Origin of the sequence: Colwellia demingiae, assembly GCF_007954275.1 — a bacterium.
Classification (GTDB): Bacteria; Pseudomonadota; Gammaproteobacteria; order Enterobacterales; family Alteromonadaceae; genus Colwellia; species Colwellia demingiae.
In genome coordinates this window covers 230,687-288,357 of record NZ_VOLT01000006.1, presented here as the reverse complement: position 1 = coordinate 288,357, position 57,671 = coordinate 230,687, and the positions used below count along the sequence as shown (strand labels likewise).

Annotated in this window: 49 protein-coding genes and 4 tRNA genes (2 of these 53 running past the window's edge); 39 read left to right on the top strand and 14 right to left on the bottom strand. The window is 37.7% G+C overall.

Annotation, left to right across the window (positions count from 1 at the left end; all coding sequences use genetic code 11):
- From ESZ36_RS13770 to dnaJ, 3 genes are all read left to right on the top strand, one after another.
- A protein-coding gene (locus ESZ36_RS13770; protein WP_146788943.1) for a peroxiredoxin family protein crosses the window boundary here: on the top strand, positions 1 to 287 show its 3' portion. 205 nt of this gene lie to the left of the window's left edge; 287 of the gene's 492 nt are visible here — the last part of the coding sequence; the start codon falls outside the window, past its left edge; the stop codon is at positions 285 to 287.
- A gap of 222 nt (positions 288 to 509) precedes the next feature.
- The gene (dnaK, locus tag ESZ36_RS13765) at positions 510 to 2,426 is read left to right on the top strand and encodes a molecular chaperone DnaK (protein ID WP_146788941.1); all 1,917 of its coding nucleotides are present in this window, start codon (positions 510 to 512) and stop codon (positions 2,424 to 2,426) included.
- Between the two features lie 220 nt (positions 2,427 to 2,646).
- Positions 2,647 to 3,783, top strand: coding sequence for a molecular chaperone DnaJ (gene dnaJ, locus ESZ36_RS13760; RefSeq protein ID WP_146788940.1), 1,137 nt, complete (start codon positions 2,647 to 2,649; stop codon positions 3,781 to 3,783).
- Between the two features lie 118 nt (positions 3,784 to 3,901).
- Here dnaJ and ESZ36_RS13755 read toward each other — a convergent pair whose 3' ends face one another.
- Positions 3,902 to 4,369: an Lrp/AsnC family transcriptional regulator gene (locus ESZ36_RS13755; protein ID WP_011044568.1), complete on the bottom strand. Its 468-nt coding sequence runs from the start codon at positions 4,367 to 4,369 to the stop codon at positions 3,902 to 3,904.
- Between the two features lie 281 nt (positions 4,370 to 4,650).
- Between ESZ36_RS13755 and ESZ36_RS13750 the strand changes: the two genes are divergently transcribed.
- The 9 genes from ESZ36_RS13750 (at position 4,651) to ESZ36_RS13710 (ending at position 12,897) form a co-directional block, all read left to right on the top strand.
- Positions 4,651 to 7,443 (top strand): monovalent cation/H+ antiporter subunit A, encoded by a 2,793-nt coding sequence (locus ESZ36_RS13750; RefSeq protein WP_146788938.1) that lies wholly within the window; start codon positions 4,651 to 4,653, stop codon positions 7,441 to 7,443.
- Positions 7,443 to 7,814, top strand: coding sequence for a Na+/H+ antiporter subunit C (locus ESZ36_RS13745; protein WP_146788936.1), 372 nt, complete (start codon positions 7,443 to 7,445; stop codon positions 7,812 to 7,814). Before ESZ36_RS13750 ends, ESZ36_RS13745 begins: the two co-directional genes overlap by 1 nt.
- Positions 7,811 to 9,340 (top strand): monovalent cation/H+ antiporter subunit D, encoded by a 1,530-nt coding sequence (locus ESZ36_RS13740; RefSeq protein ID WP_146788935.1) that lies wholly within the window; start codon positions 7,811 to 7,813, stop codon positions 9,338 to 9,340. Before ESZ36_RS13745 ends, ESZ36_RS13740 begins: the two co-directional genes overlap by 4 nt.
- Positions 9,340 to 9,876, top strand: coding sequence for a Na+/H+ antiporter subunit E (locus ESZ36_RS13735; protein ID WP_146788933.1), 537 nt, complete (start codon positions 9,340 to 9,342; stop codon positions 9,874 to 9,876). Before ESZ36_RS13740 ends, ESZ36_RS13735 begins: the two co-directional genes overlap by 1 nt.
- Positions 9,870 to 10,139, top strand: a complete 270-nt coding sequence (locus ESZ36_RS13730) for a K+/H+ antiporter subunit F (RefSeq protein ID WP_011044563.1) — start codon at positions 9,870 to 9,872, stop codon at positions 10,137 to 10,139. Before ESZ36_RS13735 ends, ESZ36_RS13730 begins: the two co-directional genes overlap by 7 nt.
- A 10-nt stretch (positions 10,140 to 10,149) precedes the next feature.
- Entirely contained in the window at positions 10,150 to 10,482 is a 333-nt protein-coding gene (locus ESZ36_RS13725; protein WP_146788931.1) for a Na+/H+ antiporter subunit G, read from the top strand.
- 199 nt (positions 10,483 to 10,681) lie between these two features.
- Positions 10,682 to 11,251 (top strand): elongation factor P hydroxylase, encoded by a 570-nt coding sequence (locus tag ESZ36_RS13720; protein ID WP_146788929.1) that lies wholly within the window; start codon positions 10,682 to 10,684, stop codon positions 11,249 to 11,251.
- Complete coding sequence (locus ESZ36_RS13715) at positions 11,238 to 12,401, top strand: ATP-NAD kinase family protein (protein ID WP_146788927.1); 1,164 nt, start codon at positions 11,238 to 11,240, stop codon at positions 12,399 to 12,401. The genes ESZ36_RS13720 and ESZ36_RS13715 overlap by 14 nt, the downstream gene beginning before the upstream one ends.
- Positions 12,402 to 12,600: 199 nt before the next feature.
- Positions 12,601 to 12,897 (top strand): YfcL family protein, encoded by a 297-nt coding sequence (locus tag ESZ36_RS13710; RefSeq protein ID WP_146788925.1) that lies wholly within the window; start codon positions 12,601 to 12,603, stop codon positions 12,895 to 12,897.
- A gap of 60 nt (positions 12,898 to 12,957) precedes the next feature.
- Here ESZ36_RS13710 and ESZ36_RS13705 read toward each other — a convergent pair whose 3' ends face one another.
- Both ESZ36_RS13705 and mnmC read right to left on the bottom strand, forming a co-directional pair.
- The gene (locus ESZ36_RS13705) at positions 12,958 to 13,788 is read right to left on the bottom strand and encodes a type IV pili methyl-accepting chemotaxis transducer N-terminal domain-containing protein (protein WP_146788924.1); all 831 of its coding nucleotides are present in this window, start codon (positions 13,786 to 13,788) and stop codon (positions 12,958 to 12,960) included.
- A gap of 159 nt (positions 13,789 to 13,947) precedes the next feature.
- Entirely contained in the window at positions 13,948 to 15,996 is a 2,049-nt protein-coding gene (gene mnmC, locus ESZ36_RS13700) for a bifunctional tRNA (5-methylaminomethyl-2-thiouridine)(34)-methyltransferase MnmC2/FAD-dependent 5-carboxymethylaminomethyl-2-thiouridine(34) oxidoreductase MnmC1 (protein WP_146788922.1), read from the bottom strand.
- Between the two features lie 257 nt (positions 15,997 to 16,253).
- Here mnmC and fabB point away from each other — a divergent pair, with 257 nt between their 5' ends.
- The 10 genes from fabB to purF all read left to right on the top strand — a co-directional run bounded on the left by fabB (position 16,254) and on the right by purF (position 30,116).
- A complete protein-coding gene (gene fabB, locus ESZ36_RS13695; protein WP_011044556.1) occupies positions 16,254 to 17,465 on the top strand; it encodes a beta-ketoacyl-ACP synthase I in 1,212 nt (403 codons plus the stop codon).
- A gap of 197 nt (positions 17,466 to 17,662) precedes the next feature.
- Entirely contained in the window at positions 17,663 to 18,856 is a 1,194-nt protein-coding gene (locus tag ESZ36_RS13690; RefSeq protein WP_146788920.1) for a 4-phosphoerythronate dehydrogenase, read from the top strand.
- A 58-nt stretch (positions 18,857 to 18,914) separates the two neighbouring features.
- A complete protein-coding gene (locus ESZ36_RS13685) occupies positions 18,915 to 19,934 on the top strand; it encodes an aspartate-semialdehyde dehydrogenase (RefSeq protein WP_146788918.1) in 1,020 nt (339 codons plus the stop codon).
- A gap of 395 nt (positions 19,935 to 20,329) precedes the next feature.
- Positions 20,330 to 23,944: a FimV/HubP family polar landmark protein gene (locus tag ESZ36_RS13680; RefSeq protein WP_146788915.1), complete on the top strand. Its 3,615-nt coding sequence runs from the start codon at positions 20,330 to 20,332 to the stop codon at positions 23,942 to 23,944.
- A 96-nt stretch (positions 23,945 to 24,040) separates the two neighbouring features.
- On the top strand, positions 24,041 to 24,820 hold the full coding sequence (gene truA / locus ESZ36_RS13675) for a tRNA pseudouridine(38-40) synthase TruA (RefSeq protein ID WP_146788913.1): 780 nt from the start codon (positions 24,041 to 24,043) through the stop codon (positions 24,818 to 24,820).
- 162 nt (positions 24,821 to 24,982) lie between these two features.
- Positions 24,983 to 25,840: an acetyl-CoA carboxylase, carboxyltransferase subunit beta gene (gene accD, locus ESZ36_RS13670; protein ID WP_146788911.1), complete on the top strand. Its 858-nt coding sequence runs from the start codon at positions 24,983 to 24,985 to the stop codon at positions 25,838 to 25,840.
- 59 nt (positions 25,841 to 25,899) lie between these two features.
- Positions 25,900 to 27,213 carry a bifunctional tetrahydrofolate synthase/dihydrofolate synthase gene (folC, locus tag ESZ36_RS13665; RefSeq protein ID WP_146788909.1) on the top strand — a complete coding sequence of 438 codons (1,314 nt, stop codon included), beginning with the start codon at positions 25,900 to 25,902 and terminating at the stop codon, positions 27,211 to 27,213.
- A gap of 27 nt (positions 27,214 to 27,240) precedes the next feature.
- Complete coding sequence (locus tag ESZ36_RS13660) at positions 27,241 to 27,855, top strand: SPOR domain-containing protein (protein WP_146788907.1); 615 nt, start codon at positions 27,241 to 27,243, stop codon at positions 27,853 to 27,855.
- A gap of 90 nt (positions 27,856 to 27,945) precedes the next feature.
- Entirely contained in the window at positions 27,946 to 28,428 is a 483-nt protein-coding gene (locus tag ESZ36_RS13655) for a CvpA family protein (protein WP_146788905.1), read from the top strand.
- Between the two features lie 170 nt (positions 28,429 to 28,598).
- Positions 28,599 to 30,116 (top strand): amidophosphoribosyltransferase, encoded by a 1,518-nt coding sequence (gene purF / locus ESZ36_RS13650; protein WP_146788903.1) that lies wholly within the window; start codon positions 28,599 to 28,601, stop codon positions 30,114 to 30,116.
- A gap of 140 nt (positions 30,117 to 30,256) precedes the next feature.
- Here purF and ESZ36_RS13645 read toward each other — a convergent pair whose 3' ends face one another.
- Together ESZ36_RS13645 and ESZ36_RS13640 are read right to left on the bottom strand one after the other, a co-directional pair.
- A complete protein-coding gene (locus tag ESZ36_RS13645; RefSeq protein WP_011044546.1) occupies positions 30,257 to 30,856 on the bottom strand; it encodes a Yip1 family protein in 600 nt (199 codons plus the stop codon).
- A 215-nt stretch (positions 30,857 to 31,071) separates the two neighbouring features.
- On the bottom strand, positions 31,072 to 31,377 hold the full coding sequence (locus ESZ36_RS13640; RefSeq protein WP_146788901.1) for a hypothetical protein: 306 nt from the start codon (positions 31,375 to 31,377) through the stop codon (positions 31,072 to 31,074).
- A 132-nt stretch (positions 31,378 to 31,509) separates the two neighbouring features.
- Here ESZ36_RS13640 and miaE point away from each other — a divergent pair, with 132 nt between their 5' ends.
- Complete coding sequence (miaE, locus tag ESZ36_RS13635; protein ID WP_146788899.1) at positions 31,510 to 32,286, top strand: tRNA isopentenyl-2-thiomethyl-A-37 hydroxylase MiaE; 777 nt, start codon at positions 31,510 to 31,512, stop codon at positions 32,284 to 32,286.
- Positions 32,287 to 32,388: 102 nt separating this feature from the next.
- Here the strand turns inward: miaE and ESZ36_RS13630 are convergent, their stop codons facing one another.
- Complete coding sequence (locus ESZ36_RS13630; protein ID WP_146788897.1) at positions 32,389 to 33,135, bottom strand: UDP-2,3-diacylglucosamine diphosphatase; 747 nt, start codon at positions 33,133 to 33,135, stop codon at positions 32,389 to 32,391.
- Positions 33,136 to 33,149: 14 nt separating this feature from the next.
- Complete coding sequence (locus ESZ36_RS13625; RefSeq protein ID WP_146788896.1) at positions 33,150 to 33,641, bottom strand: peptidylprolyl isomerase; 492 nt, start codon at positions 33,639 to 33,641, stop codon at positions 33,150 to 33,152.
- 426 nt (positions 33,642 to 34,067) lie between these two features.
- Here ESZ36_RS13625 and cysS point away from each other — a divergent pair, with 426 nt between their 5' ends.
- Complete coding sequence (cysS, locus tag ESZ36_RS13620; RefSeq protein WP_146788894.1) at positions 34,068 to 35,477, top strand: cysteine--tRNA ligase; 1,410 nt, start codon at positions 34,068 to 34,070, stop codon at positions 35,475 to 35,477.
- 116 nt (positions 35,478 to 35,593) lie between these two features.
- Here cysS and folD read toward each other — a convergent pair whose 3' ends face one another.
- Positions 35,594 to 36,448 carry a bifunctional methylenetetrahydrofolate dehydrogenase/methenyltetrahydrofolate cyclohydrolase FolD gene (gene folD, locus ESZ36_RS13615; protein WP_146788892.1) on the bottom strand — a complete coding sequence of 285 codons (855 nt, stop codon included), beginning with the start codon at positions 36,446 to 36,448 and terminating at the stop codon, positions 35,594 to 35,596.
- Positions 36,449 to 36,759: 311 nt separating this feature from the next.
- On the opposite strand from folD, the gene ESZ36_RS13610 reads away from it, so the two are divergent.
- The 10 genes from ESZ36_RS13610 (at position 36,760) to ESZ36_RS13565 (ending at position 46,919) form a co-directional block, all read left to right on the top strand.
- Positions 36,760 to 36,836, top strand: a tRNA-Pro gene (locus ESZ36_RS13610).
- Between the two features lie 44 nt (positions 36,837 to 36,880).
- Positions 36,881 to 36,957, top strand: a tRNA-Arg gene (locus ESZ36_RS13605).
- Positions 36,958 to 36,990: 33 nt separating this feature from the next.
- Positions 36,991 to 37,066: transfer RNA gene (locus tag ESZ36_RS13600), tRNA-His, on the top strand.
- 49 nt (positions 37,067 to 37,115) lie between these two features.
- Positions 37,116 to 37,192: transfer RNA gene (locus tag ESZ36_RS13595), tRNA-Pro, on the top strand.
- Positions 37,193 to 37,949: 757 nt separating this feature from the next.
- On the top strand, positions 37,950 to 39,257 hold the full coding sequence (gene tig, locus ESZ36_RS13590) for a trigger factor (protein ID WP_146788890.1): 1,308 nt from the start codon (positions 37,950 to 37,952) through the stop codon (positions 39,255 to 39,257).
- A 126-nt stretch (positions 39,258 to 39,383) separates the two neighbouring features.
- Positions 39,384 to 40,031 (top strand): ATP-dependent Clp endopeptidase proteolytic subunit ClpP, encoded by a 648-nt coding sequence (clpP, locus tag ESZ36_RS13585; protein WP_281285046.1) that lies wholly within the window; start codon positions 39,384 to 39,386, stop codon positions 40,029 to 40,031.
- Positions 40,032 to 40,106: 75 nt separating this feature from the next.
- The gene (gene clpX, locus ESZ36_RS13580; RefSeq protein WP_146788886.1) at positions 40,107 to 41,381 is read left to right on the top strand and encodes an ATP-dependent protease ATP-binding subunit ClpX; all 1,275 of its coding nucleotides are present in this window, start codon (positions 40,107 to 40,109) and stop codon (positions 41,379 to 41,381) included.
- Positions 41,382 to 41,625: 244 nt separating this feature from the next.
- Positions 41,626 to 43,974 carry an endopeptidase La gene (gene lon / locus ESZ36_RS13575; RefSeq protein ID WP_146788884.1) on the top strand — a complete coding sequence of 783 codons (2,349 nt, stop codon included), beginning with the start codon at positions 41,626 to 41,628 and terminating at the stop codon, positions 43,972 to 43,974.
- Between the two features lie 294 nt (positions 43,975 to 44,268).
- Positions 44,269 to 44,541 carry a nucleoid-associated protein HU-beta gene (gene hupB / locus ESZ36_RS13570; protein WP_011044534.1) on the top strand — a complete coding sequence of 91 codons (273 nt, stop codon included), beginning with the start codon at positions 44,269 to 44,271 and terminating at the stop codon, positions 44,539 to 44,541.
- Positions 44,542 to 45,008: 467 nt separating this feature from the next.
- On the top strand, positions 45,009 to 46,919 hold the full coding sequence (locus ESZ36_RS13565; protein ID WP_146788882.1) for a SurA N-terminal domain-containing protein: 1,911 nt from the start codon (positions 45,009 to 45,011) through the stop codon (positions 46,917 to 46,919).
- A 146-nt stretch (positions 46,920 to 47,065) separates the two neighbouring features.
- Here the strand turns inward: ESZ36_RS13565 and ESZ36_RS13560 are convergent, their stop codons facing one another.
- From ESZ36_RS13560 to pspF, 6 genes are all read right to left on the bottom strand, one after another.
- Positions 47,066 to 47,842, bottom strand: a complete 777-nt coding sequence (locus ESZ36_RS13560) for a peptide ABC transporter ATP-binding protein (protein WP_146788880.1) — start codon at positions 47,840 to 47,842, stop codon at positions 47,066 to 47,068.
- Between the two features lies 1 nt (position 47,843).
- Positions 47,844 to 48,857, bottom strand: a complete 1,014-nt coding sequence (locus tag ESZ36_RS13555; RefSeq protein WP_146788878.1) for a peptide ABC transporter ATP-binding protein — start codon at positions 48,855 to 48,857, stop codon at positions 47,844 to 47,846.
- A gap of 94 nt (positions 48,858 to 48,951) precedes the next feature.
- Positions 48,952 to 49,845 (bottom strand): ABC transporter permease subunit, encoded by an 894-nt coding sequence (locus ESZ36_RS13550; RefSeq protein ID WP_146788876.1) that lies wholly within the window; start codon positions 49,843 to 49,845, stop codon positions 48,952 to 48,954.
- Positions 49,835 to 50,863: an ABC transporter permease gene (locus ESZ36_RS13545; RefSeq protein WP_146788874.1), complete on the bottom strand. Its 1,029-nt coding sequence runs from the start codon at positions 50,861 to 50,863 to the stop codon at positions 49,835 to 49,837. The genes ESZ36_RS13550 and ESZ36_RS13545 overlap by 11 nt, the downstream gene beginning before the upstream one ends.
- Position 50,864: 1 nt before the next feature.
- Positions 50,865 to 52,493: an ABC transporter substrate-binding protein gene (locus tag ESZ36_RS13540; RefSeq protein ID WP_246129103.1), complete on the bottom strand. Its 1,629-nt coding sequence runs from the start codon at positions 52,491 to 52,493 to the stop codon at positions 50,865 to 50,867.
- A gap of 31 nt (positions 52,494 to 52,524) precedes the next feature.
- Complete coding sequence (gene pspF, locus ESZ36_RS13535; RefSeq protein WP_146788869.1) at positions 52,525 to 53,643, bottom strand: phage shock protein operon transcriptional activator; 1,119 nt, start codon at positions 53,641 to 53,643, stop codon at positions 52,525 to 52,527.
- Between the two features lie 236 nt (positions 53,644 to 53,879).
- Here pspF and pspA point away from each other — a divergent pair, with 236 nt between their 5' ends.
- The 5 genes from pspA to ESZ36_RS13510 form a co-directional block, all read left to right on the top strand.
- Positions 53,880 to 54,545: a phage shock protein PspA gene (gene pspA, locus ESZ36_RS13530; protein WP_146788868.1), complete on the top strand. Its 666-nt coding sequence runs from the start codon at positions 53,880 to 53,882 to the stop codon at positions 54,543 to 54,545.
- Positions 54,546 to 54,607: 62 nt separating this feature from the next.
- Positions 54,608 to 54,835 carry an envelope stress response membrane protein PspB gene (gene pspB / locus ESZ36_RS13525; protein ID WP_011044524.1) on the top strand — a complete coding sequence of 76 codons (228 nt, stop codon included), beginning with the start codon at positions 54,608 to 54,610 and terminating at the stop codon, positions 54,833 to 54,835.
- Positions 54,832 to 55,284 carry an envelope stress response membrane protein PspC gene (gene pspC / locus ESZ36_RS13520; protein ID WP_146788866.1) on the top strand — a complete coding sequence of 151 codons (453 nt, stop codon included), beginning with the start codon at positions 54,832 to 54,834 and terminating at the stop codon, positions 55,282 to 55,284. Before pspB ends, pspC begins: the two co-directional genes overlap by 4 nt.
- A 180-nt stretch (positions 55,285 to 55,464) precedes the next feature.
- The gene (locus tag ESZ36_RS13515) at positions 55,465 to 56,940 is read left to right on the top strand and encodes a YcjX family GTP-binding protein (RefSeq protein WP_146788864.1); all 1,476 of its coding nucleotides are present in this window, start codon (positions 55,465 to 55,467) and stop codon (positions 56,938 to 56,940) included.
- A protein-coding gene (locus ESZ36_RS13510; protein ID WP_146788862.1) for a YcjF family protein crosses the window boundary here: on the top strand, positions 56,937 to 57,671 show its 5' portion. The gene runs 393 nt beyond the window's last position; the window shows 735 of its 1,128 coding nt (coding positions 1–735); it begins with the start codon at positions 56,937 to 56,939; its stop codon lies off the right edge, out of view. The genes ESZ36_RS13515 and ESZ36_RS13510 overlap by 4 nt, the downstream gene beginning before the upstream one ends.

The window sequence follows — 57,671 nt, the reverse complement described above, 5'->3', positions numbered from 1 at the left end:
CAACCTTAGTTGCACTGCAGAAAAAATATCAAGCACAAGGTGTAGAACTCATTTCAATTAGCTTTAATGAAGATGAAGGTGCATTGCCTCAAGACGAAATTAATCGCAGAGGTTACTCTTTTTTAACTGGGGTAATGGGAGAAGAGGTTGCTAAACTTTATGGCGTTAGAGGAACCCCAACAACATTTTTTATTAATCGTAAAAATGAAATAATTTGGAAAACCTCCAGTTCAGATAAAGCTGATCCTCGTTTTGATTTAGCGCTACAAGAAATAATTAAAAAATAATCAATAATGTAGATTTCTGGGTCAAAACTCCGCTAAAGGTAATGTTCTCTAGTAACATTACCTGTTTCCAACTACTTTTTGCTTAAATCTTAACAAAAAGCCAATTTTTTTAAACTTATCCATTGAAAAGCATTTTGCTGACCCCACTTATTATTCAACAAACAATTTAATCAAAATTACTTTATCTATTTAGATAAAGATTTATGAATAGGAGCTCCCAAGATGGGCAAAATTATTGGTATTGACCTAGGAACAACTAACTCATGTGTTGCTGTTTTAGATGGCGACAGTGTACGTGTTATTGAAAATGCAGAAGGCGATCGCACAACTCCTTCAATCATTGGTTATACAGCTGAAGGCGAAACATTAGTAGGTCAACCTGCTAAGCGTCAATCTGTGACTAACCCTGAAAATACTTTATATGCAATTAAACGCTTAATCGGTCGTCGTTTCGAAGATAAAGAAACACAACGTGACATCGATATTATGCCATTTGGTATTGTTAAAGCGGATAACGGTGATGCTTGGGTTCAAGTTAAAGGCGAGAAAATTGCTCCGCCACAAGTTTCAGCTGAAGTTCTTAAGAAAATGAAGAAGACTGCTGAAGACTTCTTAGGTGAAACCGTAACTGAAGCTGTTATTACTGTTCCTGCTTATTTTAACGATTCACAACGTCAAGCAACGAAAGATGCTGGTCGTATTGCTGGTCTTGAAGTTAAACGTATTATCAACGAACCTACTGCAGCTGCACTTGCTTACGGCATGGACAAGCAAGAAGGCGATAAAGTTATTGCGGTTTACGATCTAGGTGGTGGTACATTCGATATTTCAATCATTGAAATTGATGAAATGGATGGCGAACATACTTTTGAAGTACTAGCGACTAATGGTGATACTCACTTAGGTGGTGAAGATTTTGATAACCGTCTAATCAACTATCTTGTAGCTGAATTCAAAAAAGACCAAGGCATGGACTTAACGTCTGATCCTTTAGCAATGCAGCGTTTAAAAGAAGCAGCAGAAAAAGCTAAATGTGAACTTTCTTCAGCACAACAAACAGATGTTAACTTACCTTACATCACTGCTGATGGTTCAGGTCCTAAGCACATGAACATCAAAGTGACTCGTGCTAAATTAGAGTCATTAGTTGAAGATATGGTTAAAGCAACTTTAGAGCCGCTTAAACAAGCGCTTAAAGATGCAGATTTATCAGTAAGCAAAATTGATGATGTTATTTTGGTTGGTGGTCAATCTCGTATGCCACTAGTTCAAAAAACCGTTACTGATTTCTTCGGTAAAGAGCCACGTAAAGACGTTAACCCTGATGAAGCAGTAGCTTCTGGTGCAGCGATTCAAGCGGGTGTTCTTTCTGGTGATGTGACTGACGTTCTTTTATTAGACGTTACACCATTGTCATTAGGTATCGAAACTATGGGCGGTGTGATGACTAAGGTTATCGACAAAAACACTACTATCCCAACTAAGCAATCACAAACATTCTCAACAGCTGACGATAATCAAGCTGCGGTAACTGTTCATGTTTGTCAGGGTGAGCGTAAGCAAGCTTCAGCAAACAAATCTTTAGGTCAATTTAACCTTGAAGGTATTGAACCAGCACAACGTGGTACACCACAAATCGAAGTAACTTTTGATATTGATGCTGATGGTATCTTGCACGTTACGGCTAAAGATAAGAATACTGGTAAAGAGCAAAAAATCACTATCAAAGCTTCTTCTGGTTTATCTGATGAAGAAGTAGAGCAAATGGTACGTGATGCAGAAGCTAACGCTGATGCTGATGCTAAATTTGAAGAGCTAGTAACTGCACGTAATCAAGCTGATGGCATGGTTCACGCGACTCGCAAGCAAGTTGAAGAAGCAGGCGAAGAGTTACCAAGCGAAGATAAAGAAAAAATTGAAGCAGCATTAACTGAGCTTGAAGAAGCAGTTAAAGGTGATGATAAAGAAGTAATTGAAGCTAAAACTCAAGCACTTATGGAAGCATCAGCTAAGTTAATGGAAATTGCTCAAGCTAAAGAACAAGCTCAAAGCGCTCCTGAAGGTGCTCAAGAAGCTGACGCAGCTCCTGCAGACGATGTTGTTGATGCTGAGTTTGAAGAAGTTAAAGACGACAAGTAATTTTTGATTCGCTAAGGTTAGGTTTTATTACTTAATCTTAGCAAGCAAAAGAGTTAGACTATGTCATCAAAATAAAGCGTCGATATTTCTCGACGCTTTTTGTATGTAAAGTATTCGAACATAATTTTAACTTGGTGCTAATTTTCTTGATTTTTTATCAAAATTTTCAGAATAATGAAGAAAATTAGTCTCAATCAACTTGAAGTAAAGAAACCGATTTATGTCAAAACGTGATTATTATGAAACATTAGGGGTTAGCCAAGACGCCTCTGAGAAAGAAGTTAAAAAAGCCTATAAAAAATTAGCAATGAAATATCACCCAGATCGTACTCAAGGTGATAAGTCTAAAGAAGAAACGTTTAAAGAAGTTAAAGAGGCCTATGAAATCCTCAATGACGACCAAAAGCGTGCTGCTTACGACCAGTATGGTCATGCTGCTTTTGAACAAGGTGGTAACGGTGGTGGCGGCGGTGGTCATGGTGGTGGATTTGGTCAAGACTTCGGCGATATTTTTGGTGATATTTTTGGAGGCGGCGGCGGTGGTCGTGGACGTCAGCGTCAGCAACGTGGTTCAGATTTACGTTATAACGTAGATTTATCACTTGAAGATGCAGTTAAAGGTAAAAGCTTAGAAATCAAAGTACCGACTTATGTTAGTTGTGAGCCTTGTGATGGCTCTGGTGCTAAAAAAGGTACTTCTGCTAAAACATGTAGCACTTGTCATGGCCATGGCCAAGTACAAATGCGTCAAGGGTTATTTGCTGTTCAGCAAACTTGTCCTACTTGTAGCGGCAAGGGTAAAGTTATTACTGATAAGTGTACTTCATGTCGCGGTCAAGGACGTGTTGAGAAAACTAAAACGTTATCAGTTAAAATCCCAGCGGGTGTTGATACAGGCGATAGAATTCGTTTATCAGGTGAAGGTGAAGCCGGTGAACATGGCGCACCAGCAGGCGATTTATATGTACAAGTAAATGTTCGAGATCACGAAATATTTGTTCGTGATGAAAATCACTTATATTGTGAAGTGCCGATTAGCTTTGTTACTGCTGCCTTAGGTGGTGATATTGAAGTACCAACACTGGGTGGTAAAGTTAAGTTAAAAGTTCCTAAAGAAACACAAACTGGAAAAATGTTCCGTTTGCGTGGGAAAGGCGTTAAGTCTGTACGTAGTTCTACTACGGGTGATTTAATGTGTAAAGTGGTTATTGAAACGCCAGTTAACTTATCAGGTGATCAGGCTGATTTATTACGTCAATTAGAAGAAAAGATGGCGAGTAGCAGCAAGAAACATAGTCCAAAAGAAAGTGGCTTTTTTGATGGTGTTAAGAAGTTTTTTGATGATCTTAAAAGCTAAGACTTTTAGTTTTAGCTGATTAGAGCATCAAAATAAAAATCCCGCGTTATTTAACAATAACTGCGGGATTTTTTATGACTGATATTTATCATTTATTTGTTAGAGCTTAAGACAGCAATTACTCGTCGAAATTGGGTAAAATACCGCTGCGGCTATGTTCAAATACTAATGATGTTTCTACGGTCGTCACTTCATCACGAGACGTAATGTTTTTAAAGACAAATTGACGTAAATGCTCACTATCTTTTACCGACATATGAATGTAGTAATCATAACTACCACCCATGTGGTATAAATTGAGTATCTCAGGGTGCATTAATAAATCGTCACGCAGTCCATTAACAATCTGCTCAGAATAGGGTTGTAAACGAATTGCGGCAATTGCTTCTATATTACCGCCGATAGTTTTTAAATTAACATCGATAAATGCACCTTTAATCACACCACTTAGTTTTAAGCGTTTAACTCGCTCTAAACATGTAGACGGGGCAATACCTATTTTGGCTGCAAGTTCTTTATTCGTAATATCTGCATCATCATATAGTATGGTCAATACTTGTAAATCGATGCTATCGAGCTTCTTCATTTGTCACCTATAAGTTTATTACCGCTTCATTAAAGTAAATACTACACTTAATGCAGGTAGAGAGACTAGTGAAATAAGTGTATTATTTGAATTATTGACGTAAATAATTAAATTATCCGAATTATTTTTAGACTTAAGTCTAAAATCTTGTGTTATGTCGTGTTAAAGTCGTTACAAATTTTCACATTTATAATGTTTGCCACTGCTATGTAATCTGACATATTATGGCTATATCTCTTGATACGATTACTTCTCATTATAAAAATTATAAGGTTTACTCTATGACTTTGCTTTGGATACCCTTGCTATCCTTACTTGGCAGTATTATTTCTTCAATGACGGGTAAATTAACGCGTAATCAATCGACCGGTTTGACCATGTTAATGCCGATCATCGCATTATTAATGACGATTAGCTTAGCGCCAGCAGTTTTCTCTGGTGAAGTTATTCGTCAAACTATTTCGTGGATCCCTTTACTGGGTATAGACATCGCCTTTCGTTTAGATGGCTTAGCGCTGTTGTTTGTTTTTATGATATTAGGCATCGGCATATTAGTTATCTTTTATGCTCGTTATTACCTAAGCAGTAAAGACTCTATGCCCAAGCTTTATTCTTATTTGATGCTGTTTATGACTGCGATGCTTGGTATTGTCATGTCAAACAATATCATACAGCTGTGGTTTTTTTGGGAACTCACCAGTATTAGCTCGTTTTTGTTAATTAGTTATTGGTGGCATAAAGCTGAAGCACGCAAAGGTGCGATAATGGCTTTAACCATAACCGGTGGCGGTGGTTTAGCATTACTCGCTGGTTTACTTTTGTTGGGTAATATTGTTGGTAGTTATAATTTAGACATTATTTTAGCCAGCAGAGAAATAATCCAATCACATGCTTGGTATGAAGTAACCTTAATATTAATACTACTTGGCGCTTTTACTAAGTCAGCACAATTTCCTTTTCATTTTTGGTTGCCACATGCTATGGCCGCGCCAACGCCGGTAAGTGCTTACCTGCATTCCGCCACCATGGTAAAAGCGGGTATCTTCTTATTAGCACGTTTCTATCCTGCTTTAGCCGGTACTGAACTCTGGTTTATTCTGGTCAGTTTAACCGGACTAACCACATTATTATTTGGCGCTTATATAGCTTTATTTAAACATGATTTAAAAGGTTTATTAGCCTATTCGACCATCAGTCATTTAGGTTTGATCACCTTATTATTAGGATTAGATACTCAGCTTGCGGCAGTCGCCGCTATTTTCCATATAATTAATCATGCAACATTTAAAGCCTCTTTATTTATGGCAACCGGTATTATTGACCATGAAACTGGTACGCGTGACATGCGAAAACTCAACGGTATGTGGCGATTTATGCCTTATACGGCAACGTTGGCAATGGTGGCAGCGGCTGCGATGGCTGGTGTTCCGCTATTGAATGGTTTCTTATCTAAAGAAATGTTTTTTGCTGAAACGCTACATCAACAATTACTCGGATCTATGTCTTGGCTTATTCCAGTACTTGCCACAGTTGCAGGCGCTTTAGCGGTGGCTTATTCGGCTCGCTTTATTCATGATGTTTTCTTTAATGGCGACCCCATTGATTTACCAAGACAACCCAGTGAACCGCCTCGTTATATGCGAGTGCCAATAGAGATACTGGTTGCTTTGTGCTTAGTTGTGGGAATATTTCCGAACTTTATTGTTGACGATATTTTAAAAGCAGCCTCATTTGCTGTAATTGGTGGATATGTACCTGAGTTTAAAGTTGCTCTATGGCACGGTTTTAATTTACCACTCTTGATGAGCGCCATTGCAGTAACCGGTGGTGTATTACTGTATACACAGCGACGTTATCTGTATCAATATCATGCTTCACTGCCTAGTTTTGACGCTAAAAAGGCCTTCGATAGCACTATTTATGTAGTGACTAAGTGGTGTCAGCGTAAAATATGCGCTATAGAAAACGGCTCTTTACAACGCTATTTAATCTTGATGTTTGTTGTTGTATTGTTTTTTGCTGGTTGGCCATTATTTGAAATGAACCAGCTAGGCGGGCAAAAACAACTCACTCCAATTGATGTTCATAACGCAATTGGCGCTGCCTTGTTAATGATTGGTGCCATTAGTACTGTGATTTGGTATCGCACACGTATGATATCGCTGCTGATGATCTCCGTCGTAGGTTTAATGGTGTCTGTCGCGTTTACTCGTTTCTCAGCACCTGATTTAGCATTGACTCAATTAACGGTTGAAGTAGTCAACATTGTTTTACTTATGCTGGCATTATTTTTCTTACCGCAACGCTCGCCAAAAGAGTCTAGTTCTATTCGAGTGTTGCGCGATTTAGGGATCTCAGCCGCTTTGGGTATCGTTGTTAGTAGTATTTGTTATGCATTAATTACACGACCACTTGAGTCAATCTCTGATTTTTTCTTAGCGAATGCTAAAACAGGCGGCGGTGGAACTAACGTTGTTAATGTTATTTTGGTCGATTTTCGTGGCTTTGATACTTTAGGCGAAATCTGTGTACTAGGCATTGCAGCATTAGGTATTTCAAAGCTGCTAGTTAACTTACCTTTAATTATGCCAAGCAGTGACAGTGAAGGGCGGCCTTGGGCGAAAGAACGGTACCCTATTTTATTAGCGAGTATTTCTCAGTCATTACTGCCTTTGGCATTAATGGTGTCGTTTTATATTTTCTTACGCGGACATAACCTCCCTGGTGGTGGATTTATCGCAGGTTTAGTGACTGCAATCGCTTTTATTTTGCAGTATATAGCTCATGGTTCAAACTGGATTTCTGAGCGCTTACCCATTAATTACCGCAAGATTATTGCATCAGGGATTACGATAGCGTTATTTACCGGGGTTGGCAGTTGGTTCTTTGGAAGACCTTTCATGACCACGTGGTTTGATTATTTTGATATCCCTTTTATTGGAGAAATTGAACTCGCTAGTGCCTTGATATTTGATGTAGGTGTTTATTTTACGGTAGTGGGTGCGACATTAATGATTTTAGCAAGTCTAGGTCAATTAACGGCTAATACGCCTAAAGAAGAGGTGAATATTTAATGGAGTTACTTTACGCATCTTGCGTTGGGATTTTAGTGTCTTGTGGCGTGTTTTTAATATTACGCTCTAGAACTTTCCCCGTTGTATTAGGGCTAACGATGCTCTCTTACGCGGTTAATTTATTCCTGTTCTCTTCGGGACGGCTTAGCCTCAACAAGGCTGCTGTATTAGGAAACAGTACTCAATATGCTGATCCATTGCCGCAAGCCCTAGTGCTAACCGCGATTGTTATCGGTTTTGCAATGACAGCCTTTGTGGTTATTTTAGCTATCAGAGGACGAGCAGACTTAGGAAGTGACCATGTAGATGGCCTAGTGCTCGATAAGAATAGTGATAAAAAGAACGACAAAAATAAAAAGGGTAAAGTATGATCCAACATTTGACATCTTTACCCGTGTTATTGCCGATGTTGGCAGCTGTTATTTTATTAATGCCACCTTGTGGCAAAAGTATAGCCATCAGAAGAGTTGCTTCGGTAGTATTAAGTATAATCACATTTTTAGCATCGTTGGCCTTGTTATTGAAAGTGCAAGCCGACGGTACGCAAGTTTATGCAATCGGTGATTGGAGTGCGCCTTTTGGTATTGTTTTAGTGGCTGACCCTTTATCTACTTTGTTAGCTTGCTTAACCGCGTTGCTAGGCATTGTATGCGTTTTATATGCAAGTGCAGGAGATGATGATAAAGGCAGTTTCTTCCATCCACTCGTACATTTTCTAGTTTTAGGGGTAAATGGCGCATTTTTAACGGGTGATGCTTTTAATCTATTTGTCTTTTTTGAAGTGTTGCTCATTGCCTCGTATTCATTACTAATGCACGGTGGAGATAAAAAGAATACTCGTGCCGCTTTACAATATGTAATTATGAACCTTGTTGGCTCGGCGGTTTTCTTGATTGCTCTGGGTGTTTTATATGGGGTATTAGGTACTCTAAATATGGCTGATATGGCTCAGAAAGTATCACTCTTACAAGGTGATGATGTTTACCTTGCTAAAATAGGTGGCTTGTTGCTGCTGGTGGTCTTTGCTTTAAAAGGCGCCTTATTACCGCTACATCTGTGGTTACCGAATACTTACGCTACTGCTATGCCTATTGTCGCTGCATTATTTGCAATAATGACAAAGGTTGGCGTGTACTCAATGATGCGTGTTTATACGCTAATTTTTGGCGATGAAGCCGGTGAACTGAGTCATATGGCGCAAAGTTGGTTATGGTGGTTAGCACTCGCCACTATTGCTATGGGCACAATAGGAGTTATAGCGAGTAAAGACTTAAGAAAATTAGCCGCAAATTTGGTGATTGTGTCGGTGGGAACCTTAGTTGCTTTAGTTGCCGTTCAAACCGTTGAGGCCAGTTCTGCAGCTATTTATTACTTAGTTCACTCAACGTTGGTCACTGCAGCACTATTCATCTTAGCTGACTTAATTGGTCGTCAACGTGGTAACGTTGCGGATCGCATTACTGCGGGTCCTCCAATCGCTCAGCCAAGGTTGCTTGGTGTTTGCTTTTTGATTGCCGGTATTGCGGTGATAGGCATGCCACCATTGTCTGGTTTCATTGGTAAAGTATGGTTACTTAAAGCAACATTAAATGCCGAATATACCTTTGTTTTTTGGCCGCTCTATTTACTGGCAAGTCTAGCGATATTGATTGGTGTGTCTAAAGCTGGCAGCACTATTTTTTGGCATCATCAAGGCAGTGTTCAAAGTAATGCAACAGAAAATGCAGGGCAAGAACGCGTTCACCCTGCGCAGCTAGTAGCATTGATTATTCTTATTTCTGGTGCGCCTTTAATGAGTTTATTTGCTGGACCATTAAGTGAGTATGCAATTGATGCAGCTACCCAGTTACATGATTTTAATTACAACATTAAAGTTATTCTTTCAGGAGGCCAGTAATGCGGTTAGAAACACGATTTAAATGGCTCCCCGCTCCAATATTGAGTATTTTACTATTTTTTGTATGGTTATTATTAAATAACAGCGTATCGGCTGGGCATATTGTATTAGCGGTTATTTTGGCCATAGTTATTCCATTGGCGACTAGCCCATTTAGAACTAAGCAGCCATTAATCATCAAGCCAGGTTTGGCAATACGTCATTTATTTTTGGTTTTATATGACATTATTACTGCGAATGTCCAAGTTGCTATTTTGATATTAGGTCCGACTAAAAAATTAACGCCTGGCTTCATCAAGGTGCCGTTAGACTTAACACACAGTATGCCAATAACCATTTTGGCGAGTACAGTGTCATTAACACCAGGAACAGTCAGTGCAGAAGTGCTGCCTTGGAGCGAGTCTTTCATAGAAGGAGAGGGATCGGAACAACGATTTTTACTGATACACGTTTTAGATCTTAAAGATGAACAAGCCTTAATAGACACAATTAAGCAACGTTATGAAGCCCCTCTTAAGGAGATATTTCAATGCTAGAAACTGTGATTTTAATTGTGTTCGCTATGATAGGTTTGTCATTATTATTAAATATATGGCGTTTATTGGTAGGACCCTCTGTACCTGATAGGATACTTGCGCTCGATACTATGTATATAAATAGCATTGCATTGATTATTTTATATGGCATGAGTATGGGGACAGCATTATATTATGAAGCTGCACTGTTAATCGCGATGTTGGGCTTTGTTAGTACGGTTGCAGTATGTAAATACCTGCTACGCGGCGATATTATAGAATAAGGGTTAAGTTATGACTGAATGGATTATTTCAATATTATTATTAATTGGCGGCTCTTTTGTACTCGTTGGCTCTATTGGTTTAGTGAAAATGCCTGATTTTTTCATGCGTCTTCATGGTCCAACTAAAGCGACAACACTCGGAATGGCAGCCTTGTTAACTGCCGCAATGATTTTTTTTAGCACGACACAATCAGGATTTAGTGTAAAAGAAATACTTATCTCTCTGTTTTTATTACTAACGGCACCAATTAGTGCTTATATGATGATTAAATCGGCCATTCATCATAAGCTTGATAGTATAGATCGGACCCAAGGTAAAGATAACATCGAAGATGAGCTTTAATCCCTTACAGTTTTTTTTCTCGCAATTAAGTTAAGTAGTGTTGTTGACTCACTTATCTCAGCGATCTTGGGTTACTTCGTAACAAAGATCGTAGTATCAAGTCGATTTATACCTCAGTAATTAATTAAAAATGGCAATGTAACAATCACTATTTTTCGTTATAATAGCCGACAATAATTCCAGCTAATTAGCTTAGTTTATGCAGCACCACTACCAAGATCTTATTTCCCTATTCGACCAGGTTTTTTTTAAGCAATACAATACTCGCTTAATCAAAGGTGGTGATGAACCCTTGTACGCACCTGCCGACGAAACCTGTGCTTTCCATCAAATAATTTTCGCTCATGGTTATTACGCCAGTGCCTTCCATGAAATAGCTCATTGGTGTCAAGCTGGTGAAAAAAGACGTCTATTAGAAGATTTTGGTTATTGGTATATTCCAGATGGTCGCAATGAGAAACAACAAAAGAAATTTGAGCAAGTTGAAGTTATTCCCCAAGCGATTGAATGGGCCTTTAACGTTGCAGCACAGAGAAAATTCCATACCTCTGCAGATAATCTCAATGGATATCAAGGTGACCTTAGTGGTTTTAAAGCAAAGGTTTATCAACAAGTGTTAATTTTTATCGAGAATGGTTTTCCACCTCGAGCACAGCAGTTTATTGAAGCACTAACTAACTTTTATCAAACACCTTACCCTTTAACGGTAATACAGTTTGGTGAGAATGTAGGAAATAGTGAAAAGGAACATGAATATGAAACATTTTAAATTGGGGTTTATAATCAATCCTATTGCAGGCATCGGTGGTAGTGTTGCACTTAAGGGAAGTGACGGCATGGCAATGCACGCATTAGCCTTAGGAGCGAAACCTCAAGCAAACGCGCGGGCTTCACTGGCTCTTGAGGTATTATTACCTTACAAAGATGACATAGTGATTTATACCGCCAATGATCTTATGGGTGAAAAATGTGCCCGTGATTTAGGCTTTAAAGTAGAAGTACTTTATCAAGCAAAGCACAAGCACACTGAAAGTGAAGATAGTCAGCTAGCCGTTGAAGCTTTACTGGCAAATGGCGTGGACATTATTTTATTTGCTGGCGGTGATGGTACTGCTCGAGATATTGCGAATGTTGTTGCTAGTGATGATGATTATCAGCAAGTACCCGTTTTAGGGATACCTGCAGGTTGTAAAATTCACTCCGGTGTTTATGCTATTACGCCAAAAGCCGCAGGTCGCATTATTGAATTAATGGTCACCAAGGAATTAGTGACCTTAACTACCGGTGATGTGATGGATATAGATGAAAGCTTATTTAGGCAAGGCATTGTCAAAGCAAAGCGGTATAGCGAGATGAAAATTCCGAGTGAGCTGCGCTATGTGCAAGCGGTTAAGTCAGGCGGAAAAGAAAGTGACGAACTGGTATTACAAGATATCGCAGCCAATGTTATTGAAGAAATGAATGACCATGATGACCGACAATTTATAATCGGCTCTGGCTCAACCACAGCTTTTTTAATGAGTGAATTAGCCTTAGAAAATACTTTACTAGGTGTTGATATTGTTAGCGAACAATCACTGATTTCCTCCGATGTCACTGAGGCGGAACTCTACAAAGCAATTACTGATTATCAGGGGGTGACTAAGCTTGTTATAACCTTAATTGGTGGCCAGGGTCATGTTTTTGGTCGTGGTAATCAGCAATTAAGCCCTCGTATTATTCGAACTATTTTAGCGCAAGCTGGTGGTAGTGAAAACATTACTATTTTGGCGACTAAGGCTAAATTAGAAGCCTTGAATAATAAGCCACTAATTAGTGATACCGGCGATGTTGAACTCGATCAAGAGCTTTCAGGATTTATGCCGATAACGACCGGTTATAAAGACCAAGTGCTTTACCCACTTGCTAGCCCTCAATAATAATTAAATTATGAATCACTGTGCAGGTAAAAAGCTTCAAGACAGCGTTGCTCCCAACACCAATAGCAAGCTATTGTAATCTTGAGCAGATTGTCCTGATTTTTATCTGTACAACTACTTCACAAACCTAAAGAAAGTGGTATAAGTCCACTTTAAGATTATGGTAAGTGATATATATTAATATCTAGGATAAAACTTTATGTCAGATAGTTCAGACAATACCTTAACGACAGTTGAGCAGTTATATAAATATTTGGATAGTTTATTTGAACAGGATATCGATAGCGATACTCTGTTTGCTAGCGGTTACTTACGCGGCTTAATTGCTTTGACAGCTACAGATTTTGGTGATGAACAACAATCACTAACGACAGAACTAATACAAGCGATTAATCATAAAATAGCGGCTGCTAAAGCAGAGTTATCTCCACAGGATAGCGTAATTGTCAGTAATTTTTGGTTGGAATTACAAGAGAAATTAGCCATTAATACCTAAATAAAAAAGCGATTAACAGTGCTGTTCATCGCTTTTATTTTTTATACGAACTAACTTCATTTATTTATTAGCTGGTTTTATCCAAGAAGCGTATTTGTTTTCACTTATGCTTACTATCTCATAAAGTTTAGTGATATCGTTCATTGCTTTTAACAATGACTCACTAACTACTTTAATAGTCTTAGGTGAAAATCTTCCTTTATCTGAACCATCAAAACGAGTTTTGTAAAAGCTCCATTGATTAGTAATATCTTGCAATGATTCTTTGATTTCTGGAGTGTTCTCTCTTGAATTGATTAGTTTAGTTAAGGCTTGATCAAATTGTCTTGCTGTTTTATGCATCTCTTGTTGAAATAATTTTTCCGTATAACCTGAGTTGCTTGCGTAATAAAGCATAGCTAAGCGCTGAGATAACATACGTTGTCTGCCTGATAAGTTAACTAAATGATCGCTATGTGATCTTGATGTAAATTCGATACTTAATACTAAAGCATGCGCCGTTTTCAGTAAGGATGTGCTTTTTTTGACCACTCGCTCAGTGTTTTCTGTCTTAGCATTCTCTAAAGCAAATACACGAAAAGCATACCATTCTCTTTTAAGCCTCTGAAGCGCCGTTTTAGATTTTTTATCTTTAATTGAACTAGTTAAGTTAAATAGATTTTCTTCGAAAAGTGCTGCACTTTCATCTAATTCATCGGCAGCAGCATCCGCATCGATATCTTGGCTTAATAGTATATAATTCTTAGCCATACGTTGCGACAACATACGTTGTAACCCTGCTTGGTTAATGGCTTGTGATGTATTTAGCTGTTGGGCATCAACGGGATGAAAAGCGATGCTTAATAGCAATGCAATGATAATGATAGGCCATTGAGGCAAGCTGACTTTCATGTCTGGAACTCCTAAATATAATAAACCATTTTTTATCGACAGAAGTACCGTAAATTATTTTTCTGGTAAGGAGGTTGATTTAGCACAAGTTTTTTTGTTTATTTACGCTTTTATTTACTCCTTCTTTGCTGTCTTAATTATTTAGTAGGTCGATTATACTTATGACTTTATTTTTCGTTTTATAATATCCCTGATGATAAAACGGTTAGGACTTAAGTTGAATAACATTTGGCTATCCACTGGGTAAGGGGTATTACATAACTCAGCTGTTAAGATATCAGCAGCCAAAGGTGCTGAACACAAACCTCGGGCACCAAGCCCAAGTAAGACGTAAAGGTTATCAATACACGGTGCTGCTTGGCTATATTTCCAATTTTTATCTTTGGCTAAATGAGAGTAAGTAGCTACATGTTCTTTAATATCAGGCACTGCACCTACAAGAGGTAAATGGTCTTGTGACATACAACGTAGTCTTGCTTTACTTGAAGAAATATCTTGCTCTTGCCAATCAATGGTTGACGACAATTCTGGTAAGCACTTATCTAGCATTGTTAAGTTATACTCATCATCAGCTTTGTTTGTTGTGATATTAGTATCATTTTTCTGGAACGTTGCTCCAATGCAATGGATACCGTTATTTTCAGGGGTTAAATAGCCCTTATGGCAAATTACGGTAGAGAGTTTATTTATCTTATTATTACTCTTCATGCTCGTTATTTGGCCACGAGTAGCGGTAAGTGGCAAAGGTTTTAGCTGTTCGATTTTAATCGCATCAGCACCTCCACATATTACTAATACACTGGCGTTAAATTCACCTTGGTTACTCGTTAAAGACCAGGAAGTGCTGTTTTCATTTGGGGTGGCATTAGCAACTTGTTTTATTTTAGTGATATGAGTATCGGTCATTATTTTTAAACGGGTAGTTGACTTGGCCGCATTAAAAATTTGTTTAACTAAGTCTTGAGGAGATATCCAACCAGCATTAGGCATAAAAAGACCACCATAAGATAGGTCTATATTGGCAAGTTCGCTGGCCTGTTTCGCATTGACTCCATGGATGAGGTCATTAGGCCAAGTATTCAGGCTTTCAAATGCGTGTTGTCTCTTAATTAATGCTTCCTTATAAGATACTTCTAATAATCCACACCATTGGTGTGCGAATGAAAAACCTTGCTCGGCAATCTCTGTATATAACGCTTTAGCGCGCCAGAAAGCTTGCTGGTAAAAAGAGCTTATATCATCTTCCTGTTGGTGTAATAAAGGATATAAAGCGCCAATCGCATTGCCAGACCCGCCTTGCGCAAGAGAAGTATCTTTACAGTATAAAGTTACTTTTACTCCTTGCTTAGTTAATGCATAAGCAGCACAAGCAGAAGCGATACCACCCCCAATAATACTTACGTGTTGGGGTTTTGTAATAAGAGGTCTTAAATAGTAGCCTTTATTCGTTATCGGGTTATTTTGCATGACAGCAGACAGCATTTCTTTCTTTTTACCTTTCGCTAATAGTTTTTCAAGTCGAAAGCCGATATCACGCAGTTGTCTTTTTACAAAGCCAGCAACAGTAAATGTGGTCAGTGTCGCTTGATCTTTAGAAAGTCTGCCAATTTGAGAGAATAAATCCTTACTCCACATGTCAGGTTTTTTTGCTGGAGTAAATCCATCTAAATACCAAGCATCGACTAAACCTTCTTTTGAACAGTTTAATGAAGAGAAACCTTGGGCTGCATCATCAAAGATAAGAGTTAACCGTACTTGGCCATTGAAAAAGGTTGTTTTAAATTCTTGACCAAACTCTTCGACAGGGCAATCAGGGTAACTATTAATGAGTGTTAAGGCTAACGATTGTAGTTGCGGTAAAACAGACAAAGACTGGACTAATTGCTCTTTTGTTAGTGGGTACTTTTCCACGCTGATGAAATGCAAAGGTGCTAGCTGAATCGATGAAGCTTGTTGCGATTTTTGGTACGCCTGTAAGGTTAATAAAAAATTTAACCCAGTGCCAAAACCTGTTTCTGCCACGGTAAATGTTTGTTTAGCAACTTGTAAACGTAATCCTATTTTATTTTTTTGAATAAAAACAAAATCACTTTGCAGATAACCTGACTCACTTTCAAAATAAATATCATCAAAGCGCTGGCAATAAGGGGTTCCATCTTTTTGGTAGGATAATTTATTGCTATTATTTGTTTTATCGAGTTTTTTCATGAAAAATTCTTTAGGTGAAGTGACAGTGTTAGAGGATAGTTCTATTCGCTTACCTTGCCTATTTTACGCGAAATATAGGTTTTGATCAGAAATAAAGGTAGATAAATTAAAATGTCATAGATATATTAGAATGGATATCATATTATAGTGTACAAGTGTACGCTGGTTTTTTGTTGTGATAAGCAACTAGTAATACCAGTTCAATCGCTATTACTTGTATAATAGCGCAAAATTTCATAATTATAGATGGTAGTTAAATGAAACGTGTCGTAATAACAGGCTTAGGTATAGTCTCAAGTATTGGTAACAATGCGGATGAAGTATTAGCCTCATTAAAAGCTGGTAAGTCAGGTATCTCTCATTCTGAAAGTTTTGCAGAGCAAGGTCTACGTAGTCAAGTTTGGGGTAAACCTGATATTGAAACTAAAGATCACATTGATCGTAAAGCCATCCGTTTTATGGGTGATGCTGCAGGTTATGCTTATATTGCTATGGATCAAGCTGTTAAAGATGCAAAATTAACTGAAGATCAAGTCTCAAATTTCCGTACTGGTATTGTTGCTGGATCTGGTGGCGCTTCATCTGAAAACATCGTTGCTTCAACTGATACGCTTCGTAACCGTGGTATTCGTCGTGTTGGTCCTTATGCCGTACCAAAAACTATGGGCAGCACAGTATCTGCTTGTTTAGCAACGCCTTTTAAAATTAAAGGTGTTAACTACTCAATTAGTTCAGCTTGTGCAACAAGTGCTCATTGTATTGGTAATGCGATGGAGCTTATTCAATTAGGCAAACAAGATATCGTTTTTGCTGGTGGTGGTGAAGAAGTTCATTGGTCACTTGCTATGATGTTTGATGGCATGGGGGCTTTATCAGCCGGTCGTAATGATACACCTGAATTAGCTTCTCGTACCTATGATGCAGACCGTGATGGTTTTGTAATTTCTGGCGGCGGCGGTATGGTTGTTGTTGAAGAATTAGAACATGCCCTTGCACGTGGCGCACATATTTACGCTGAACTTGTTGGCTATGGCGCAACCTCTGATGGTTATGACATGGTAGCTCCAAGTGGTGAAGGCGCAGTTCGTTGTATGCAACAAGCCATGCAAGGTGTTGAAGGTAAACTTGATTACTTAAATACTCACGGAACTTCTACACCGGTTGGCGATGTTAAAGAATTGGGCGCAATTCAAGAATTATTTGGTGAAGATTCACCAGCTATTAGTGCTACTAAAGCAATGACAGGTCATGCACTTGGTGCTGCTGGCGTTCACGAAGCTATTTACTCAATATTAATGATGGAAAACAACTTTGTTGCTCCTTCAATTAACATTGATAATTTAGATGAGAAAGCACAAGGCTTAGATATTGTTACTGAAAAGCGTGATGTTGAGCTAAACCTTGTTATGTCGAATAGCTTTGGTTTTGGCGGTACTAATGCCACATTGGTAATGAAAAAATATAAATAAGCTTATATTTTGGAGCTCAGCTCCGACTTAATGCTCATTTTAGAACTAATAATAAACCACGCTAAATAATATTTAGCGTGGTTTTTTTATAATTCATGACAAATTTTTTAGCTCTGCTGGGTTAAATTTAGTACTTATGCTCTAAATGAGCGTATAATTGAGACACTTTAATGTCTTTAGTCAAATAGTTAGAATTTATGAAAATATATTTTGATGAAAATATGCCATTTGCCAAAGAGTTTTTTAGTGAACTCTGCCACCTTAATAACGGTATCGATGGCGAAGAGCAGGGAGAGTTAGTTCCTTTTTCAGGTCGGACGTTAACCGCAGCACAAGTTGCTGATGCAGATGTTTTATTAGTACGTTCAATTACTCAGGTTAATGAACAACTACTTCACTTGAACGATAAAATTTCTTTTGTTGGTAGTGCCACTATAGGTACTGATCATATCGACTTAAATTATCTCGCCAAACGAAACATCACTTTCCATTCAGCGCCAGGTTGTAATGCCATTTCAGTTGCTGAGTATGTACTCAGCGCATTAGTCGTTTTAGCTGAGCGGTATTTACTCACTTTATCTTCATTAACCGTCGGTATTGTTGGCGGCGGCAATACAGGTACTCGTTTAAGTGAAAAACTCACTGCATTAGGTATTGAACATAAAATATGCGATCCTTTACTTGAAAGAAAACAAGCCGAAAAGCAAAAACAAGATAAAAGTCATAACCCTACTGACCAACGACATTATGTACCCTTGGGGGATGTTTTAGCGTGTGATGTTATTTCTTTGCATGTGCCTAAAGTTGTAGGTGGAGAACATCCTACAAACAAATTGATAAATGCAGAGAACCTTGCCTTATTGCGTGAGGATCAAATATTAATCAGCGCTTGCCGTGGTGATGTTATTGATAACCACGCCTTATTAGCATTAAAAACGGCAGGTCATGGCGTAAAAATTGTACTCGATGTTTGGCAAGGAGAACCTGATGTTCTTGAAGCCTTAATTCCTTATACTGAAATAGCCACAGCACATATAGCAGGTTATAGCTTAGAAGGAAAAGCTCGTGGTAGTGAAATGCTCTATCAGGCATTATGTCAACAGTTAGCAATAACGCCTAAATATCAGTTAGCAAACTTTTTACCGTCGGCTAGTATCCCTGCAATTGAAATTAATCAAGATTTTAATCAAATATTACTAAACCAGTTAGTTAAAATGGTTTACGATGTTAGGCGAGACGATGCAATATTTCGTCAACAATTATTTGTACAAGGTTTCGACAGTTTAAGGAAAAATTATCCCGTTCGAAGGGAGTTTTCTGCTGTTACGGTCAACTTATCATCTACTACTTATAGCGATGTACCACATCGTTTAGGTTTTAATAAAAATTAATTTAAACTATCGAGACGACTCATTTGTTTGAGAAAGTCTAATGAAGAGAGAGAGGAACATGGCACAAAAATTTGATGTATGCATACTTGGCGCAACAGGGTTAGTTGGCAAAACTATTATGGAGATTCTTGAAGAACGAAAATTTCCAATTAATAAATTATATCCCTTAGCCAGTGCTCGCTCTGCAGGTGAAATTATTGAATTTAATGGTCAGAGCATTGAAGTATTAAATGCAGATGATTTTGATTTTAGCCAAGTCCAAATTGGTTTCTTTTCTGCCGGTGGTTCTACTTCAGCTAAATTTGCTCCAATAGCTGCTGAAGCTGGCTGTATTGTTATTGATAATACCTCTGAATTTCGCTATGACGCTGATATTCCTCTTGTTGTGCCTGAAGTTAATCCTGAAGCGATAGCTGATTACCGTAATCGCAATATAATAGCTAACCCGAATTGTTCTACTATTCAAATGTTGGTGGCGTTAAAGCCAATTTATGATGCCGTAGGTATTAGTCGTGTAAATGTTAGTACTTACCAATCGGTTTCTGGTGGTGGTAAAGAAGCTATGGATGAATTAGCAAAACAAACAGCTAATCTATTAAGTGGTAAGCCAGTAGAGAGTAAAAAGTTTTCACGTCAAATAGCATTTAATGTTATTCCACAAATTGATGATTTCTTAGAAAATGGTTACACCAAAGAAGAAATGAAAATGGTTTGGGAAACTAAAAAGATTTTAGGTGATGAAAACGTACTTGTTAACCCAACAGCTGTTCGTGTTCCTGTGTTTTTTGGACATGGCGAAGCCTTACATATTGAAACGAATTCACCTATCTCAGCTGATGAAGTTAAAGATTTATTAGAGCAAGCTCCTGGTATTGTTGTTTGTCGTAATGATGAAGACTTCCCAACTCAAATTGGAGATGCGAGCGGAAAAGATGATACTTATGTTGGTCGTATTCGTGAAGATATTAGCCATAGTTGCGGCATTAATATGTGGATCGTTGCGGATAATGTCCGCAAGGGTGCGGCAACGAATAGCGTACAAATTGCTGAACTATTAGTAAAAGACCATTTAAGCTAACTTTTACTGCAATAGTTAGTATATAAAAACTCGTCATTAACCGTAGTCATACCGTTATTGGCGAGTTTTTCAATTTTAAATCCTTAATTTTACTTTATCAGTCCCCTAAGAGCCCCATTGACTTTATAACAGGAATAAAGTTAATTAGTAGGCAAGTAGTCATATATTCCCCTCTCAAAACAAAGTATAGATTTACATAAGAGTTACAATAATAGGAGACTTATTGATTGAATTTGCTATTATCTTGTTAGTTAATGGTTTTTTGGAATAAATATTGCATTTTATCTTCCTGATAAGCTTTATCTCTTAGTCAGGTAAAGTAATGCGGTATTTTTTTGGCGCTTTAAATATAATGAACAGCGTCATAACTTAAATTAGTTTATTAGGACATCCTTATGCAACATTTATTGCGTCTGTGCCTATGGCAGGCGATTATTATTGGCATACTCACGGCCCACTTCCCAGTTATTGCAGAAGAAGAACGCGGCATTCGCATGCGAGGACCTAAAAGTAGTGATGTTTTTCCTTATGATAGATATGGCCCAATCACCTCTAAAGATACTCTATGGAACATTGCTACTCGGATTCGCCCTGATAATCGCTTGAGCGTATATCAAGTCATGCAGGCGTTATATCAAGAAAATCCACAAGCGTTTGTCGATAGCAACATTAATTATTTGGTTGAAGGACAATATTTAAAAATTCCATCGTTTAATAATATGATGGCAATAAATACTAACAGTGCGAAGAAAAAGTCTGAAAGTGATAGCAAAGCTTGGAAAAAAGCACAGCCTAAAACACCTAAAAAGGCAGTGTTTATAGAACCTAGTGTTAAGAAAAAAGACTTAGAAACAGTAAAAACTGAGATTAATGACCAATTGCAAAAGATTGATGGTCAACAGCAGGAACGATTAGAACATATTCAAAACGATATCTCAGACTCAATTGACGGTTTGCAAGCTATTTTAAAAGAAAATGATGATTTACGTCAGCGGCTTACCTCCTTTAATGACAAACTTGGCATCATGCAGAATGAGGTAGCGAAAGGCAAAGAAATCAAGCTGCAAATGGATGATATGATCAAGTTGCAGCAAGCCCTATTAGCAAAGGCTGAAGCCAGAGAAAAAGAGCTTTTATTAGAGAGACAGCAGGCTGCACTAGCGGAACAAGATATCATGTCAAGCTTGTGGTTCAAAATTGTCATGGGCACTCTGCCGGCGATCCTCATACTACTATTACTGGCTTTTTTGTTTAAACGCCGGAAACAGGCCTCGGATGAAGTTTTCTTCAACGAATTAGATAATAAAAAACAAGTACCTGTCGCTAAAAAAGAAAGCGCATCTGAAGAGTTATCACTGGATGATGAATTAAACTTGGACGATGAGTTTGATTTGTCACTTGATGATGAGTTGAACTTGGACGATGAGCTTGATTTATCACTTGATGATGAGTTGAACTTAGACGATGAACTTGATTTATCACTTGATGATGAGTTGAACTTGGATGATGATCTGTATATAGATTTAATTGACAGTGATGATGACGTTATTCACTTGGATGAAGACGATAGCTTAGATGATCTTGAAGACATCCTATTAGATGATGAAAGTGACATTGATATTCTTGATGGTGGTGAGTTGGATCAAGATGACTTAGATTCATTATTATCAGGTTTAGATGATGAAGCTGAAAAGTCAGAAAATGAAGAGCTTGAAGGGGGCGAGTTAAGCCAAGATGATCTAAATGATCTACTTAGTGGCTTGGATGATTCTGTTGATGAAGACCTAGTTTTCGAAGAGCCTATCGAAACAAAAGATGAAGCCGCAGAGGTAACAGACCCTGATGATATCGATGCGTTACTTGACTCAGTTAGTGATTCAGAAAGCGACTCGGTAAGTGACTCATTAAATGACACGGCAGAGGTAACAGATCCGGATGATATCGATGCGCTGCTTGAATCAATCAATGATTCAGAAAATGACACAGCAGAGGTAACCGACCCTGATGATATTGATGCGTTGCTTGACTCAATAAGTGAGCCAGTAAGTGACTCAGTTAATGACACTGTAGAGTTAACAGACCCGGATGATATCGATGCGTTGCTTGACTCAGTAAATTATTCGGTAAGTAGCCCAGAAAATGACACTGTAGAGGTAACAGACCCTGATGATATCGATGCGCTGCTTGAGTCAGTAAATGATTCGGTAAGTAGCCCAGAAAATGACACAGCAGAGGTAACCGACCCTGATGATATCGATGCGTTGCTTGACTCAATAAATGAGCCAGTAAGTGATTCAGTTAATGACACTGTAGAGTTAACAGACCCGGATGATATCGATGCGTTGCTTGACTCAATAAATGAGCCAGTAAGTGATTCAGTTAATGACACCGCAGAGGTAACAGACCCGGATGATATCGATGCGTTGCTTGACTCAATAAATGAGCCAGTAAGTGATTCAGCTAATGACATTGCAGAGGTAACCGACCCTGATGATATCGATGCGTTACTTGATTCAATAAATGAGCCAGTAAGTGATTCAGTTAATGACACCGCAGAGGTAACCGACCCTGATGATATTGATGCGTTACTTGATTCAATAAATGATTCGGTAAGTAGCCCTGAAGGTGACACAGCAGAGGTAACCGACCCTGATGATATTGATGCGTTGCTTGATTCAATAAATGATTCGGTAAGTAACCCAGAAGATGACACAGCAGAGGTAACCGACCCTGATGATATAGATGCGTTGCTTGATTCAATAAATGATTCGGTAAGTAACCCAGAAAATGATACAGCAGAGGTAACCGACCCTGATGATATTGATGCGTTGCTTGACTCAATAAATGATTCAGCAGAAGTTACAGATCCTGATGACATTGATGCACTACTTGAATCAATGTCGGGTAATGCTCCAACACCTCAACAAGTTGTAAAACAAGATTCATCAGAGATAATAAATCCGTTGAAACTTGATGAAGGAATGGATGAAAAAAGTACTATTGATAAGGTAACTGATAGTACATTAAGTCCGGAAGACCATAAAATTCAAAATGAAAAAGCAGAGAATGAAGCTAAAATATCCGCATTTACTGCTGAATATGTAACCCCATTTCTTACCGCTGATTTTACCGATATTATTGCTAAAGAAAATGACGCTGAGTTGAATTCTGAAACACTAATAAGTACTGAAAGTAATGAGTTAGACGATGAACTAGATATTGATGCACTTATTGCGGATACCATCAGTAAAGATGAAGCAACAAGAAACTTTCAAGAAGATGAAAGAGACGACGTTGGTGATAACTTAACTGATTCATCAAATGATGAAACATATAATACTCAAATTGAAGGTGGCTTTACAGAGTCCGAATTAAGTCAATTATTAGCAGATGATTCAATTGAAGCTGATACAGAGCAACCTGAGGCTATAGAGCTATCTCCTGACTTTACTGATGAAGATGTTCTAGCTGAACTATTATCTGAAATGTCTGATTCAGATGAAGAGCCACTTGTAGAAGCTGATGAATTAGACGTTATTGAAGAGTTAGCTAATGTTGATTTTGATGAGCTATTAGCCAATATTGAAGAGGAGTCAGCGACTACGTCAATGGAAAATGATGAGATTGAACTGATCTTTGAAAATGACGACATCGGTGATGATTTAACTAATGGTAACCTTGGCGAAGAAAGTATTCAAAGCTCTCAGGAAACAGAACCAACAGATGATTATGTCTCTGTCGATGAACTCATCTCTGATAGTTTAGGCGAGGGTGATGTGTCAGAGCCTTACGAAAAAACCAATATTGACGTTGGCTTAGGAAAGTTTGCTCAAAATGAGACTGGCGTGGATGTTGATGAAGATGGCTCAATGTCGAGTAAACTAGATTTAGCAAAAATGTATATAGAAATGAATGATGAAGAAAATGCTCAAGTAATCTTGCAAGAAGTAATCTCCAAAGGAGATATAACTCAGCGAGTTGAAGCTCAAGCATTATTAGATTCATTGTAAGGCGTTAATATAAACTAACAAGCAATAGCCTAACGGCATAAAATAAAGGATAATGCGCAGCGAAAATAATCTCTTCATTAGAAAAGGTAGGGTTGCATGCGTTATGCGTTAGGCATTGAGTATGATGGTAAAAATTATTGTGGCTGGCAACGCCAAAATAATGTTATCACGGTACAAGAAAAGTTAGAAAAAGCATTATCTAAAATTGCAGATGAAAAAATTGAAGTGGTTTGTGCCGGGCGAACCGACACAGGGGTTAATGCAACCAATCAAGTGATTCATTTTGACACTTCAAAAAAACGCAAGGATAGTGCTTGGACTTTAGGCGTAAATACTCACTTACCTTCTGATATCGCCGTTGCTTGGGTAAAGAAAGTTGATGACGAATTTCATGCACGCTTTAGTGCCACAGCAAGAAATTATCGTTATATTATTTACAATAAACCACTTCGTTCAGCAATATTGAGTCATGGTATTAGTCATTGTCACTACGCTTTAGATGAAAGTCTTATGCAACAAGGTGCTGATTATCTTATCGGTAAACATGACTTTACCTCGTTTAGAACTGTGCATTGTCAATCTCATTCTGCGGTTCGTACGATAAAACATTGTCGGGTGACACGACAGGGGGATTATCTTGTTGTTGATATTAAAGCCAATGCTTTTTTACATCACATGGTGCGAAACATTGTTGGTAGCTTGATGCGAGTTGGTCAATCACAAGAAACACCACATTGGATGAAAGAAGTTTTATTGGCTAAAAACCGCTGTGTTGCAGGTGTTACTGCACCACCAGAAGGTTTATATTTTATCGATGTGGATTACCCTAAGAACTTTGAATTACCTAAAAGCCGTTTAGGGCCATTATTTTTATAGATAGAAAGTTTAATCAAATCACAATTATTTACTGAGCAGACCAGTTTTTTCTATATTCTATAGGTTATACTATGGTCTAATGTGCGGTTTAGAATAGAGTTTGATGGAGTGCTCCATCAATAAACCGACAGATATTTCGTTGCAACAGGCCAAAATAAAATTATGAGCTGGATAGAAAAAATTCTCCCGAGAGCAAAAACGACTCAAAAAAGTAGCATTCCTGAAGGTGTATGGAGTAAATGTTCTTCATGTAATGCCGTGCTTTATAAAGCTGAATTAGAGCGTCAAATTTCAGTATGTCCTAAATGTGACCACCATATGCGTATCAGTGCTCGTAAACGTATTGATAGCTTTCTTGACCATGATAATCGCATGGAATTAGGTGAAGAGTTTGAAGCACAAGATATCTTAAAGTTTAAAGACTCTAAACGATATAAAGATCGTTTAAGTGCAGCGCAAAAGAATACCGGTGAGAAAGATGCTCTTGTTGTAATGAAAGGTGAATTACACGGCATGCCAGTTGTCGTTGCTGCGTTTGAATTTGCATTCCTTGGCGGTTCAATGGCTTCTGTAGTAGGCGCACGTTTTGTTAAGGGTGTTGAGTATTGTTTAGAGCATAATCTACCCTTTATATGTTTCTCTGCTAGTGGCGGTGCCCGTATGCAAGAAGCACTTTTCTCTTTAATGCAAATGGCAAAGACTAGTGCAGCTCTCGCTAAAATGAGTGAAAAAGGTCTTCCTTACGTTTCTGTATTAACCGATCCAACGATGGGCGGTGTATCAGCAAGTTTGGCTATGTTAGGTGACATCAATGTTGCTGAGCCAAAAGCGCTAATTGGTTTTGCTGGTCCACGTGTTATTGAGCAAACCGTTAGAGAGAAATTACCTGAAGGTTTCCAACGCAGTGAATTTTTATTAGAGAAAGGCGCAATTGATATGATTATTGACCGCCGCGAAATGAAAGTTACTTTAGCGCGTATGTTAGGTAAGTTTATGGGCCAAACTAGCGTTGTTTCGTAATTAGTATCAACGAATAGCCGTTATTGTCTATTTAACTCAAATCACTTGTTGATGAATACATGTCAAAATACAATTCAAGCCACTATCAAGATTTAACTAATCTCGATCAGTGGCTTTATTATTTAGAAAACCTACATAGTACTGAGATAGACCTTGGCTTATCTCGTGTTGGCAAAGTTGCAGAGCGCTTAGCTATTAATTTGAATTTTGCTAAGGTTATTACTGTTGCAGGCACTAATGGTAAAGGTACCACCTGCGCTTTCATTGAAAACGCCTTACTCAATAGTAAAGAACTTGTTTCACAGCGAGGTGTTGCGGTTTATTCATCTCCTCATATTGAGCACTTTAATGAGCGCCTGCGGATAAATAAGCAAGATGTAGAAGATCTGGCCCTAATAAATGCTTTTAAACGCATTGAAGACGCCAGAGAAGATATTTCTCTTAGCTATTATGAGTATACGACGTTAGCTGCATTACTCGTGTTAATGGAAGCTAAGCCAAGTTTTATTATTCTTGAAGTTGGCTTAGGTGGCCGGTTAGATGCAACTAATATTATTGATGCTGATATAGCTGTCATCACAACAATAGATCTCGACCATCAAAGCTTTCTAGGCAACGATAGAGAGACTATTGGTTTTGAAAAAGCAGGAATCATGCGACAAGAGCAAGACATTGTTATTGGTGATACCAGCGCACCAAAATCAGTGTTAGCCCATGCCAATCAGTTACATGAAAATTATAGTGACAGGTTATTCTTACGTGACCAGGACTTTATCGTTGAAAATAGCGAATTCCTGTGGACTTGGAAAAGCAAAAAGACGCAGTTAACAGAACTAAAAGCTACTCATATCCCACGGGATAATGTCGCGACTGCACTTATGGTATTAGAAAGGCTGAACTTGACGCTGACATCTGATTTTGTAAATGAAGTTATTTCGAAGACTAAGGTTGCAGGACGAACTGAATTAATAAAACAGAAGGGTTTATGTGATGTTATTCTTGATGTTGGTCATAATCCACAGGCTACTCGTTATCTCGCTGGTTACCTTAAGCAGATAAAAAAGAAAGCTAACTATCAAAATATTTATGCAGTGGTTGCTATGTTGGGCGATAAAGATATTAGTGCGAGTTTAGAATCATTAAAAGATGATGTCGATTTTTGGTATACCGGAGCGTTAAGTGTGCCAAGGGCTGCTACAAAAGAAACAATGGCAAGTAAGTTAGCTTTATTTACAAATACAGTTAATTGTTTTGACAATGTGGATGAGGCATTTAGAATGGCGAATAAGCAGTCTAATTCGTCTGACTTAATTCTTGTATTTGGTTCATTTTTTACCGTTTCGAAAATCAGAGCTCAGCTAACTATTGGGTAGCTGAGTAGTATTAATTAGGAGTGTCTCTTGTCTACACCGTTTCAAAATCGCCTTGTCGGGACTATTATTGTTGCAGCCGTGGTTATTATTTTCTTACCAGACTTACTCGATGGAGAGAAAAAATCACACCAAGATGATTTTGAAGCAATCCCAAAAGCAGAGGTGTTTTCTGGTCAATTGACCAACAAACCATTTCCCGAAGATAAGTTAGTACGACAAAAAGTGACACCTATCTCTAATGAACAAGCAATCGATGAAACAGTTATTGATAACTCAGCTTCAAAGCCGACGAAAAAAGTTCATCAAGTAACAAATGAAATAACAAAGCCTGCAGTGAAGCCCCCAGTAAAAATAGCGAGCAAGCAAAAGAGGAAGTTGCCTGAAAAAGCAGTTGCTAAAGAAGCTTGGGTTATCCATCTAGGGAGCTTTAAAAATAAAGATAATGTTGCCCAGCTATTAAAAAAATTAAAATCTCAAGGCTATATCGCCTTTACCAAACCAATCAAAACTAAGCAAGGCACATTAACTAAGGTCATAATAGGACCTGAATTAATAAAGACCGCCATGGTTAAAAAGTTACCCGCTTTAAAAAACCTTACAGGCATCCAAGGCAAAGTTGCGTATTTTGAACCAAATAAGTAGCGGACTTTTATAAAATGCTAGGCATTATTTGGCTAATTCTGATAGAATGCGCGCCTCTAATTTAGATAAACTCAACGAGACATTCAAGTTATGGTTTGGATAGATTACGCCATTTTGGCCGTTATAGGCGTATCAACACTAGTCAGTTTAATACGAGGTTTTGTCAAAGAAGCCGTATCTCTAGTTATTTGGATCAGTGCCTTCTTCATTGCTAGTACTTTTTACGCAAATCTCGCCAATCTGTTAACAAATATTTCTGATCCTTTTTTGCGTAATGCCGCAGCCGTCGCCATTCTTTTTATATCAACCTTAGTCCTTGGTGCTTTGGTTAATTATCTTATTGGGCAATTGGTTAGCAAAACAGGCCTTTCTGGTACAGATCGTGTTTTAGGGCTTGTTTTTGGAGCACTTCGAGGAGTACTCATTATCAGTGCCATGTTATTTTTTGTCGATGCTTTTACCGGTGCAGCAAAAACACCGTGGTGGCAAAGCTCTCAATTAATTCCTGAGTTTACCTTGGTCGTCGAATGGTTTTTTGAGTACCTTAAAGGGTCATCAAGTTTTTTAACTTAGTTGTTGCTGAGAATGACTAAGTCCATGCGGAGTAAATCCGTATACGATAAGTTATAAGATATTATTTCAATATCTTATAACTCAATATTTATTAGATGGTTAACACCATCCTAAGCAAAATGCTTTAGTTAAAGTAAGTATTTAAATGTTTTTTTTGTGGAGAGAATTTCATGTGTGGTATTGTTGGTATTGTCGGTAAAACCCCTGTTAGTCAGAATATATATGATGGATTAACCGTACTTCAGCATCGTGGTCAAGATGCTGCTGGTATTGTAACAATTCATAATAATACTTTTCGGCTAAGAAAAGGCAATGGTTTAGTGAAAGATGTTTTTCATACTCGCCATATGCTTCGCCTACAAGGAAATATTGGTATTGGTCATATTCGCTATCCGACAGCGGGCACTTCTAGCTCTTCAGAAGCACAACCTTTTTATGCAAACTCTCCATTTGGTTTGTCATTAGCGCATAACGGTAATTTAACCAATGCTGAAGAATTAAGAACATGGCTATTTGATGAAGCTCGTCGCCATGTTAACACTACTTCAGATTCAGAAGTTTTACTAAACATCCTAGCGCATGAGTTACAGCAAAGTGAAAATATTTCGCTTACTCCGGAAGATATTTTTAATGCTGTCGCTAAAGTCCATAAACGTGTTCGTGGAGCATATGCTACTGTCGCTCTTATTGTTGGCCACGGTATGATTGCATTTCGTGATCCTAACGGTATCCGTCCTTTAGTTTTTGGTAAGAGAGAAACTGAGTTAGGCGTTGAGTATATGGTTGCTTCTGAATCAGTAGCACTCGATGCATGTTCTTTTGACTTTGTACGTGATGTTGCCCCAGGTGAAACAATTTTCTTTTCTGAAAATGGCCAAATTCATAGCCAGCAATGTGCTGAAAACCCTGTTTACAGCCCGTGTATTTTTGAATTTGTTTATTTTGCCCGTCCTGATTCAACCATGGATAAAATGTCTGTTTATGCCTCTCGTGTAGAAATGGGAACTAAGCTAGGTGAGAAAATTGCCGTAGAATGGCAAGATGTTGATATTGACGTTGTTATTCCAATCCCTGAAACATCCTGCGATATTGCTTTACAAATAGCAAAGCAGCTTAACTTACCTTACCGACAAGGTTTTGTTAAAAACCGATATATTGGCCGTACTTTTATTATGCCGGGTCAAGAGCAACGTAAAAAATCTGTTCGTCAAAAGCTTAACGCTATTACCACAGAGTTTAAGGGTAAAAATGTTTTACTTGTAGACGACTCTATTGTTCGAGGAACAACCTCTGAACAAATAATTAATATGGCGCGTGCGGCAGGTGCAAATAAAGTTTATTTTGCTTCAGCGGCACCTGAAGTAAGATTCCCTAATGTTTATGGTATAGATATGCCAAGTGCTAATGAACTTATAGCACATGGCCGTGAATTAGATGATATTTGTAATTTACTTGGTGCAGATAAACTAATATACCAATCTCTTGGTGATTTAATCTCTGCAGTTAGCGTTGGCAATCCAGAAATAAAAAGTTTTGATACTTCAGTATTTAATGGTAATTATGTAACCAATGATATTGACCAAGAATATTTAGAAAGGTTAGATGCATTACGTAACAATACTAGCAAAGAAGAATCAGATAAAGATGCCGATTCTGTTATTGATATGTACAATGAAGGTGCAGAGTAGTACGCATACTAATTAAGTAACTACTGATTGATTTATATCTTTTCTAGAATATAAAAACATAAAAAAGCCTTATTTCTATTTTAGAAATAAGGCTTTTTATTTTACTATAAATTTATTCAGTCGTTATGTATTTAGGTGAACTAAGCAACAAACTCAGGACCAAAGCCCATAGTCCACATTACGGCGGTAAATGCCATTAAGCCAACTAACAATACTAATCCGCATGTCACCACTGAACTTGAGTAGATAAAGCCTTTTTCTTCAGGGATATTCATCATAATAGGGACACCTGAATATAAAAGATAGATAGAGTAAGCTACCGCAGCAATACCTGCTAAAGCAACAAACCATAAGACTGGAAATAATGCGGTAATGCCAACCATAAGTAATGGTGTTGCAGTATATGCAGCAAGCTCAAGTGCTTGAACAAAGTCAGGTTTTGAGTCAAATGTTTTTGCCATCCACTGAATCAAATAAGCTAAGGCGAATACGCCAAAAATCAAAGCAAAATACATGCTAACAGCCATTATTTGTGCACTTTCTACACTTATTTTAATTGGGTTGCCTACACCAATTGTCCAGCCAATATGGGCAGCTGCATAGTAAGAACATATTGTCGGAATGAGCGCTATGGTCAAAATGTGCATCAAACTATAACTTAAACTTTCATGGCGCTTTTCAATAACATGCCATTCTTCTTTAGGGTGAGCGTATAGCCCCCATATGTGATTTAGTATCATAATCAATCCTCTCGCACGTTAGTATTCGGAAAGTACTTTTAGTCTAAAACAACAACAATAAATGATTAAGTCATTAGTACTCTTATTATTACACCCTTATTTATGCGAGATATAAGGTGATTCGTCAAGTGTTGGTGGAAAAATAAACAATAAAGCTCTATAGAAAGTGTTTTTAATAAGTTTATGCGATAAGGAACCTATTTATTTTTGTGATCCTAACTGACTTTGATTCGTACAACTGACATAACTTCAATACTAAAGCCGGCAACCGTTTCAGTGTCAGGATAATAAGTAAGGTTCACTCTTTGCCCTTGTAAACCTTGGTAAAGCTTCTTACGTTTGTATTTAAAGGGGACGTCGAGGTTATCAAGCATTAGGGTATTAATTATCCAATCATCACATTCTCGTTGAACATGAGAAGTCACTGCCATGTTTTCACTATGCACTAGCTTATCGTGTTTTTTAACAAGTTTTTGGGCTGCATTTTTACTTGTGAGCGTTTTTTTTATTATAGAAGGCATAAATTTGATCTATGTAGGGTAAAAAACAGATTATGCTAGTATCTCAAGAAATAGACTTTTAAAATAGCGTAATAATTTACATTAAAATTCACTTAAAAGAATTTATTAGCTATTTAGTACTGAGATATACAGATGACAGAAGCCGAAAAATTACTCGAACCTATATTGAAATTTTTATCCTGCGAAACGCCTGATGCGTGGGTAAATGAAGCCAAGAAAAAAGAAAACTTACCGATAATTTTGCGAGACCATTTAGCCTGCGAACTTAAAGCTGGACAAACTGCGATGTACCTCATTCGAAAATATGCCGTAGATAAAGACAGTAGTAAGGTATTACTTGAATGGTTTGAACCTTATGAGGATTTCTTATATCGAAAGCGAGGCGATTTAGCATCACTTGCTAATAAAAATAACCTCTCTAAAGCTATTTTACCTAAAAGTAGTAATGCTCAAGGTAAGTCGCCTTATAGCCAAGATCTTATTGATAAAATGGTACTCTTGATAAAAGAGGAGTTACATCACTTTTATCAAGTACTAGAAATTATGGTAAAGCGAGATATTCCTTTTGATGGGATCACTGCGGGTCGTTACGCCAAGGGTATGCTAAAGCATGTTAAAACTTTTGAACCTGATGCATTAGTTGATAAGTTAATTATTGGTGCTTACATTGAGGCGCGTTCGTGTGAGCGTTTTGCTAAGTTGGCACCACATTTAGATGATGATTTGAATAAATTTTATGTGTCTCTACTGCGCTCAGAGGCTCGCCATTATCAGGATTACTTGACACTAGCTGGACAAGTTTCGGGGAAGGATATTAGTGAGCGGGTAGCTTACTTTGCCAAGGTAGAAGCTGAATTAATCTTATCACCAGATGAAGATTTCAAATTTCACTCTGGAACGCCAGTTTAATTTATTGAAATTGCTTTAATTGCTGTTTTTAATAGTAACGGGCAACTTATGTTGTCCGTTATATTCGAGATAGTAAATAATTGTTAGGCATACAAAAATATATTAGGTTAAAGATTGGTTTAGTAACTCAATAGAATTAGCTGTTACTTTTAGCCAAGCACCTTGCTCATACCAATCGCCCAAGACGATACGTTTAGCACTCTCACCATTTGCAGAAATCTCATGGATAGCAGGTCTGTGTGTATGACCATGAATTAACAATTGGCTTTGATATTTTTGCAGACATACAATCACCTCGCTTTCGGTAACGTCCATGATTTCTTGTGACTTTGTTGCAGTAGCAGTAGCACTTTTCTTTCTATAGTCAGCGGCTATTTTTTTACGTATAAATAACGGTAGACTTTTAATCGCTGCTTGCCACCACCAAGAACGAGACTTTTTTCTAAACACTTGATAGTCGACATCGCGAGTACATAAGGTATCACCATGCATAATGACTACATGTCGACCATAAAGATCGATAGTATCCACTTCTGGGAGAAGCAGCATACTTGCTTGTTTCGCATAACGCTTACCAATTAGAAAATCTCTATTACCGTGAATGTAATAAATTATTGTCCCTGATTGGCTTAGCTTAGTGAGTGCATCAGCGATAGTTTTAAGAAATGGGCTATCATCATCATCACCAACCCAGGCTTCAAATAAGTCGCCTAGGATATAAAGCTTTTCAGCTTCTATAGCATCACTTTCTAAAAATCGTAAAAAACAGGCGCTGATGTCAGGCCTGTTTTCGCTAAGGTGCAAATCAGCAATAAAATAAGTTATTGCTGATTTATTATCTTCAATCATTACAGGCTGCTAGGTTATTCAACAATCGCAGATTCAATCAAAATGTCGTCTTTTGGAACGTCACCATGACCATACATGTTGCCAGTTTCAACTAAAGCCATTTTGTCGACAATATCCATACCTTCAACTACGTTACCAAAAACACAATAACCCCAACCTTGCATAGACTCACTGCTGAAATCTAAGAAGTTATTATCAGTTAGATTAATGAAGAACTGCGCAGAAGCTGAATGTGGCTCTTGAGTTCGTGCCATTGCTAAAGAACCTAGTTTGTTACTTAAACCATTGTTTGCTTCATTCTTAATGCTTGCGCGAGTTTCTTTTTCTTCTAAACCCGGAGCGAAACCACCACCTTGTGCCATAAAACCTTTAATTACGCGATGAAAGATGGTGCCATTGTAATGTCCTTCTTCTACATATTGCTGGAAATTTTTCGCAGTAACAGGAGCGTTTTCGAAGTCTAATTCGATTTTAATATCGCCAAGACTGGTTTTTAGTGTGATCATAATTGTCTCTACTTAAGTTCTTATAAATTAATTGGCATAATTGTACGCTAACTTACTATAAAGTGCATTAGTATTGATGATCCTTTAGATTTGTTCAGGTACAATTAATACCCGCTCTACTTCAAGATAAAAATTCAGGATCACAGAGGAATTTCACTTATAGGCGCACCAATGAAGTCATGGCATTCCCTTACAAATTGGTGCAACAACGAAGTGATGTTGCGCTGTGTTCCCCTTCGGGTGGTTTTTAAAAAACTTTAAGCTGTGTTATTCATTTTAAGAAGGGAATAACCATTCTTTACAATGAATGCCTTGCCTAAAGTATTTTAAATTACCACTGAATCCGTATTTTGAAGTGGAACGGGTATAACCTTATTCAACCGAAACTATTCAATAAAAACTACTCAGTAGGAGTCATAAAATATCATGTTGCAGATTTACAACACGTTAAGTCGTCAAAAAGAAACCTTTACACCAATTAATGCAGGTAAAGTAGGCTTATATGTTTGTGGTTGCACAGTTTATGACTTATGCCATATAGGTCACGGTCGCACCTATATTAGCTTCGATAATATTGCTCGTTACCTACGATTTTCTGGCTATGATGTTAATTATGTCCGTAACATCACCGATGTTGAAGATAAAATAATCAACAGAGCCAATGAAAATAATGAAACGACTGAAGCGTTAACTGAGCGAACAATTGCCGCAATGCATCAAGACTTTGATGCACTTAATATGGCTAGGCCCGACTTAGAGCCGAGAGTCACCACGCATATGAATGAAATCATCGCGATGATTGAAACCTTAGTGGCTAAGGAACATGCCTATGTAGCGGGTGCTAACGCAGCGTCTACAGGGCAGGGTGATGTATTGTTTGATGTTTCTAGCTACAATGATTACGGTAAGCTTAGTGGGCAAAATCTAGAACAATTACAATCAGGTTCACGCGTTGAAGTTGATCAGAATAAAAATAATCCGCTTGATTTTGTACTGTGGAAATCAGCGAAACCGGGTGAACCAAGTTGGTCATCTCCTTGGGGAGAAGGTCGTCCGGGTTGGCATATTGAATGTTCAGCCATGAATGCTAAAGAGCTAGGTCATCATTTTGACATTCACGGTGGTGGCTCTGACTTAACTTTTCCTCATCATGAAAATGAAATAGCGCAAAGCTGCTGTGCCCTTAATACTCCTTATGTTAATTACTGGATGCACACAGGTATGGTGCAAGTCGATCAAGAAAAAATGTCTAAATCATTAGGTAATTTTTTTACTATACGTGATGTATTAGCGCAGTATGATGCTGAAACAGTAAGGTTCTTCTTAACAACAGGTCACTATCGTAGTCAGTTAAATTATTCTACTGATAACTTAACGCAAGCGAGAGCATCTGTAGAGCGTATTTATACTTCACTTCGTGATGTGAATATCGAAAGTGATTATGTCATCAATAAAGACTCAAGCTTTGTTAAACAATTTTGCCAAGCAATGGATGATGACTTTAATACGCCACAAGCATTGGCCGTACTATTTGAAATGTCGAAAGAGTTGAATGTGGCTAAGGCCGCAAGTAACAATGCCTTAGCGATTGATTTAGCCTCAACATTAGTCGCTCTGGGGAAGATTGTTGGTTTATTACAACTTGACCCTGCCGCGTTCTTACAAGGCGATAATGATAATGATGAAGTTGCAATAATTGAAGCACTTATTGTACAACGTAATCAAGCACGTATTGATAAAGATTGGGCTATGGCAGACGATGCTCGTGACAAGCTTAATGCCATGAACATTGTTTTAGAAGATAGTGCGGGTAAAACTACGTGGCGTAAAGCTTAAAGCATGATTTAAGTACTTTTAAAAAGACATGTTAATAACAAAAAAGGGTGAGCACTAAGTGCTCACCCTTTTTTTAGCTTTAAATTTGATTAAGCTTTAAATTTTTAATGGCGCTATTATTTAGATGATTGCTGACAAGCAATTAGCGTATTTTCAATTAGACTTGCTACTGTCATTGGACCAACACCTCCAGGTACAGGAGTGATAAATGAAGCTCTTTCTTTAGCTGCACCAAAGTCTACATCACCAACTAATTTCCCATTGTCTAAACGGTTAATGCCTACATCAATAACTATAGCGCCTTCTTTAATCCATTCACCCGGAATAAAACCAGGCTTGCCAACGGCTACCACAATCAGGTCAGCATTTCGCACTTTACCTTCTAAGTCTTTAGTAAAGCGATGCGTTGTCGTTACAGTGCACTTGGCAAGTAATAGCTCTAAACCCATAGGTCGACCAACAATATTTGAGGCACCAATAACAAGTGCATCTAAGCCTTTAGGATCTATACCGGTTGATTTAATTAATGTAACAATGCCCTTGGGTGTACAAGGTCTTAAACCTGGCTGTCTTAACACCAACTTACCAACATTAGATGGATGAAAACCGTCAACATCTTTAAGTGGGTTAATGTGCTCAATAATTAAATCAGCATTTAAATTTTTTGGTAAAGGCAGCTGCACTAAAATACCGTCTATAGAGTCATCGTTATTTAATTCACTTACCAAAGTCAAAAGCTCTTGCTCAGAAGTAGTGTGTGGTAAATCATAAGAGCGAGAAATAAAGCCAACTTCTTCACATGCTTTACGTTTACTCCCGACATATACTTGAGAGGCAGGATCGCAACCCACTAAAATAACGGCTAAGCCAGGTACTCTTTGGCCATTACTAATACGTAAATCAACTTCTTCTTTAACTGAATCTCTAAGCTTTTTGGCAATTGCTTTGCCATCGATCAATGATGCTCTCATAACTCTACTGCTGACCTTGGTTTTAAGTGATAAAAAAACACCGCTATTTTGCCATAAACGACACTCGTATTGTAGGTTTACTTTATTTAAAGGGTAAATGCTTTTTTATATAGATAAAATAGTAATAAAACTTGGTTTGTTTAAATAAACTACAGACATCACTATCACTAGAAGAAGAATGCAGCTACTTGTGTTAAAAATGACCGAACAGTTATTTATTTAAAAAAAAGGTTTGACTGAAGTTAAGCAACTCGGTAATATCCGCATCCGTTGAAACGAGGCAGTTTACTGTTAGTTGAGACAGCATAAATCGGTGATTAGCGCAGCTTGGTAGCGCACTTGGTTTGGGTCCAAGGGGTCGCAAGTTCGAATCTTGCATCACCGACCACTTTTATTTTTTAGTTTAAGTGGATATGCTTTGTAGGAAAATTCGCGCCCTTAGCTCAGCTGGATAGAGCAACGCCCTTCTAAGGCGTGGGTCGTAGGTTCAAATCCTACAGGGCGCACCATACTTAGGTATGGGGAAATGAAAAAGTGTTATGGTGGCTATAGCTCAGTTGGTAGAGCCCCGGATTGTGATTCCGGTTGTCGAGGGTTCAAGTCCCTTTAGCCACCCCATCTTTACTTTATTAGTATCTTCTACTAATAAAATATTGAGAGAATATGTCGGTGATTAGCGCAGCTTGGTAGCGCACTTGGTTTGGGTCCAAGGGGTCGCAAGTTCGAATCTTGCATCACCGACCACTTTCTCTTCAATCAGTTACAACTCCATGAAATCTTCAGTTATTAATAATCTAATAATCTAATAATCTAATAATCTTTATCCACAATTAAATTATCCACTGTAAATTATCCACTGTAAATTTATACTTCTTTTGCGACTAATCCTTCATTGTAAAATATTATTTATTGCATCTTGTTTAATATGCGAAGTGTTTCCGTGCATAAACACCCTATGAATATAAAAAATAAAACCAATCTGAAAACACACGACCAACTAAAACCTTAATTTACTTAAATATTAGTCAATGCAACTGAATGATGAATAATACCAAATGGATTGATTTATTGGTCGGCTTAGAGTTACATTATCGAGCTTAAAACAAGAAAAATGAATGAAACATAGTTATTCTATATTTCTTTCATTTTGTGTTGTTATCCGTTTGCTAATGGGCCTCCGAAAGACGAGTACCTAATAAAAAGTAAAGACTTACATGCGGCGTTATTGATTTTGACAATAGAATAACTATTCTCTTCAATTAATGCCTACCTCTAAACCTTTTAATTCTCGCTAAGTGCTCAATAAAATAGTCCGATAGGTATAAATTATTGATAGGTTAAAACTTACACCTTGCAACTTTTTTTTTGTCTCGCTATAATTCGTCGTCATAATTTTTGTAACAGGGCATCATATTGTCACCAATTTGGTAAGTTTTATCAAAAGTGTTGACTATTAATTGATGCGTAAAAGCGTAATACGCTAAGTTTTTGAGGTATTTAAATGCAAGTTTCAGTTGAGACTACACAAGGTTTGGAACGTCGTTTGACTATTTCTGTTCCGGCCGAAAAAGTAGATGTAGAAGTAAAGAATCGTCTTCGTCAAATCAGTAAAACACAGCGTATTAACGGTTTCCGTCCAGGTAAAGTACCACCGTCAGTAGTTCAAAAACGCTTCGGCAAGTCAGTACGTCAAGAAGTTGCTGGTGAAATCATGCAGCGTAACTTTGTTGATGCTATTGTTGCAGAAAAAATCAATCCAGCTGGCCGTCCTTCATTTGTTGCTAAAAGCAATGAAGATGGTAAAGCATTAGAGTTTGAAGCAACTTTTGAAGTGTACCCTGTAGTTGAATTAAAAGATTTAGAAAAAATCGCTATTGAACGTCCACAAGTTGACGTGACTGATGCCGATTTAGATGAAATGTTTGTTACGCTACAAAAGCAACATCAAACATGGAAAGAAAACAAACGCAAAACTAAATCAGGCGATAAATTAACACTTGATTTCACTGGTCGTGTAGACGGTGAAGAATTTGAAGGTGGTAAAGCTGAAGGTTTTGAACTTGAACTAGGCGCTGGTCGTATGATCCCTGGTTTTGAGAAAGAAGTTACTGGTATGAAAGCCGGTGATGAAGCAACTATCAAAGTTACTTTCCCTGAAGATTATCATGCTGAAAATCTTAAAGGTAAAGATGCTGAGTTTGATATCGTTATTCATAAAACTGAAGGTGCAATTTTACCTGAAATCGATGAAGAGTTTGCAAAACTTTTTGGCATTGAAGAAGGTGGTGTTGAAGCTTTACGTGTTGAAGTAAGTAAAAATATGGCACGTGAATTAACTCAAGCTGTTAAAGCTAAAGTTAAAACGCAAGTTATTGATGGCTTATTAGCTGGACATGAAGTTGATTTACCTGCAGCACTTGTTACGCAAGAAGTTGATGTTTTACGTCAACAAGCTATGCAACGTTTCCAAGGCCAAATGGATCCTAAAAACTTACCACAATTACCTGCTGAAATGTTTACAGAGCAAGCAGAGCGTCGTGTTAAAATCGGTTTACTTTTAGGTGAAGTGATTAAAGTAAATGAACTTAAAGTTGATGAAACTAAAGTAAATGAACTTATTGCTTCTGCGGCTTCAGCTTATGAAGATCCTAAAGAAGTTATCGAATACTATGCTAACAACAACGAGCTTATGCAGCAGATGCAAAATGTTGCTTTAGAAGAACAAGCCGTTGAGCTTTTAGTTGAAAAAGCTAAAGTTTCTGATAAAAAAGCTAGTTTCAATGAAATAATGAACCCAGAAGCTAAGTAAAGCTTACTTTTCATTAGTTTTACATTGACAACTAACTAAGCAATCGCTTAAATTTAATGGCTTGTATGGCAACATACAGGCCATTATTATTTATTAAGGGAAGGTATACTCTTGTTTAATTCTCAAATTACATCACAAAGATCATCTCAAGTTTCATCACAAAGCAGTGCGACAGGTATTGAAAGCGCGTTAGTGCCTATGGTTGTTGAACAAACAGCTAAAGGTGAGCGTTCGTATGATATATACTCAAGGCTGTTAAAAGAGCGTGTAATCTTCCTTTGTGGTCAAGTTGAAGATCATATGGCTAATCTTATCATAGCGCAGTTATTATTCTTAGAATCTGAAAGCCCTGATAAAGATATATATTTATACATAAACTCACCGGGCGGTTCAGTAACTGCGGGTATGGCAATATACGATACCATGAAGTTTATCAAACCTAACATTAGCACTGTGTGTATTGGCCAAGCGGCAAGTATGGGCGCATTCTTATTGTCAGGTGGTGAAAAAGGTAAACGTTATTGTTTACCAAATGCTCGAGTCATGATTCATCAACCTTTAGGCGGTTTCCAAGGGCAAGCGTCAGATTTTGAAATTCATGCGAAAGAAATATTATTCATAAAAGAAAAACTTAATAAATTAATGGCTGAACACACAGGTCAAACATTGGATAAAGTTTCTCAAGATACAGACAGAGATAATTTTTTAAGTGCAGAAGCAGCAGTTGAATATGGATTAGTTGACTCCATATTAGAACAACGTAACGATAAATAGGATTTCGGTGTATACTTAGCGGTGTAGATTGAGTAATAAATGGATTTATTGGTATTAAAAGTTTAGAGGTAGGGCATGACTGATATTAAAAGTGGTGGCGATAATGGTAAATTACTTTACTGCTCATTTTGTGGCAAAAGCCAACATGAAGTACGTAAATTAATTGCTGGACCATCAGTCTTTGTTTGTGATGAATGTGTAGAGTTATGTAATGACATTATTCGCGAAGAAATTTCTGAAATTTCGCCAAAAGAAAGTAAAGAAGCATTGCCTTCTCCTATCGAGATCCGTGAGAGCCTCGATGAATACGTTATTGGTCAAGACCATGCGAAAAAAGTTTTAGCAGTTGCTGTTTATAATCATTATAAGCGATTACGTAATGGTGATAGTCATAATGGTATTGAGCTTGGCAAAAGTAACATCTTGCTTATTGGGCCTACAGGTAGTGGTAAAACATTATTAGCGCAGACCCTTGCACGGTTATTAGATGTTCCATTTACAATGGCAGATGCAACCACGTTAACTGAAGCTGGCTATGTTGGTGAAGACGTAGAGAACATCATTCAAAAATTATTACAGAAATGTGATTACGATGTAGAGAAAGCTCAACGTGGTATCGTTTACATTGATGAAATAGATAAGATCTCACGTAAGTCAGATAATCCATCTATAACCCGTGATGTCTCAGGTGAAGGTGTTCAACAAGCTTTATTAAAGCTTATTGAAGGTACCGTCGCTTCTGTGCCGCCTCAAGGTGGACGCAAGCATCCGCAACAAGAATTTTTGCAAGTAGATACATCTAAAATACTCTTTATTTGTGGTGGAGCGTTTGCAGGTTTAGACAAAGTTGTTGAGCAGCGAAATCATACCGGTACTGGTATCGGTTTTGGCGCTGAAGTTCGTGGCAAAGATCAAGAAATATCATTAACTGATCGTTTGGCTGATGTTGAGCCGCAAGATTTAGTTAAATATGGTCTAATTCCAGAGTTTATTGGACGTTTACCTGTTTTAGCAACATTACGTGAACTCGATGAAGATGCCCTTATTCAAATATTGCAAGAACCTAAAAATGCGTTAACTAAACAGTTCACCGCACTATTTGATATGGAAAATGTCGAGTTAGAGTTTAGAACGGATGCACTACAAGCTATCGCTCGTAAAGCAATGGATAGAAAAACAGGTGCTCGTGGTTTACGCTCTATTGTTGAAGCTGTTTTGCTTGACACCATGTATGAATTACCATCGATGGAAAATGTTAGCAAAATTGTTGTTGATGAAAATACAATCAAAGGTGAGAGCAAGCCGATTGTTATTTATGATAGCAAACAAGAACAAGCTGCTTCCGAGTAATTTCATCATATTGATGTAAAGCTTAGCTTTAAATATATTAGCCTCAAGCAGTCAGTAATTATTAAGTATAATAATTACTGACTGCTTGAGGCTTTTTTGATCCAAGGATACAATTAATTACTTAATAATTAGTGAGTTTAGCGCTTTATTTTTTATCTATTGTTGAAAGTTAACAGCCTAGCCCCATATAGATTCTATAGCTTTATTTTTTTTCAATTAAAACAATTCCCAAGAAGAGTAGCCAATGAGTAAAGAATTATCTGGTGTCGTTGAGATCCCCGTTTTAGCCTTAAGAGATGTTGTTGTTTACCCGCAAATGGTTATTCCACTTTTTGTTGGTCGTGAAAAATCAATTCGCTGTCTAGATTTAGCCATGGAAAACGATAAGCAAGTATTTCTTGTTGCACAAAAAGATGCTGCTATCGATGATCCTACTGCTGAAGACGTATACAGTACAGGTACCGTTGCCACTATTTTACAGATGTTAAAACTTCCCGATGGTACTGTGAAAGTCTTGGTCGAAGGTGCACAGCGTGCAACGATAAACAAGTTTGTTGAAACAGAAGAATATTTCAGCGCAGAAATTGAATATGTTAGTCTAAATACTGAACCCAATGAGGATATTGAAGTATTAATTCGTTCGGCTATTTCTCAGTTTGAAGGATATGTAAAACTTAATAAAAAAATCCCACCTGAAGTACTGACTTCTGTATCGGGTATTGATGATGCTGAGCAACTTGCCGATACTATGGCTGCTCATATGCCTCTTAAACTGGCTGACAAGCAAAAAATCTTAGAAATTATTGATGTCAATGTGCGTTTAGAACACTTGATGGCATTAATGGAAGGTGAGATAGACTTACTTCAAATTGAAAAGAAAATTCGTACGCGTGTTAAAAAGCAAATGGAAAAAAGTCAACGCGATTATTACTTGAATGAGCAAATGAAAGCCATTCAAAAAGAGCTTAATGAAGGTGAAGACACCCCTGACGAGCTTGAACAAATGGCTAAGCGTATTGAAGAAGCGCAAATGCCTGAAGAAGCCAAGGAAAAGACTTTAGCTGAGTTTCAAAAGCTGAAAATGATGTCACCTATGTCTGCCGAAGCAACAGTAGTACGTAGCTATATAGATTGTATGATAAATGTGCCTTGGAAGAAGCGTAGTAAATTAAAACGTAATCTTGCGCTTGCTCAGGAAGTACTTGATAAAGATCATTATGGCTTAGATAAAGTTAAAGAGCGTATTTTAGAGTATCTATCCGTACAGCAACGAGTAAGCCAGTTAAAAGGTCCTATTCTTTGTTTAGTTGGACCTCCAGGTGTTGGTAAGACCTCACTTGGCCAGTCAATTGCTAAATCTACCGGACGTAAATATGTTCGTATGGCCTTAGGTGGAGTTCGTGATGAAGCTGAAATTCGTGGGCATAGACGTACTTATATAGGTTCACTGCCAGGTAAACTAATTCAAAAAATATCAAAAGTAGGGGTTAAAAATCCACTTTTCTTATTGGATGAAATTGATAAAATGGCCTCTGATATGCGTGGTGATCCAGCATCAGCTTTACTTGAGGTGTTAGACCCAGAGCAAAATACTACGTTTAATGATCACTACCTTGAAGTTGATTATGATTTATCGGATGTGATGTTTGTTGCTACCTCTAATAGTATGGATATTCCTGGCCCATTGTTAGATCGAATGGAAGTCATACGTTTGTCAGGCTATACCGAAGATGAAAAGCTAAATATTGCACGAAATCATCTCGTTAATAAGCAAATTGAACGAAACGGTTTAAAAGCTAAAGAAATAGACATTGATGACAGTGCAATCGTGGGCATTATTCGCTATTACACACGTGAGGCTGGTGTACGTAGTTTAGAACGTGAAATATCTAAATTATGTCGCAAAGCAGTGAAATCAATTTTACTTGATAAAAAATTGAATAAAGTGACCATTAACCAAGAAAACCTCAATGAGTTTTTAGGTGTACAGCGCTTTGACTACGGCAAAGCAGATGATAAGAACCGAGTTGGCTTAGTAACCGGTTTGGCTTGGACGCAAGTTGGAGGAGAATTACTTACTATAGAAACAGCTTCTGTACCTGGTAAAGGCAAATTGACTTATACCGGTTCTCTTGGTGACGTTATGCAAGAGTCTATTCAAGCTGCGATGACCGTGGTACGAAGTCGCACCGAGAAGCTTCGTATTAATGAAGATTTCTATGAAAAGCGTGATATCCATGTTCATGTTCCTGAAGGGGCAACACCAAAAGATGGACCTAGTGCCGGAGTTGGTATGTGTACCGCGTTAGTATCAAGTTTAACTGGTAACCCGGTTAAAGCAGATGTTGCCATGACAGGTGAAATAACTCTTCGAGGTGAAGTATTAGCTATAGGTGGTTTAAAAGAGAAGTTACTTGCAGCACATCGTGGCGGTATAAAAACAGTCATAATACCGCATGAAAATGAACGTGATTTACAAGAAATCCCTGAAAATGTTAAAGCTGAATTATCTATCCACCCAGTAAAGTGGATCGATGAGGTATTGGCTCTAGCGCTTGAACAGCCTGTAGAAGAATGGAAAGTAGAAAAATAATTTGCTTAAAGCTTGGCCTATTTTGATGATTTATATCAAAAAAGGTCAAAAAAGCTAAAAATATTGCAATAAAAAGCAATTTTCGCTTTTCAAACGCTGAAACTATGGTAAGTTAACTACGCTTATATCGCTAGACCCCTTACTCCCTATGTTATATAGATGAATTGGGGGGTACTAGAGAGTATAATATTTTCTAAACTCAACGCTTCAAGTATTCAATCAAAATTTAATTTAGATTGAATACATTATTAAAAAGGATAGCGTTGCATAATAACAATTGAAGGGGTATACACTGTGAATAAATCTCAACTAATCGAGAAAATTGCTGCTGGTGCAGACATTTCAAAAGCTGCTGCGGGTCGTGCATTAGATTCATTTATTGGCGCTGTAACTGATGAATTAAAAGATGGCGAGCAAGTTGCTCTTGTTGGTTTTGGTACTTTCTCTGTACGTGACCGTGCTGCTCGTACTGGTCGTAACCCACAAACGGGTGCTACTATCCAGATCGCAGCTGCAAAAATACCATCTTTCAAAGCTGGTAAAGCATTAAAAGACGCATGTAACTAGTCACCAATTTGGGCTAAGTTATACCGCGTATTAGAAACCACCTTTTAGGTGGTTTTTTACTTTATCCCCCAAGTAAAAATAAAAACTTTGCATTCAGCACATGTAGTGCTTCAAGCAATGCTATACCAATTGCACTAATGAATTGGCCAACTTAGAGTTATATAAGCGAGCTTAGAACAAACAAAATTTCTTAAACATAGTTATTCTATATTTTATTTATTTTGTGCTGTTATCAGTTTGCTAATAAACTCCCAAGGGCGAGATTAATAGGCTTACATGCGGCATTATTGACTTCGACAATGGAATAACCATTCTCCTCAATCAATGCCTTGCCTCTAAGCCTTTTAATTCTCGCTAAGTGGTCAATAAATTAATGCACTTGGTATTATCATCTGCTAAAATCGCGAGCAACTTTACTTTAAAGATACTTAAGTCTAGAATTTTTAGGCATAAAAAAAGAGAAATAAATGTTAGAAGATATTCGTGAAAAATCGCAGGGATTAACTGCCAAAATTATTCTTGGTCTGATTATCCTAACCTTCGCTGTTGCAGGTGTTGGAAGTTATACCAACTCAGTTGATACTTCAGTAGCAACTGTTAATGGTGAAGCAATCAGCCAACAAGCATTTAATAAAGCTTATCAAGCACAGCGTGGCCGAATGGCGCAACAGTTTGGTGAAATGTTTGATACCTTATCTAATGATGCTAATTATATGGCTAACTTTCGCCAAGGTGTTTTAGATAACCTAATTAATGAAAAATTAATTGATCAAAACAGTGAAGCTCTTGCTATTCGTGTTTCTGATCTTCGTTTGAAAGAAACTATCCGTAAGATGCCTGAATTCCAAGTTGACGGTACTTTTGATAACAATCGCTATTTAGCAATTATTAATCAAGCCGGTTTCTTCCAATCATCAGATTTCCGTGATTATTTACGTGTTGAAATGACTCGTCGTCAGTTAAGTCAGGCATTAATTGCTACTGAATTTAACTTACCTTATCAAGAGAAGTTACAACTTGCGTTACAAAATCAAACACGTGATATCAGATTCGCTACAATTTCTGCAGAGCAGTTTAAAGCGACTATTGAATTAACGGATGAAGAAGTAAATAGCTACTACCTAGCTAATCAAGCTCGCTTTCAAAATAAAGAACAAGTTAAAGTAGACTATATCAGTTTAAATGTTGCTGACCTTGCGAAAGATATTAATGTTACTGATGAAGAGGTAGCTAAATATTATCAAGAGAATGCAGCAAGTTTTACTGAAGAAGCGCAGCGTCGTATTTCTCATATCCTTATTGAATTTAATGACGGTAATGATGAAGCAGCGAAAACACAAGCACAAACTGTACTAACCCGCCTTGAACAAGGTGAAGATTTTGCCGTACTTGCTAAAGAAGTATCTAATGATACCTTTAGCGGTGAGAATGGTGGTGATCTAGAGTGGTTAGAGTCAGGTGTAATGGAAGAAAGTTTCGATGAAGCAGCGTTAACATTACTCAATGTTGGTGATATTAGTCAATTAGTTAAAACTAGCTTTGGTTATCACGTACTGAAATTAACTGATTATAAAGAAGAAGTTGTAAAAGCTTTAGTTGATGTACAGGCTGAGTTACGTAGTAAATTAAGTAATGATCAAGCACAAGAAAAATTCTTTACTTTACAGCAAGAAATGGCTCGTATTAGCTTTGAATTTCCTGATAGCCTAGAAGATGCCGCAGCAGAGGTAAATGTTACTATACAAACGTCTCCTTGGTTATTACGTGGTGGTAACAGTGCTCCTTTTGATCAAGCTAAAACAATTGAAGCCGCTTTTTCAGAGATAGTTTTACAAGACAACATGAACTCTGACCTAATTGAAATTAATGATGATGTTGCCCTTGTTCTACGCCTTAATACTTTCCAAGAAGCTAACGTTAAGCCTTTATCTGAAGTTGAAGTACAAATTAAAGATATCTTAGTAAACCAAAAAGCGACTGAAAAAGCTCAACAGACAGTTGACTCATTATTAGCTGATTTTAATGCAGGTACCGACATTTCTACGCAACTAACAGCTCTTAGTACTAGTTTTGTTAACAAAGAGAAAGTTGCCCGTTATAGCCCTGAAGTTGACCAAAGTATCAGTCGTGCAGCATTTGTTTTGCCACATCCTGTAAGTGGCGTTATATCGGCGTCAACAGTTGCTTTGAGTAATGGTGATCTTGCTCTTATTGAAGTTACAGCAGTGGGTGTCAACGACGTTGCCGCTACTCCTAACTTAGCTCAGCAACAAACTTCTCAGTTAGCTAAGTCAGCTTATCAAAGCTTTGTAAACTCATTAAAAGTGGGTGCTGAAATAACACGTAAGCAAGTTGCTGAACCAGTAGCTGCTTATTAATAATCGAGATAGTTAGTCGCATTTGCGACTAAAAAAGCCAATCGCAGTAACCTGCGATTGGCTTTTTTTATGTGTTATGTTTCACGAAAGATTAAATTTATTAAATGAGTATACGGGTATATAAACTTAAAAGAAAAAATTGTAGTTTATTTAATCTGGAAGTTCTGGCTCATCATTAACTTCTGAGTCACTTTATGTTGAGGGTTACGCATTACTTCAATGGTTTTTCCTGATTCAACTACCTCACCTTGCGACATTATCATTACATCATCACTAAAGTGGCGAACAATACCTAAGTTGTGAGAAATCAAAATATACGCTAACCCCATCTGCTGTTGCAAATCGAGTAACAAGTTAATCATTTGCGAGCGTAATGAGGGGTCTAATGCTGCTAATGCTTCATCTAGGATGATTACCTGAGGTTGTAATATAATTGCCCGAGCAAGTGATATCCTTTGCTTCTGTCCACCAGAGAACATATGAGGGTAAAAATTCATGTGATCGCCAAGCAGACCTACTTTTTGTAGCGTAGTCCGGATTAGATTTTTACGCTGTTTTTCATTTAATACCGTATTAAGTATTAATGGCTCATCGAGTAACTCTTGAATGGTTAAGCTAGGGTTTAAGGTCGTGCCAGAATCTTGGAATATCATCCTAATATGCTGACATCTTTGTTTAAAATGTTGGTTTTTTAACAACTGCCCATTTAAATATATTTTACCCGTGGTTGGCGTTTCTGCACCAACTAATATTTTTGCCAAGGTTGACTTACCTGAACCTGTTTCGCCAACAATTGCTAGGGTCTTCTTTGCTTCAATGGCAAAAGATAACGGTGATAGGGCATTCAACTTACGCTTATGGTACCAGTGTCCTTTGAGTTTGAAAGATTTTGCTATGTCCTTAACATCTAATAAAACACTCATCTTAATGTGATCCCTTTACTTTTTTCCCTGTTTCCCTAAGTAAAGGGAAATGACAACTTACTTTATGGCCATGGTAATTACTCACTGTTGGCGCAGCTACACAAGTTTGTTGTGCTCTTGGACATCGAGGACCAAGTCTACAACCTATAGGCAAATGTTGCAGAACGGGAATACTACCCGGTAAGGTCATCAGTCGAGATTTTGTCGGCAGCTGTAAATTGGCCTTGGTACTACTATCGACTAAAGCACGGGTATAAGGATGCATAGGTTTATTAAATATTTGCTCAGTGCTGCCGGCCTCAACAAACTGACCGCTATACATAACGGTAATGGTGTTGGTCCAATGGGTAAGGTTTTCTAAGTCATGGCTAATTAATAGAATAGACATGTTCTTCAATTGGTTTAAATTAGCAAGTAACCTAAATATTTGTCCTTGGGTTGTACTTTCCATTGCCGCCGTAGGTTCATCGGCAATTAATAAAATAGGTCTACCTGCAAGCGCTATTGCTATCATAACACGTTGACAAATAGCTTCAGTCAGTTGATGAGGGTAGCTATTAATGCATTGTTCATGCTTCTTAATGCCTACTTTGTGCAGTAACTTTATTACCGCTTCTTTACGTTGTTTCTTGCGTTGCCAAAAGTAACCAGACAATTGTGAAGTATCAATGGCTTCACTTAACTGTTCACCTATCAAAGTTGTGGGATCAAGGCAGCTCATCGGCTCTTGGAAAATCATCGCGATATCACGACATAATAAGGCCTTACGATCATCAATGGACAGACGTAATAAATCGATTCCTCGCCAATGAAATCGGTCAGCATGAACATGCCACTTATCTTCTAAAACACCAATAATGGCTTGCGCTAATAGTGATTTTCCTGAGCCAGACTCACCCACTAATCCGCGTACTTCCCCTTCTTTTATCGATAAACTGACCCTGTCTACAGCCAATACACGACCACTGGGTGTATCAAGCTCAATGGATAAATTTCGGATGTCGAGTAAATTCATAAGCTCTACTTACGCGCTCTATTTAAGGGGATGGTTAATGTTTGAAAAGACAAATCAATATTGCCTATTACTACTGCAATGGTTAACAATACCATTAATTTTCCTTACGCAACTTGAGTGCATGGCGAATACCTTCACCGACTAAATTAGTAGCAACAACAGCAAATAAAATGGCTAAGCCAGGTAAGTAAACTGTCCAAGGTGCTATATAAAAACGCTCAAGACCATTGGCTAAAATAGCACCCCATTCAGGTAAAGGTATTTGTGCCCCTAAGCCTAAAAAACCTAATGTCGCTATGTCTAATATTGCAGCAGATTGCGCAAGAGTAGCTTGACTCATTAAACGTTCAACAATATTTGGAAACACTGAGTAGTACAAAATACGAAAATTACTGGCCCCATCAAGACGTGATGCGAGCACATAGTCTTTTCTAAACTCTTCTTTTACCGCATACCGGGTAATGTGAATAAATTGCGGAATAAATACAATCGCTATTGCCCAGACTGTATTACTGATACCAGGCCCTAGAATAGCAACAATAATAATAGCGAGTAATAGTGACGGAATAGATAATACTACATCGAGGAAATGATTTAAAAAACTTGATTTAAGGCCTCTAGTTAACGCGGATAAAGAGCCAATAACCACGCCAATAACCAGAGAGAAAATGACTACAATAAAGCTTAAACCAAAGGTAAGCGATGTACCGTACATTAGCCTAGATAACATATCACGGCCAAGTTCATCAGTACCTAATAGATAACTAACATTGCCATCTGTATGCCAAGCCGGTGGTAATAATATCATTTCCAAATTACCATCTACTGGGGTGTAGGGGGCTAATATTGGAGCGAAAATAGCGAGTAAAATTAAAAATATGAAACAACAAAAACCAATCATGGCAACAGGAGTTTTGCGAAAAATGCCCCATAATTGCATGAACGGAGAGGGAAATACCTCTTCAAGATATATTTTTTCACGAGCCATGATTATTACCTCGCGCTAATGGGTTGAGAGCTGCATAAATAAAATCAGTTAAAATATGAACAATAAATATAAAGCAAGAAAGCACTAACAAACCACTTTGAATGGCAGTGTAATCGCGCTGGTAAATACTATCTATAAGCCAACGACCAATACCTGGCCAGCTGAAGATAACCTCTGTTACCATTGCGATAGTGACTAAATTAGCAAATTGTAAACCCACATGGCGTATTATTTGTATCAGTGCGTTTCGTATGGCATGTCGAAATATTATTTGCTGAAAACTTAAACCTTTGGCGCGAGCCGCTCTGATATAACTGGCGGCTAATACTTCAATCATCGATGCCCGTGATAAGCGGATGAAAATAGTTGCGGGTGCTAAAGCGATCACACAGGCAGGTAAAATCATATGGGCGCTAGCATCCCTAAATGCTTGCCATTTGTAAGGGCTATCGCTAAGTAAAATATCAAAAAATTGAATACCCGTGACAAACTCTATTTCAAACAGAAGGCTGATTTGACCTGCTGAAGGCAACCAGCCAAGTCCTATTGAAAATACCAGTATGGCTAATAGGCCTAGCCAAAAAACAGGAATGGAATAACCCAGCATAGCCAGTGATAAAATGACATTGTCACTGGTTTTATTGTGCTTTATTGCCGCTATAAATCCAAGAGGAATACCTACTAACATAGCGATAAGTAAAGCGACTAAGCTCAGCTCTATGGTTGCAGGTAATAATTTTATTATTTCATTGCTAATCGGTGATTGGCTCGCCATTGATTGACCAAAATCACCATTAAGAATATGCGTTAAGTAAGCACCATATTGATTAAAGATACTTTTATCCATCTGGTACACTTGATTCAGATGAGCTAACTCTGTTGCTGTAGCATTAATCTGACCCGAGTGATTAATGACAGTGTCACCAGGAAATAAAAAGCTTAAACTAAATGATAAAAGAGTTAATACCAGCATGGTAAAAATAAATAAACTTAACCGGCGTAAGGTAAAGGTAAGCATATTAGTTACTCGCCTTATCAGCTATCTCAGGCTGAACTACGTTTTTAACTTCATTATTTATCGCCTTTTTAGCTGCATTATAAAAACTGATGCCGCCAAAGTTTGAAAGTATATCACCTTCGACATCTATCCCACGGGCTTGAAAACGTTTTGAATGGGCAATAGCTAATAAAGGCATTTCTTCATTAATTATTGCCATAGCCTTAGCATAATAGCTTTTTCTTTTATTCATATTCGTTGTTTTAAGTGCATTCTCCAATAATTGGTCATATTCTTTATTACACCAAAATGTACGGTTATTACCTAGTTTGCTCGCTGAGCAACTGAGTATAGGGGTAAAGAAATTATCGGGATCGGGATGATCTGCAGTCCAGCCGAGTAAAAAGCTTTGATGTTCACCCTGTGACAAACGACGTAAAAAGGTGCTCCATTCATAGCTAACAATCTTAACGGTTACGCCAATTTTCTTTAGGTCAGCTTGGATAAGTTTTGCCATCGTTACGGCATTTGGATTGTATGGTCTTTGGACAGGCATTGCCCATATGTCCATCGTGAATCCTTGGGGGTAACCAGCTACTTCGAGTAAAGATTTAGCACGAACAGGATCATAACCTAATTCAGGTGTGTTTTTATCATAAGCCCATGAAGTTTTGGGTAATATAGATTTAGCCCATGCAGCTTGACCTTGGTAAACTGTTTCAATTAATGCCTGCTTGTTTATCGCTAAGCTGATGGCTTGGCGAACAATTTTATTATTGAAAGGTTCTTTTTGAGTATTAAAACCAAAGTACCCTACATTTAATGAAGTAATCGATTCTAATTTTAAATCGCTTCTTTCTGCAATTTTTGCATGTGCTATGGGGTAACTACTGACATCACACTCTTTTGCTAAGAGCTTAGTTAAACGGCTCGTTTCTCTAGGGGATATATCATAAACAAGCTGCTCTATTTTTGCCTTTTCTTGCCAATATGCTTCATGGCGATAGAAACGGATTAATGAACCAACACGGTAATCTTTAAGTTTAAAAGGGCCAGTACCAATAGGAAATATATCAATTTCATGCCCAGAATTTTTATCTTGGAGTATTTGTCCATATTCTTCAGATAAAATTACAGCAAAATCAGTCGCTAAATTAGCTAAGAAAGAACTATCATTACGTTTTAGAATAAAACGAACAGTAAAGTCATTAATTTTTTCTATTTTATCAACAAGCTCTGAAAACTTTACACTTTGAAAAAAAGGATATTGATTTCCTGATACATGATGAAAAGCGTGTTCTTTATCTAAAATTCGGTTAAAGCTAAATAAAACATCATCTGCATTTAGCAATCTGGTTGGGGTAAAGTAGCTTGTTTGATGAAAACTAACATCTTGGCGCAAGTAGAAGGTGATTTTTTTGCCGTCACGGGTCACATGCCAAGACTTTGCTAAAGAAGGTGCTAAAATGTTGTTTTTACCTTTATAAACAATCAGGCTGTTATAAAGCTGCTTAGCTGTAGCATCAGAAGTTGTGCCTGATGTGCTGAGCTGAGGATTGAATGTTTCAGGAGAACCCTCAGAGCAATAGATAATACTACGCTCACTTAAAGACAATTTATTACCTTCATTACAACCTGTTAAAAGGCTCACGAAAGCCGCTATTGTTAGCGAGAATATCGATTTAAAGTTCATCGGTAATACTACCATCAAGCAAGTTATATTTTTTTAGATAGCCCCTTAATTGATGATAAGTTAATTCGAGTGCTTCTGCGGTTTTCTTTTGATTAAATTGGCAATGAGCTAATGCTGTTTGTATTAATTCTATTTCATACTCTTGTGATAGTGTTTTTAATGACTGAGGGAATTGTTGAGTCACTATTTTCGGTGCTACTTTAGCACTGTCGACTGTTGAAGGTGCAACTGTAGCGGTATCATCAACTGCGTTATCACTCGATGAAACACTACTTTTATTGAGTTCGTTGACTCTATCATAAGTTTTAATTCGTTGGTTCGGCCTAAAGGGAGACTCGAATGGGTCAATGATGAGTTCATGAACGGGTAAATGTGGATTGTTACAGCGATACACACTGCGTTCAACGACATTTTTCAATTCACGAATATTACCCGGCCAATGATATTCAAGCAGGCTGCGTTTAGCTTTTTCGGTAAAACCACTAAATAATTCAAACTCAAGTTCACGGGCCATGTTCATGGCAAAATGTTCTGCGAGCATTATTATGTCGTCTAAACGTTCTCTAAGTGGAGGTAGGGTAATAACATCAAATGCTAAGCGGTCTAATAGATCTGCTCTAAATTGCCCTGATGCTGCTAACGTAGGTAAGTCTTCATTGGTTGCAGCGACCAAACGAACATCGCTATTAATTGTTCTTGAGCCCCCAACACGTTCAAATTCGCCGTATTCAACTACGCGCAGTAACTTTTCTTGAATAAGGCCTGAAGTATTGGCAATCTCATCTAAAAAGAGTGTACCTTTATCCGCACGTTCAAATCGTCCTTCATGACGCTTATTGGCGCCAGTAAAAGCGCCACTATCGTAACCAAACAATTCTGTTTCAAGTAAGTTTTCATTTAATGCGGCACAATTAAGCTTTAAATAGCTCTGTTCCCAACGTTTAGATAGAAAGTGTAAACGTGCGGCAACAAGCTCTTTACCTGTACCTCGTTCACCAATAATAAGTACTGGTTTACTTAACGTCGCAACTTGGGATATTTGCTCGAGTACTTCTAAAAAGCTATTTGATTGGCCAAGAAGGTTATCTTGTTGGTTAAAACGCGCCATAGTAAATTCAAATGTTGGTTTATTTCACTAACAAATAGTGTATTTTATTACTTGATAGGTTGAAAGTCTTTTTTTAATAAAAAATAAAGTCTTTAAAAACAACTTGTTATCCTTGTTTAGAAAGTTGGCGTGAAACATGAATGTCTTGAAGAAGTAATTCAACGCTAAGTTAATGCTTAGTTTAAGCAAAGTAAATACAGTTTGGCATGATTTAGCCATCAGTTGAGGAAGTTGTTATGGGTATTTTTTCAAGATTCACCGACATTATTAATTCTAATATTAATAATTTATTAGATAAAGCCGAAGATCCAGCAAAAATGGTACGCTTGATCATTCAAGAAATGGAAGATACCTTAGTTGAAGTGCGCTCTAGTTCAGCAAAAACACTGGCAGATAAAAAAGAATTAGCCCGCCAAGTGGACCGTCTTGAGCAAGATGCTGAGCAATGGCAAGCAAAAGCTGAATTGGCTTTAAGTAAAGATCGAGAAGATCTAGCTCGTGCTGCTTTGATGGAAAAGAAAAAGAGCAGTGAAAGTGAGCAAGCCTTAGTAGATGAGTTAGCGCATACCAATGAACATCTTAGCAAGTTACAAGGTGAAATCTCGCAATTACAAGATAAGCTTAGCGATGCTAAGGTACGTCAAAAAGCAATTGTTATACGTGAAAAATCTGCGAGTTCTCGTTTAAAAGTAAAAGAGAATATTCATAGTACACGTGTTAATGATGCCCTAAGTCGTTTTGATCATTATGAGCGTAAAGTTGATGATATTGAAGCGGAAGTTGAGTCATATGATTTAGGTAGCAAGTCGCTGGCAGATGAGATAGCGGGTCTTGAATCAGATGAAAAGGTTGATGATGAATTAGCGCAGTTAAAAGCTAAGATGAAAAACGACCAAAAATAACATCACAACATCAAGAAAACATAAATAAAACTATCGGTAGAATAGATTAAAGGAGAAGTATTGTGGAAGAGATCATTGTCGCACCCGTCATTATTTTTATGATTATTGTTGCTCCAATATGGCTGGTTTTGCATTACCGCAGTAAAAAGCAAGTTAGCCAAGGTTTAAGCCAGGAAGAGTATATTCAATTATCAGAATTATCAGAAGTTGCAGATACCATGGCTGATAGGATTCAAACCCTCGAAGCGATTTTAGATGTGGAGACCCCAAACTGGAGAACCAAATTATGAATCGAAAAAGAGGTGAGTTATATCGTAACGCTGAGCAAGGAAAGATAGCAGGTGTTTGCGCTGGCATAGCAGATTACTTTGGTTGGGAAACTTGGTTAGTTAGAATACTAGTGGTATCGGGTGTGTTGTTTGGCATGCCGTTTCTTATCTTAGGATACGTAGCTGCTTGGTTTATTCTAGATAAAGCGCCAGAGAAAACAACGAGTGGTAATCACGAGCCAGGTGAAAGTCAGTATTCAAAACGCCATCAACAAGGAAAGAGAAAAGTTGATGTAAGTAATGAGTCAATCAAGGTGAAAGCTCGAATTTGGCAAGCAGGTGAACCACCTAAACAAGCACTCTATGATATTCGTCGTAAGTTTCGTTCGCTAGAAGGAAAAGTACAGGCTATGGAGCAATATGTTACATCGGCGGAGTTTACGGTTTCTAGGGAGATTAATAAGTTGTAGATGTTAAGAAAGCTGTCAGTAGACAGCTTTTCTATTTATCAGTACTAAAAGACGTTTGTTCCTATAGTTAAGCGCTATATTTCTAATAAAAATCAATCAATCAGGTGTAATTTTAATTAAAAGACCTTATTATAAAATTACGTTAAAAGCAGATCTAAATTTATAAGTTATCAATTCGTTATGGCATTAATAAGTAAATCAATACTGAAGAAGCGTGGCTTAGATAAGCTAAAGCATAAAGCCAATGAGTTACTCAATCGCACTATCGATCAGCATGTAACGTTGGCGGTTACTGGGTTAAGCCGTAGCGGTAAAACAGCATTTATTACTTCACTGGTGAACCAATTAATCAATGAAGGTAATGGCACTAAACTTAGTTTTTTTGACCCTGTTCATAATGGTAACTTTATTGCGGCTAAGCGTGTGCCACAAAAACACTACCATGTGCCAAGGTTTGATTATGACTCAGCAATTAGCTCTTTAACGTCAGAGCCTGCAACTTGGCCTGAACCGACTCATGGTATCAGCGAATTGCGCTTAGCTATTCGGTATCAGCCTAAAAATTCAATACTAAAATATGCCACAGACATGGCAACACTGACATTAGATATTACAGACTACCCAGGTGAGTGGTTACTTGATTTACCCATGCTTAAGCAAACGTATCAAGAATGGTCACAGCAAACATATTCATTAATGACAAGTTCGCCAAGGGCAGAGCTTAGTCATAGCTTCTTAGCTAAGCTAAATAAAATAGACCCCTTTGCCTGTGCTAGTGAAGAGCTTTTATCAGAATTAGCGCAAGAATATACCGTGCTATTACACACTTTTCGCCATCAATTAGGTTTGTCAGTCATCCAGCCAGGTCGGTTTATATTACCTGGTGACTTAGCCGGTGCACCTATTCTAGAGTTTTTCCCTTTACCCGGTTTAGATAAACTTGATGGTAATGACTATCAAAATGCACCTGATGATAGCTTTATTGGTATGTTGCGATCACGATACTTGGAATATAAAGAACAGGTAGTGCGTAAGTTTTATCGTGAGCACTTTCTTCGTTTCGATCGACAAATAGTACTTGCTGATTGTTTAAAGTCATTGAACAAAGGTAAAGAAAGCTTCGCCGATTTAGAGTTAGCGATGTCGATGATTTTAGAAAGTTATAATTATGGTAAATCAGGTTTCTTTTCCCGTTTATTTTCACCAAAAATCGATAAACTACTTTTTGGTGCAACCAAAGCTGACCATGTCACTCCTGAGCAACATGGACCCATGGTGGCATTACTGAATCAATTGATTCACCAGAATAAGCAGCATTTAAACTATGAATCAGTGCAAGTTAAAACGTTAGCTATTGCTTCTGTTAAAGCAACCCACTCAGGTATGAGTAAGCATAAAGGAGTCGATGTTCCTGTTATTCAAGGTCAAAGCATAGGTCACGCTAACTTGGAAGAATCGGCAGGTATCTTTGGTCAAAAAATCACTGTGTTTCCAGGCGCAGTTCCAAGTCAATTACCTAACGATGATTATTGGCAATCGAATAGTTTTAATTTTATAGAATTCGCACCATTAAGTGGACTTAATAAACAGCAATGTTTACCGCATGTGCGAATGGATCAAGTATTACAGTTTTTACTAGCAGATAAAATGATATGACCACTAAAGATAATGAAAACTTACAACAACAGCAAATTCTTTTTAGCGAAAGTGATTCTGTCACAGAGCAAGGTAAAGACCCCTTCAAAGACGGGGAGGTCGGTGCTACTTTTACCGAACAAGTCGTTTTTGATAATGATACCTACCTCCATATGTCGCTTGATGAAAATGGACTCGATGAACAGAGGGAAGCTGAACTTAACGATGAGCAGCTTCATCAAGATATTGATCTTGTACAGGGCGGAAAACGTTCATGGCTGTGGCGTACCATAGGTACTTTATTTGTAATTTTACTCGCTATTGAAGCCGTTGATTTTTTTATCGCAGGTTTCGAACAATCCCCGATAGTTACTAGTCTTTATGCGTTGTTATTAGCCTCGTTGACTCTAGTCAGTGGAAATTATCTATGGCGTGAGTTCATAGGGTTGAGACAATTTAAAAATCGTCAAAAAATGAAACAGCAAGCAACTGAGTTGTTACTAATAGATTCAGAGCAATTAACGGAGAACTCCAATAAACGCGGGAGAGATTTTTGTGAAAATATTAGTGATAACTTACCTTGCGATTTGGTTTTTGACTGCCCCAAAGAGCAGCAAGTTTGGCATGATGCGTTAGCAGCTGATTATAGCTCTAGTGAATTAGTTCAACTCTACTCACGTGTGGTATTAAGTAAAGTTGATGAAAAAGCATTAAACGAAGTTGATAAATTTTCTACCGAAGCGGTTGTTTTA

What these genes read in the sequence shown, in the direction of transcription:
- ESZ36_RS13565 (WP_146788882.1), top strand. Translation starts at nt 45,009, where the DNA reads ATGTTAGAAGATATTCGTGAAAAATCGCAGGGATTAACTGCCAAAATT.
- folC (WP_146788909.1), top strand. Translation starts at nt 25,900, where the DNA reads ATGTCAAAATACAATTCAAGCCACTATCAAGATTTAACTAATCTCGAT.
- ESZ36_RS13690 (WP_146788920.1), top strand. Translation starts at nt 17,663, where the DNA reads ATGAAAATATATTTTGATGAAAATATGCCATTTGCCAAAGAGTTTTTT.
- cysS (WP_146788894.1), top strand. Translation starts at nt 34,068, where the DNA reads ATGTTGCAGATTTACAACACGTTAAGTCGTCAAAAAGAAACCTTTACA.
- ESZ36_RS13555 (WP_146788878.1), bottom strand. Translation starts at nt 48,857, where the DNA reads ATGAATTTACTCGACATCCGAAATTTATCCATTGAGCTTGATACACCC.
- pspF (WP_146788869.1), bottom strand. Translation starts at nt 53,643, where the DNA reads ATGGCGCGTTTTAACCAACAAGATAACCTTCTTGGCCAATCAAATAGC.
- ESZ36_RS13645 (WP_011044546.1), bottom strand. Translation starts at nt 30,856, where the DNA reads ATGATACTAAATCACATATGGGGGCTATACGCTCACCCTAAAGAAGAA.
- ESZ36_RS13625 (WP_146788896.1), bottom strand. Translation starts at nt 33,641, where the DNA reads ATGATCACACTAAAAACCAGTCTTGGCGATATTAAAATCGAATTAGAC.
- ESZ36_RS13545 (WP_146788874.1), bottom strand. Translation starts at nt 50,863, where the DNA reads ATGCTTACCTTTACCTTACGCCGGTTAAGTTTATTTATTTTTACCATG.
- clpX (WP_146788886.1), top strand. Translation starts at nt 40,107, where the DNA reads ATGACTGATATTAAAAGTGGTGGCGATAATGGTAAATTACTTTACTGC.
- dnaJ (WP_146788940.1), top strand. Translation starts at nt 2,647, where the DNA reads ATGTCAAAACGTGATTATTATGAAACATTAGGGGTTAGCCAAGACGCC.
- ESZ36_RS13680 (WP_146788915.1), top strand. Translation starts at nt 20,330, where the DNA reads ATGCAACATTTATTGCGTCTGTGCCTATGGCAGGCGATTATTATTGGC.
- ESZ36_RS13560 (WP_146788880.1), bottom strand. Translation starts at nt 47,842, where the DNA reads ATGAGTGTTTTATTAGATGTTAAGGACATAGCAAAATCTTTCAAACTC.
- ESZ36_RS13755 (WP_011044568.1), bottom strand. Translation starts at nt 4,369, where the DNA reads ATGAAGAAGCTCGATAGCATCGATTTACAAGTATTGACCATACTATAT.
- mnmC (WP_146788922.1), bottom strand. Translation starts at nt 15,996, where the DNA reads ATGAAAAAACTCGATAAAACAAATAATAGCAATAAATTATCCTACCAA.
- ESZ36_RS13740 (WP_146788935.1), top strand. Translation starts at nt 7,811, where the DNA reads ATGATCCAACATTTGACATCTTTACCCGTGTTATTGCCGATGTTGGCA.
- ESZ36_RS13550 (WP_146788876.1), bottom strand. Translation starts at nt 49,845, where the DNA reads ATGGCTCGTGAAAAAATATATCTTGAAGAGGTATTTCCCTCTCCGTTC.
- pspA (WP_146788868.1), top strand. Translation starts at nt 53,880, where the DNA reads ATGGGTATTTTTTCAAGATTCACCGACATTATTAATTCTAATATTAAT.
- accD (WP_146788911.1), top strand. Translation starts at nt 24,983, where the DNA reads ATGAGCTGGATAGAAAAAATTCTCCCGAGAGCAAAAACGACTCAAAAA.
- ESZ36_RS13705 (WP_146788924.1), bottom strand. Translation starts at nt 13,788, where the DNA reads ATGAAAGTCAGCTTGCCTCAATGGCCTATCATTATCATTGCATTGCTA.
- ESZ36_RS13515 (WP_146788864.1), top strand. Translation starts at nt 55,465, where the DNA reads ATGGCATTAATAAGTAAATCAATACTGAAGAAGCGTGGCTTAGATAAG.
- ESZ36_RS13710 (WP_146788925.1), top strand. Translation starts at nt 12,601, where the DNA reads ATGTCAGATAGTTCAGACAATACCTTAACGACAGTTGAGCAGTTATAT.
- truA (WP_146788913.1), top strand. Translation starts at nt 24,041, where the DNA reads ATGCGTTATGCGTTAGGCATTGAGTATGATGGTAAAAATTATTGTGGC.
- dnaK (WP_146788941.1), top strand. Translation starts at nt 510, where the DNA reads ATGGGCAAAATTATTGGTATTGACCTAGGAACAACTAACTCATGTGTT.
- ESZ36_RS13640 (WP_146788901.1), bottom strand. Translation starts at nt 31,377, where the DNA reads ATGCCTTCTATAATAAAAAAAACGCTCACAAGTAAAAATGCAGCCCAA.
- ESZ36_RS13750 (WP_146788938.1), top strand. Translation starts at nt 4,651, where the DNA reads ATGACTTTGCTTTGGATACCCTTGCTATCCTTACTTGGCAGTATTATT.
- ESZ36_RS13630 (WP_146788897.1), bottom strand. Translation starts at nt 33,135, where the DNA reads ATGATTGAAGATAATAAATCAGCAATAACTTATTTTATTGCTGATTTG.
- pspC (WP_146788866.1), top strand. Translation starts at nt 54,832, where the DNA reads ATGAATCGAAAAAGAGGTGAGTTATATCGTAACGCTGAGCAAGGAAAG.
- ESZ36_RS13720 (WP_146788929.1), top strand. Translation starts at nt 10,682, where the DNA reads ATGCAGCACCACTACCAAGATCTTATTTCCCTATTCGACCAGGTTTTT.
- fabB (WP_011044556.1), top strand. Translation starts at nt 16,254, where the DNA reads ATGAAACGTGTCGTAATAACAGGCTTAGGTATAGTCTCAAGTATTGGT.
- lon (WP_146788884.1), top strand. Translation starts at nt 41,626, where the DNA reads ATGAGTAAAGAATTATCTGGTGTCGTTGAGATCCCCGTTTTAGCCTTA.
- ESZ36_RS13735 (WP_146788933.1), top strand. Translation starts at nt 9,340, where the DNA reads ATGCGGTTAGAAACACGATTTAAATGGCTCCCCGCTCCAATATTGAGT.
- folD (WP_146788892.1), bottom strand. Translation starts at nt 36,448, where the DNA reads ATGAGAGCATCATTGATCGATGGCAAAGCAATTGCCAAAAAGCTTAGA.
- purF (WP_146788903.1), top strand. Translation starts at nt 28,599, where the DNA reads ATGTGTGGTATTGTTGGTATTGTCGGTAAAACCCCTGTTAGTCAGAAT.
- tig (WP_146788890.1), top strand. Translation starts at nt 37,950, where the DNA reads ATGCAAGTTTCAGTTGAGACTACACAAGGTTTGGAACGTCGTTTGACT.
- ESZ36_RS13715 (WP_146788927.1), top strand. Translation starts at nt 11,238, where the DNA reads ATGAAACATTTTAAATTGGGGTTTATAATCAATCCTATTGCAGGCATC.
- ESZ36_RS13730 (WP_011044563.1), top strand. Translation starts at nt 9,870, where the DNA reads ATGCTAGAAACTGTGATTTTAATTGTGTTCGCTATGATAGGTTTGTCA.
- ESZ36_RS13745 (WP_146788936.1), top strand. Translation starts at nt 7,443, where the DNA reads ATGGAGTTACTTTACGCATCTTGCGTTGGGATTTTAGTGTCTTGTGGC.
- ESZ36_RS13685 (WP_146788918.1), top strand. Translation starts at nt 18,915, where the DNA reads ATGGCACAAAAATTTGATGTATGCATACTTGGCGCAACAGGGTTAGTT.
- ESZ36_RS13655 (WP_146788905.1), top strand. Translation starts at nt 27,946, where the DNA reads ATGGTTTGGATAGATTACGCCATTTTGGCCGTTATAGGCGTATCAACA.
- ESZ36_RS13725 (WP_146788931.1), top strand. Translation starts at nt 10,150, where the DNA reads ATGACTGAATGGATTATTTCAATATTATTATTAATTGGCGGCTCTTTT.
- miaE (WP_146788899.1), top strand. Translation starts at nt 31,510, where the DNA reads ATGACAGAAGCCGAAAAATTACTCGAACCTATATTGAAATTTTTATCC.